The following is a 57,671-nucleotide window of genomic DNA, read 5'->3' on the forward strand; positions in this document are numbered from 1 at the left end:
CGCAACGGCCACAAAAACGGTGAGTTTTATGCCAATAACATAGTCCTCTTGCCAAAACCCCGACAGAAGCACTCACTTGCTCTAGTCTCGGGCCGACCTTTCTCATATCAGCGAATTGATAGTTGCCGTCTTGATCCTCAGCAGTGCACAGGCTCAAGTGTTTTTGTAAGTCATCAATTAATAGGCCTGATACATCTAGCGCAAAATACGAAAACTCATCGTCTTTACCTAAAAATACCGCGTTATTTTTATCAAACTGTTCTATTTCGGACTGTTGCAACAATGCTAATTCGGACAGGTCATGGGAAAAAAGGTTTTGGTCGTTGTGGATCAATAACCAACGGCTACATTCACCATATTGAGTGAGTAACCAATTTTTGTCTTTACGCTGAGCAGACGCCCTATCTAGCGTCATTTGTGTGTAGTACAACAAATGCTTGTCCTTTTTAATTTAGTTTCATTATTTTTATTAAAACTAGCAGGTGTCTACAAAAGAGAGTTATATGCGCAATTACCTAAATACCTAATATTCGCATAAATGTTGCCCGATTGCTTTGCCCTTACTTACTAAGAAGAAAAGCTAACAATAGTCGTCGAGTTTGCCAATAGCTCAGGCAAAAAAAAAGCCCTTTCGGGCTTTAAAACTACAGTGTGATCTCACACTACAGAGAGGCAAGGTGTGCTTGAAGCTTTTGGTTTTCCGCTTCAATGTGTTTGTAAAACTCAATATTATCTAATTTGCTAGCTGCTGCTTCATCTATAACAATCACTGCATCACGGTGCAACTGCAATGCAGAAGCAGGGCATGACGCTGTCAAAGGCCCTTCTACAGTCGCTTTTATTGCGTCTGCTTTGTTATCACCAGTGGCTAATAAAACGACCTTTTTAGCATCAAGGATTGTTCCGATACCCATCGTGATAGATAAGTGAGGCTGATATTCATCAGCAGAGAAAAAACGAGCATTATCGTCAATTGTTTCTTTTGTTAGTGTTTTAACACGCGTTCTTGACGTCAGGCCAGATGAAGGCTCATTAAATCCGATATGACCATTGCGGCCAATGCCTAGCAGCTGAACATCAACGCCACCTGCCGCAACGATTTGCGCTTCATACTCTTGGCATGCTTCAACAGGGTTCTTAGCATTACCAGGAGGTACATGGGTATGGTCTTTATTAATATCAACATGATTGAACAACTGTTCATTCATGAAGTATCTGTAGCTTTGAGGGTGACTGCCCTCAAGGCCAAGGTATTCATCTAAATTAAACGTTACAGCATTTTTAAAGCTGATGTCTCCGCTGCGATTCTTTTCAATTAAATTTTGATATAGCGCCACAGGTGTAGAACCAGTAGCTAAACCCAACACCGATTCTGCTTTACGATTTAACTGATTTGCGAATATATCTGCACCATAAGCAGCGACTTCAGCAGCATTTTTTAGAATTACTATTTGCATGATATTAAAGCTCAATGTTGAGAAAAAAATAAGAAAAATGGGATCTGAGCCTTGCTTCGCGTGCAATCAAAACAAGGTCAGATCAAAACCTAATTGGGATACACTGTATTAGGTTATTACCATTATGACAACGCTGTCATTATTATAAGAAAAAAGAGCTTTGTAAAGTAAAAGTGAAGAAAAACTTGTATTTTTTTTGTGCCAATAAAAACGGCTGCTTTCTAGCAACCGTTTTTTAGGTAATTGTTAGTCGTTAAACACTAACGAATATTTTGCGTTTATACATCCAATGCAGGACAAGTAACTGTACCAATAACAGTGCTATCACGGACATCAACGGTTGCCAACTAGCCCCCACTGCGTTAACAAATCCACCAAAGACACTTAGGCTCACGAACTCCCAATTGACCAAGCTAGATGCCAAATAAATAATGATTGAATTCGCACCGATAATAACAAAAGGATAGGCAAATTTTTGGCCATTCAAAATATCAACGAGCGCATAAAACACCGCCAGAAGCATTGCACTCCACCCTATCGTCACAAATACGAACGAACTAGTCCATAGCTCTTTATTAACTGGGAACTGTAAATCCCACAGCCAACCCAATGCTACGCTCAAAACACCGGCTGAAAATAAATACCCTGCCACTTTCCACTGACCCAGCTTATCGACTTTTGCTATCAATTGACCTGCAAATACACCTGCTATCGCATTCACTATTGCTGGTACACTCGATAAAATCCCTTCGGGGTCGACGGGTCGATTTTGGTACGTAATACCAGGCAGTAAGTTTTGGTCAAACCATGCGTTCCAGCTTCCTGTGCCGGGGGCTGCTAATTCACCAGCGTTTCCACCGGGCACTGGGATGAAATTCAATAGTACCCAATAGCCTACCAATATTCCTCCCGCCACAAGCCCAGTTGTTCTTAAACTCGTGTGCCAAACCAGCATCGCACAGAAGAACCAAGCGATTGCAATTCGTCCAAGGACACTTGAGTAACGTATTTCATCCAAAGCTAGTGGAATACCGGTTCCCCAACCGTGGTTATACAATACACCCAAACCACATAGCAGCAACAATCGCTTTGCAGCCTTTTGATAATATGGCACTCGCTCATTCAACGGCAGGTGATCAATTCGCTTGGGTGAAAGGCCCATCGCAACACCAGATAAGAAAATGAACAATGGAAAAATCAAGTCATAAAAAGTAAAACCATGCCATGGGCTATGCACTGTATGTGCTTCAAAAAGTTTCCATCCCTGCCAGCCTGTCAGTACAAACATAGCGGCGAAAATAGATTGGCCCCCTAAGATCCAAAACATGTCCATCCCGCGCAGGGCGTCGAGTGAGGTCAACCTTTGTTTTTTATTCGTCATCAATACCTTTCCTGTAAAAACAAAAAATCCCCGCTAAACTGCAGCGGGGGTTTTTACCCAGGGAACTTTTAAATTTGTTGTCCGCCAATGAAGTTACATAACACTTCTTGGCTATTATTTAGTAGTACAAAGTCCGCATCAGCACCTTCTAGTAAGTGCCCTTTTTTATCTAACCCTAAATACTGAGCTGGGTACAAAGATGCCATTCTAAGCGCTTCGATAAGTGTAATATCAAGTGTATTAACGGTATTTCTAACTGCACTTGCCATATCTAGTACACTGCCGGCTAATTCTCCCGTTGTAGAGTTTAACCTGTCACCGGTTCTAATAACCTTTCGACCATCGAAGAAGTCAAACTCCATATCATTTGTACCTACTGGTGGCATTGCATCTGTCACCAACATGATTTTTCCACGCTGTTTTGAACGGATAGCCAGTTTAGCCGAAGCTGGGTGTACATGATGGCCATCTACAATCAATCCGCACCAAGCATTGTCTTCCCATAATGCTGCGCCAACAACCCCAGGCTCTCTTGAGGTATATGCTGACATCGCGTTGAATAAATGGGTAAACCCGTCAACGCCGACTTCCAGCGCAGCCATTGTCGTTTCAAAGTCCGCGTTCGAGTGGCCAATACTGACTTTGACACCCAGTTCAATAAGCCTTTTTATATCAACCAATGGGACCGTTTCTGGCGCTAGCGTCACCATCTTAATGCCTAGGTCTTGCCTTGCATAAACGGCAAACTCTTGTTCGGAAATTGGGCGAATAAATTGCTCGCTATGCGTCCCTTTTTTAGGGTGAGACAAGTGAGGGCCCTCAAAATGGATACCAACCACACCTGGCTCATTGTCTGCAATCGCTTTTGCTGTTGCATCTGCGGCCCGTTCCATCACTTCAATCTTATCGGTGATCAACGTGGGCATTAGCGCCGTAGAACCATACTTAGCATGAGCCGACACGATTGTTTTCAAGCAGTCTACCGACTGTTCCGCATTGAAAAAACCACCACCGCCACCGTTTACTTGAACATCAATAAAACCCGGCGCTACCAAGCCCTCTAGCCTTTCTGCTTGTAAGTCTGAACCTTGTGCCGAGTAAGAAATTTTACCATCAACAACCAGAAACTCGACATTCTGCTTTAATTTGTGCCCATCAAAGAATTGACTCGCCAAATACTTTTTCATTCTCAAACCGCCTTTTCTGACTGCTGCTCAACACTTTGGATTGCAAAGAAAATTGCGCCCATCTCAGGCGGCTGCTTTGGCATTTCAACAATCTTTGCAATTTCAGGGTCAAGCCATTTACGTAGGGGCTCTGACAAGCCACCAATCATTGATAACCGTGGTGGATTATTTTCCATCAAGCGATGCGCTAGATTACTGATGTACTTAGCACCCGACTCAACAATTTGAAGAGCAACTTCATCTTGATCTTCTGCCGCAGCTAGTACAAAACGAGCCAATTGCGCGTAACTGCTAGAAGGTTTGCCAGCCATTTGTTCAGCAATACCCATGGCTGTGGTTGTATTAAAGTGTTGCTTTAATGTTTCACTCAATACAGTCTCTGGACCAAGCTTATCGATTCCTAATAATGCTGCCTTTACCGCTTCAAGGCCCATCCAAGCACCACTGCCCATATCGCCTTGCGCAAAACCATGGCCACCATAATTAACAGAAACGCCATCAACCATCGCAAATCCGCATGAACCTGTACCAGTTATAATAACTGCTCCATCACCACCTTCATGAGCTCCGATACAAGCAGTATGCAAGTCGGTCGTTAAGAACATTTGTTTAAACGGATGGTCCCATCTCATAATTTTGTCATGAAGCGCTGGTAAGTTTACGCCAGCAAGCCCCAAACCTGCATAGAGGTTATGCACAGCTTCAATTCTCAGCCCTGCATCCTGCAACGCCAATTGTGTCGATACCATGATCGATTCAATTGTTCTCTCAAAACCATGAAGTGGATTAGCGGGCCCACCAAGACCAGTGCCCAAAACGCCGTTTTTCATCGAGTAGATGGTGGCTCGACACTTTGTCCCTCCTCCATCGATACCTATATACAACTGGTCTTGTTCAACCTGTTTAGCCATCATTAAGCGACCCCTAAGAAGTAAGATATGAACGCGAATTCCATCGCGACACAGTATTCAGTCATGTTGATTTGATGTTACACAATAAATGACAGCGTTGTCATTAAGTTTTTTATTATTTTTTCTCAGTTTGAGAAATTCTAATATTGCACACTTTAAATTAATTGTCAGGAAAAAATCGATTTTATCAGCTAAAACGGCATAAAAAAACGGCCTATAAAAGACCGTTTATTGGTTAATTATCAGTGAGTTACTTAACACCTAATTCACGAAGGCGTTCTTGCAGGTATGAATCTGCAGTGTAACGTTCTGACAAAACCACCTCTGGTTTAGGGTGTAAGAATAGCGGTAATGAAATACGAGACTTGTCGCTTGCTTTACCTGTTGGGTTAATAACTCGGTGAATTGTAGACGGGAAATAACCACCTGACGCTTCTTGTAACATGTCACCGATGTTGATGATTAATGAACCAAAATCGCAAGGTACATCTAACCAACTACCGTCGCCCTTTTGAACTTGTAAACCAGGCTCGTTTGAAGCTGGAAGCACAGTTAACAAGTTAATATCACCGTGTGCTGCAGCGCGAATTGCGCCCGGCTCTTCATCACCCGTCATTGGTGGGTAGTGTAAAACGCGTAATAGCGTTTGATCTGAGTCTTGGATCATATCTTTTAGATCGATCGAAAACTTTTCACGTACATCCTCTGGTGATTCTGCTTGAACCCAGCTTAATAGCTCAGCAGCAAATTCATTTGCTAGGCGGTAGTACTCTCTGATTTCAGCTTCTAGCTGAGCTGGTACACGCCCTTTCGGATAAACGTGAAAATATTCCTTAATATCTTTTACAGTAAAGCCTTTAGCGACTTCTGAAACTTCCGGTGGAAAATAGCCGTCTTGAGTGTCCTTGTCAAATAGGAAGTCGTGCTTTTCTTCTGTGTAGAAGAATTCTTGCCAGTTTTTATAGATAGACTCTACTAACTCTTTAGGAATTGGGTGATTTTTTAAAACACCAAAACCTGTGTTACGTAGAGACTCAACAAATTCTTTTGCTGCTGTTTCTGACTTATAATCAACTGTAGGTAGCTGTTGCATAATGGTTCCACCAATTTAATTGCGTGACTTCAATTCAAAACATTAATTAGAAGAATTATTTATAATTAACCTTTGGAATAAAGATATAAAATCTTTGCTCGGCGAGCTTAGTGAAATACGAAGCCACATATAAGGACTTATGTCCGCCTTATTGTCGATTAGTTTAGTTCATTGACACAGATCAACCAGCTCTTACGGGGATTTGTATCACCCATTCTAGCCCACGCTCCTTTTCAAAAACCTGATAGCTGCCGTTTAACGCATTAGTGATTAGGTTTGCCGTCACAGCCGCACTCAACCCTACATGGCCTGCGTTACCTCTTTTTGTTGTAACAAAAGGCTTCAACAGCTCTTCTACGGTTAAGTTTTGTAACCCTTGTCCATAATCATAAAAAATGATTCTCGTGGCTTGTTCCGCCTGCTCTACTTCAATTGTAATGGGTTTTGCCTTGTCCAGCTTGCCGTGTGCCACGGAATTGGCGATCAAATTATCCAGCACAGTCGATAAAACTTCATCATCGGCGAATATAATGTTCGTGTATGTGCCCACATTCAAATGCACGTTTTCATCTTGCCAGCGCTCCTTCAAACTCTCCAGAAAATCGCTCGCTTCGATTTCTCGCGGATTACTTGGCCGTTCCACTTGCGCAATCTCTTTGAGCATTTTTACAAATTTTGCAACTCTTATTAAGCTTCTTTCACATAGCCCGGCACTCTCCAACGAGTCGACAAGGCCGCCAGATAATTGTTCTGCGCTGAGTGTTTGGCCATCAAATGCGCTACGTAGTTCGTGCAAAATACCGTCAAAGTGTGTTACTGCTGTTATTGCAGTACCCAGAGGAGTATTTATCTCATGTGCAACACCGACCACCATTTGGTTCATTACATGAGACAAATGCTGACGCACAGCTAACTTATGGGCTTCAATCAATTTTAATTGGGTATTTACTCTCGCGATAACTTCCGCTGGCTTAAAGGGTTTGGTTATATAATCGACGCCACCTACTTCTAAAGCCGCAACGATATTGTCAGTTTCACTTTGGGCACTAACAAAAATAATAGGGATTTGTGCCGTATTTTCCGATTTTTTTAATTCTTTACAAAACTCCAATCCATCCATTTGTGGCATTTTGATGTCCGAGATGATTAGGTCTGGCAGATGTTCACCAACAATAGTCAAGGCTATCTCAGCACTGATTGCCGCATAAACCTTATGCCCTTCATTACGTAGTATGAGCTGAAGGATCTGTAGATTTTCTGCTACATCATCAACAATTAGGACGTTTGCCATGTAAACACTCCTTACGGTTATCCGTTTTTACCGTCTGCAATCACTTCGCTTGTTAATTACCCTCGGCGGTCTATTGTTAATATTAGTAAAGTTTTGGAAAGTAAGTTATGTCAACAAAAACAATGTTTCATTCGTTTTTTGTAATACTCTCAATCTTGCTAAGCGCAGGGATTATCTCGCTATTAATATGGCATGAAGATATGTCTAAATATATGCAGCGCTTTAATTCAATTAACAATCAACATGAAGCTTTTGTTAACCTACAATCTATGCGCGCTGAACTTTTCTTTAGCCTCAGTAATTATAACAATAAAAAAGATAGTGCAAGCCGCAGTCTCGCAAGTGCTCAGCTGATTAGTCTAAGAATACAACTCGAGTCTTTACAACCCCACCTTCAACCTAGCATTAGCACCAAATCGACCGTTGATGCTGTAAATAACTACCTCCTACTTTACAACATCGCAGAAGAAGTGCTGGTCAAAGATCTTGACCAAGCGAGATACGACGTAGATACAGAGGCTTTTGAAAACGCTAATCGCGCTAGCATCGACGCTATTTCTAGGGCTTTAGATCAAACCGACCAGCAAATAATCATTACACAAAATCAAATAGACACGATACAAGGTAAGCTATTAGCGTCCCTATCTTCCATCCTAGTTTCTCTGCTTTTTATGGGGCTCGCTGCTTATTTTTATTTAGCTCGGCGCCTAGTAACCCCCTTCAACGTGCTACACCAAGCTTTTTGTATCAATAATCCAACTCAAGGTGGCGTGTCTTTGCCAAAAGGGCTGCAAGGAGAAGTCGCAGATGTTGTTGAAGCCGTTTCTTTAACATACCAAAGCTTGGATGAACGAGCAGACATAGCAAAAATTAGACATGCTTTTGGCCGTGAAGTACGACACTGTGTTGACCCCGAAGATATGAGAGTTACGACCGCCAATTTTTTAGCTCACAATTTTAACGCACCAAGCGTTGCGATATACAGTTATGACAACAACGAATTTACAGAGCAAGTCTGTGTCGGGTTTCCCGCTTTTTTTGATGACTCTTCGTCACAAATTCAACGGCTCATCTCAAACAAGACAACCCAGACTTTTTTGAGCCAAAAAGCACAAGCCGTCCTAACAAAAAACGAGCTTTCATTAGCTCTGCACTCCGTGCTTTATTTGCCCTTAGTTATAAATGAGGAGTTAGCCGGTGTCACTGTTGTTGCTCTGACAAGCCCGATAAGTGAAGCACAGCTACACTGTCTAAACCTACTTTCTGAAGATTTAAGTATACAGCTGAGGCTGAGTGAGAATACGCAAAAGCAAATAGAAGCTGAAAATGCACTGGCTGCGCATCTGGAACTTACGTTACATATAATAAATGCGATACCAAACCCGACCTACTATAGAGATAAACAAGGCATTTTCATGGGGGTCAATCGGGCTTTCTTGGCCTTTATCGATAAATTTGAAGTTGAGGTTTCTGACTCTCATTTAAATCAAGTTTTTGACATGCAAACTGCCACCTATCTAGAGTCGAAATCAAAACATACTATCGAGAAAAAGGAGGCCCACTCCTTTGCTTTATCAATGGAGAATAGCCTAAAAGAAATGCGTGAACTCGTGGTATATGAAGCGCCATTTTTCGACAGTTTGGGAGAGGTAGGTGGAGTCGTTGGCACATTCTTAGATGTGACCGAACGTAATGAGCTTGAGCGCCAAATGTTAAATGCCAAAGACGAAGCCGATAAAAACGCTCAGGTAAAAGGTGAGTTTTTAGCAAACATGAGCCATGAGATACGCTCGCCAATGAATGCCATCATAGGTATGTCTCACCTTGCTCTCAATACTGACTTGTCAGCTCAGCAAGAAGGATACATCACCAAAATTGACTACGCAGCAAAGCAACTACTGAAATTAATTAATGATATTTTAGACTTTTCTAAGATCGAGGCTGGTAAGATTGATATCGAGTACATTCCTTTTCAACTAGACAAAGTGCTCGACAACGTCGCAACCATTGTTGGGATCAAAGCTCAGGAAAAACAATTAGAGTTTATTTTTAACGTACCTACAGATTTACCCATTAACTACCTAGGCGACCCCTTAAGAATATCGCAAGTCCTTATCAATTTGGCTGGAAATGCTGTGAAATTCACTGAACAAGGCTGCGTATCTGTTTCCATATCCATGCTGGGTTTGGAGGGCGAACTGGCGAAACTCACCTTCTCTGTCAAAGACACGGGCATTGGTATGAACCAAGAGCAGCAGAAAAAGCTCTTTCAATCATTCTCACAAGCAGATACCTCAACAACACGAAAATACGGCGGTACGGGACTGGGGCTAACAATATCTCAGCAACTAGTTAAGTTGCTTGGGGGAGAGATTTTTGTAGAAAGTGAACCAGATAAAGGTTCAGAGTTCTACTTCACTTTACCATTGACCATCAATAATCAAGCTTCCTCGTTATTACAAGACTCAAATAAATTCGCGGGCAAGCGCGCATGCATTGTTGATGATAGTGAGGATGCAAGAGATATTCTTATAGAGATGCTAGAAGGTCTGGGTTTGAAAACCACCGCTTTTCCAAGCGGCAGCGCGTGTATAAAAGGTTTTCAACAGCAAGGTCAGTCATTTGACATCATGTTTATTGATTGGTTTATGCCAGATATAGATGGCCTAGAAACCGCTCAACAATTGAAATCACTTGGAATACAAAGCCATTTTGTCCTAGTGACTGCTCATGGCCATGATATCGCGTTAAATGATGCTCAAAAAACGCTGTTTGACAGCATGTTGCTAAAACCGCTAAACCCTTCTAATTTGGTGGATTGTTTACAAGCATCATTCATATCTGCCCCGAGCTCAAAAGCACATCACCCAGCACAGGAGCCAGACAAACGTCTAAACGGCATTCATGTGCTGGTTGCCGAAGATCAACCCGTCAATCAAGAAATCGCTGTTGAAATACTCTCCTTCCACGGCGCACAGGTGAGCGTGGCCAACAACGGTGAAATTGCAATTCAACAGGTCACGAATACCCAATTTGATGTTGTGCTCATGGATATGCAGATGCCAGTTATGGACGGGATACAAGCAACTAAGTTGATACGAGAGTCCATTTCGCCTGACTCACTGCCTATATTGGCTATGACAGCAAATGCCATGGGGCCTGATATTCAGCTTTGTCTGGACGCTGGTATGAATGGCCATGTCGCAAAGCCAATTGATGTCGAGGGGCTAATTCAAGCTATTATTGAGGTTACCTGTCACACCCCACTTGAACAACAAGTCAACCAAAGCCACTCTCCTCCTCCTGAAATACCAAAAACGAAAGAGGATATCGAATTAGTGGGTATTGACGTTGTCGAGGGGATCAGGCGTGCAGCCAGTAACGAAGAGATATACTACAAACTACTAGAAAAGTTTGTTTTTGAGCAAATTGAAGAGATTATTAATCTAAAACAAGCCATTGAAATAGGCAATTATGAACTGGCTCTGCATATTCTACATGCTGTCAAAGGTGCTGGTGCGAATCTTTCAATGACATACCTGGCTGATTTAGCGCAAGAGCTTGAGCAACAGATCAAAGAAGACAATGTTAACGTCGATTTACTTGACACACTTTTAACTCACCTTCAGACAACCAAACAAAAAGTATCCATTATTAAAAGCAATCTAGTTGCACCAAACATGGCCACTCAACATTGTTCTTTAAGTGATTTTGCAACAGCTTTAAAGGAATATGATTCGAAAGCAACGGAACTTGTAGAGCAGTTAGAGGTAAACGAGCCGCTAGATCTTAAAACCATCAACGAATTAAAAGTTATGGTCTCTCGCTTTCAATTCTCAGAGGCCTACGAACTACTTGAGGCGGCAACAGATAATAGCTTAAACGAATAAGTTAATAGCCATGCTGTGTAAGTGCATGGCTATTACTAGATTTAACTACAGGCCCAACTCGGCCATAAAGTCATCATCAGCCGCATCTTCTTGCGTGTCAGCTGGTTTTTGTGCTTTTGTTTTTGTCGATGTCGTATTTTGTTTCGCGATAATGTCATCTGGGTCAACAGCCTCAGAAATATCAAAGTCATGTAACTTGATAAACTCTGTTTTATCCATCGCAAGCTCTAGATAGAAAATGTTTTGACCTTGCGTTGTGAAAGTAACACGCCTTGCTTGAGGTCGGTCCATCGTCGTATCAACAGAAATTTGTACTTGCTTGTTGATTGCCATCATCTTCGGTTGGTTTTGTGTAATAGACGTATGTAACTGCTCTCTCACTTTGCTTGTGAAATCACCTACAATTTGGTTCATCAACTCACCAAGTACATTTGATACATCATCCGACAAATGACTTTGCGCTATTTCACTTTCCGGCATGCCCATATTACGCATGTAATCCTGATAAACTTCCATCGCTGCTTGCGCTGTAAAGTTGGTTACAACCAACCCAGTAAAACCACCATCAAACAATACAAAGCAACCGATATCAGGTCTCATACAGGTACGTGTGATTTTTTGTACCATCGCTGAATAAGCGATTTGATTGCCACTTGCAGAAGACAGGACTTCTGTTACCGAGTGACAAAGTGTTGATAGGATATCTTCAGTGCTGACCACTTTATTTTTCGCCATTTCTTATCTCATTTTTTACTTCTTATGACTAATAGTAGCCAAGCTACTCAATTTATCACTGACTATCCAGTATAAAATGCTAAAATAGCGAGATTATTTTTGTATGAGAGTAGTAAAGTGACTGGCAAAGACAGTATTTATGCCACAGAGCAAAAAGTTAAGGACTTCACCTTCGACGAAAATGTGGTCGAAGTGTTTCCAGATATGATACAGCGTTCCGTTCCAGGTTACGCCACAATGGTCAATAACATGGGAAAGTTGGCTGGCCAATTTGCACAAAGTAATTCCAACCTCTACGACCTTGGATGCTCTTTAGGTGCAGTAACGCTGAGTATGAGACGAAATATCGACAAAGAAAACTGCCAAATCATCGCTATAGATAACTCAGCACCGATGGTTGAACGTTGCCAACTGCATTTAAAAGGCTTTAGGTCAGATGTGCCAGTAGATGTGCAACTAGGTGACATCAATGATGTAAACATTGAAAATGCCAGCGTCGTTGCCATGAACTTTACCTTGCAGTTTATTCCACCAGAACAAAGACAGACTGTGCTAGAAAAAATATATGCGGGCCTTAAGCCTGGTGGTGCCCTGTTGCTCTCAGAGAAGATTAAAGGTGAAAATGACATAAGAGACAATTTATTGATTGATTTGCATCATGACTTTAAGCGTCAAAATGGCTATTCAGAGCTTGAAATCAGTCAAAAGCGAACAGCCATTGAAAACATTATGCGCACAGATGCACTGAGCACACACTTAGGCCGATTAAGCGCTGTTGGTTTTTCGAACACACAAGTGTGGTACCAATGCTTTAACTTTTGCTCAATGATTGCAATTAAATAACGAGGACACTATGAACGCTTGGTTTACTGACTTTTATGCCGCTATCGCCAAAACGCAATTAAGTCACTGGCTCGACACGCTACCTGCTCAATTGACTCATTGGCAAAATGAAGCGCAGCATGGTGATTGGCCTAAATGGGAAAAGGTGTTGAAGAACCTACCAGAGATCAATACCGACCAGATTAACATCGAAGACCGCGTAGAGTTCAGCTCTAGCGATGATTTGTCTGAAGGCCATAAAAAACAATTAAATCATTTATTAAGGCGGATGATGCCTTGGCGCAAAGGTCCATTCCATATTCATGGTATTCATATCGACACTGAGTGGCGCAGTGATTGGAAATGGGACAGATTGCTCCCTCACATCAGCGATCTACACGGCCGCACAGTACTAGATATTGGCTGTGGTTCTGGTTATCACCTATGGCGAATGAAAGGTGCAGGTGCAGAGTTTGTAGTAGGAATTGACCCTTCAGATTTGTTTTTAAGCCAATTTCAGGCGATAAAACACTTTAATCCTGATCCTAATGTGCACTTGTTGCCCTTAGGTGTGGAGCAATTACCTGAATTAAAAGCTTTTGACACCGTTTTCTCAATGGGTGTACTTTACCACCGTCGCTCTCCTATCGACTTTTTAAGTCAATTGCGTGCACAACTTCGCAAAGGCGGTGAGCTCGTGCTTGAGACATTGGTGATTGAGGGTGATGTAAACACCGTTTTAGTGCCCACAGACCGCTATGCGAAAATGCGCAATGTTTGGTATATACCAAGCTGCGACGCTCTAAAACTATGGTTAGAACGCGTAGGGTTTAAGAATGTACGCGTGGTCAATAAAGATGTGACCTCGCTTGATGAGCAGCGTAAAACTGAGTGGATGGAAACAGAGTCATTAGCAGATTTCTTAGACCCGCAAGATCCATCAAAAACAATTGAAGGGTACCCTGCGCCATTACGGGCAATTTTTGTCGCTGAAGCTTAGGATTTTTTTGCCTATGCCGCCAGTTGCTTGTGGCATAGGATTTCCTCTTGATTAACACGCTTCTGAACAAATGCCCAAAAAATGCAAAATGCGCTTTTGCTAATTAAGTGAATACGTATCCTCGATGTCTAAGATAGCTTAACTATTGACTGCATGACACTCTACAAAATAAATTTGAACAGTGCCAACGCTATTTAAGACGGGACACTGATAAAGAAAAAGCCGCTAAACTAGCGGCTTTTTTTGACCTTACCCAGCTGGGTAGATGTAACTTGATTGCAGGCCTAATGGAACACCTAGTCCCCAATAAGCTAACAAAAAGATACTCCAACCAACTAAGAAAGCGATAGAGTACGGGATCATAAGAGCAATTAACGTACCAATTCCCGTATTCTTAACATACTTTTGACAATATACGACCACTAACGGGAAGTAAGGCATCAAAGGTGTAATAATGTTTGAACTGGAATCACCGACACGGTAAGCCGCCTGAGTTAAATCTGGTGACAAGCCCAGTTGCATTAGCATCGGTACAAAGATCGGACCTAATAGAGCCCACTTAGCAGAACTAGAACCTACAAATAGATTAACAAATGCGGTCAAGAAAATAATACCAATGACAGTTACTGAGCTAGGAAGTGCAAGTGCTTTTAACACTTCGGCACCCTCAATTGCTAGTAACGCCCCTAAGTTAGACTGGCTAAATGCAGCAATAAATAACGCACAGAAGAACGCCATAACAATATAGTAAGCCATGCTTCCCATCGACTTACTCATCGCGTCAATCATATCTTTTGAAGACTTGAATGTGCCAACAATGAAACCGTATACAGCACCCGGTATCCAGAATAGTAAGAAAATCAATGGCACGATTGATTGCATCAATGGCGCGCTAAACTCTGTTAATGCGCCACTTGGGCTACGCAGGGCTGAATCTTCGCCACTTGCTGCATATATTAAAAGCGCAATACCAGCTAACATCACGCCAGATGCCGCTAAGAAAGCTTTTTTCTCTTTTGCATTTACTTCATCAAAAGACGGTAAACTGTTTGTGTCGCCATCAACTTCAGTGTTTTTAAGTCTGGGTTCAATAATTTTATCAGTAATGTACCAACCCAATAGAATGATAAATAGGCTTGATGCAGATGTGAAGAACCAGTTATTAAGCGGGTTTACAGCAATCTCTGGATCAATAATTTGCGCAGCGCTTTGTGTAAAGCTTTGCAATAATGGGTCGATACCAGAGGGGATAAAGTTAGCACTGAAGCCACCGCTTACACCAGCGAACGCTGCCGCGATGCCAGCTAGAGGGTGACGGCCCATTGCATAAAAAATAACGCCTGCTAAAGGAATAACCAATACATAGCCCGCGTCAGTTGCGGTATGACTCACAATGGCAATTAGGATTATTGATGGCGTTAACAATGCTTGAGGCGTTCTTTTAAGCATTAGTTTTAGACCCGTATTAATGTAGCCTGAGTGCTCAGCAACACCTACACCTAACATTGCGACTAAAACAACACCGAGTGGCGCAAAACCAGTAAAAGTTTTTACCATGGAGGCTAGGAAATTGGCGAGGGCGTCGCCACTTAGTAAGTTGTGAACAACAATCGCTTCCCCTGTACGCGGGTCAATTGCGTCAAAATTAGTGCCAGACAGCATCCAAGATAGTAGCCATATCAGCAACATAGCTGATAGGAAAATGATGGCAGGATCGGGTAGTTTATTCCCTACGCGCTCGATCCCATTAAGAAAACGCGCAACTGCCCCACTCGGTGCTGCCGTTTCTGTTGATTGACTCATAATGGTTCCCAAACAATAAAATTGTCTAACCTTAACTTAACAAAGCTAGCGAAAGCAATATTCCGTTCCTGAATTACCAACTACTTGGCTAAATTGCACGCAAAATTGCATAATTCCTTACGCTAAATCACAAAAATAAGAAACAGACGGGCTATACTAACCTTACTTCAGTGCCAAAAAACCGCGTCGTATAGTAACGCATCATAAGTGGATTAGTTATGATAGAAATCGATAATATTGTTCTCAATGACGTAGAGAAAGGCTTTTCGCTACCTCCAAAACCTGAATTACTCACGCATTTACATGAGCTCCTACAATCAGAAGAGCCAGAATTAGGACAAATCGCTGACCTAATTGCAACCGACGTTGCGACATCGGCAGCAGTACTTAAAGTAATTAACTCGTCTTCCTATGGATTTTCGCGGACCATAACAGATATCAAACAGGCAGTTATGTTTCTGGGCTTAAATAGTGTCGCCAACCTTGTTACCGGCTTTTTACTTAAGCAAGCTTTCGATCAGTCTCAATGCTGTATCAGCTTGGAGCGGTTTTGGGATACGGCCAACGAAATTTCAGAAGTAGCAATGCTCATTGGTAGAAAAATGCCAGTTCAAGTACCATTAGAAAGCTTGCACATGTTAGGGTTATTTCATGATGCTGGCATTCCCGCTATGGCCCTAAAATTTGATGACTATATCAATGTCCTTTCTAGCGCCAATAGCAACCACGATATGCTGTTAGTTGATCAAGAAAGTGCCATCTACAATACCAACCATGCCACAATAGGTTATTTTCTCGCCACGAGCTGGAATTTACCCAAGTCTATTTGCAAACTTATATTACGACACCACGATTTAGAGTTTTTTAAAGAGCCGCATGAACAAGACTTTGCATGCACTATGGCAGCACTAAAAATGGCTGAGCATTTAGTACAAATAAACAAACGCTTTGTCTCTGTTCCCGATTGGGAATATTTAAAAACGGACATACTTCACGTACTGGAACTAGATGAAGATGCTTATCAAGATATTAAAGACGATGTCGAAGAGTTGTTTTCTTAGTTAGATGCCTCGCATAAATTAATTCATCCCCTTTTACTTAACACCGCTGAGCGATAATTTCCGCGGTGTTAAGTTCTCTAATGAAAAATAAATATTCATTTCAATCGTCTAGTTTTTATTGGAACGATTGCACTTTTTAAATAAATGTAAATGAAAGTGAATTTAGCTCTATGATTGCGAACAGAAAGCGATTAGACTATACGTTCCAAATTTAAATACAGCGTTATTTTACTCGTAGCTTTCTAGAAAACTCTCAGGTCTTAAAAGGGAAAATTGTGCAATATAAAGATCTAAAAATTGCAATAGTCGATCACAATAGTGACAACATAAGGTTTTTAGAAGCTTTGCTAAATAAGCAAGGAATATCTCACGTTCGCTCATACCGCTCAGGGAATGCGTTTGAACGCTCTGCACGACAAAATACGTACGATATTGTTTTCTTGGATAACCGTATAGATACGACTAAAAACCTCTATGACCTTGTTAGTGAACTTGTATCAGACGGCACTTTACCCGCAACAACACGTTTCGTATATATGGCACAAAGGCAAAGCGCATTTGATTATGCATGCGAATACCCTTTTCACAGCAATCAACTGCTAGAGGTGCCTTATACGCTTCAGGATCTCGTCACTATTCTTGAAGAACACACTTTGCAAGTGAAAGAGTTTAAACAAGCATATACGTGTATTGAAAATAAAAAGTACAAAAGCGCGCTGCTTAAACTCAAAGAGCTGCGCAAGCAAGAATATCCAAACTATTTAAAAAAAGCACGAAACCAACTGTTAGTTAACTTACTTCTGAAGCTAGGTCACTATTCTTTAGCAAAAAAACTATTATTACCCTTAGCTGAAAGAAACATTCAATGGGCTAAATGGTCGTTGTTTCATGTAAACTACGAATTAAGAGACTTTGAAGCTTGCAAACAGTTCCTTAGCGAACCGCAAACTCGACAAGATTACCCTGTACGGGTGTTTTACTGGCAAATATATATCGCTTTTCAAGCCAATAATAGAGAGCTGGCTACCGCACAAGTATTAGCATTTCCTGTCGAGGATATGTCTCCGAGTATGTTTAGACTCAGCTTAATGGTACTTCATGTGTCTAACGAGCTAGATGCAGTCGACAACTTAATAAAACGCAAAGAAAGGGTATACCAAGAAGACCCAGCTCTTGCCACATTACTTACGGCACTCTCCATTAAACTTAAACTGCTCGAAACGCTCAATACGCAAAGTGATTTTAAGCCCAAAGATTTAAAGATTAGGCAATTAGAGCTAAAGGCCTTACTGACACACTCCGCCGGCAATATTCAAAAATACTGCCCTGAAGAGTTCAATTTAATGTTTGTAATGATGATGTTGTTGGAGGGAAAATCAACTGAAGCGAGCAGTAAGCTGTTGCAGCTTAGTCAAACTCTGCATGATCCAAGTGCCATCATCATGATTGCTTATCTCTTCCATCTTGCAGGCGAAATGGAGCAAGCGAAAGAAATGCTGTTTAACGCCCATAAAGCACTTGGCAAACAACATAGAAACAGTCATTACGTTTTGGCTGGTTTAATGCACCGCGAGATATTTGCAAAAATATATCGAGAAGAAGAAACGCAGCAACAAGCTTATATACACTTTGCGTCTAAGTTATTTAATTCGGGAGAATTTAAAGACACAATAAAAATGTGTAGTAAAGCACTTCGTAGCGGCATCAATGATAAAGAGCTCAATGAATTATTGCTTCGCTCTACCAAAGAGGCTGGATTAAAAGAGCAAGATTACCTCCACTACCTCGCCCCCAAAATGCCTGAACAAACAGTGGTAAGCTAAATTAAGCACTTGAATTTAATGTTTATATTAATTTCACTTAGAAATCAGTAAGACATCAAATCAACATCATGTAGATGCGCCTACTTTTGCATAAATTAACGTCCTCAGGCCGTTAAAATTATAAAGATAGGAACACTCTATGAAAACAAGTCTGCACACCTTCTTATTCTCAATATCCGCCGCAATCCTCACTAACCAAGCGACTGCCAATGAGCAAATTAAGCCGCTTGTTGGTGAATATTTAGGTCAAAAAAAGCCGGGAAACACGCCAAGTGTTTTTGCGCCGAGCCATGTATCTGGTAAACATCGGGATGTTAACGCTTTTTTCTCCCCTAACATGACTGAGTTTTATTTTACTAGGATGGATCTTAAGCTAGAAACATGGGACTTAATTTCTTACACCTTAGAAGACGGTCAGTGGCGCGAATCTATTGTGGGTCCTCGGGTTGGTAGGCCTCTTATCTCGCCAGATGGGAAGACCATGCATCTAGGCCAATATTATATGACCCGAAACTCCTGTGGGTGGTCACATTTAAAACGCCTAGATCCACCGTTTTCTAGAAAGGACTGGGGAATTATGCGATTAAGCGCTTCAAGGTCAGGTACATACATTCTCGATGACTACAAAAATGGCGACATAATCAGAATTTCCGAAGTAATAAATGGCGAACGCCAAGCGCCCAAGGCGATGGGACCGGAAATCAATACCGGTAAGTACAATGCCCATCCTTTTATTGCCCCCGATGACTCTTACATTATATGGGATGGTGTCAGAGAGTCTGGTTTTGGCGATTCAGATTTATATATTAGCTTCAGAAAGCCAGATGGGACTTGGAGTGATGCGTTAAACATGGGAGAAACGATAAACACCCCAGTGAGAGAAGCATCAGCCAGCGTTACACCGGATGGCAAATACTTATTTTTTAATCGTGCAACGCAGAATAACGATAGCGATATTTACTGGGTTGATGCACAGATCATTAAAACGCTCAAACAACGCGTGAAAATGTAATCACTACTGCTTGTAGCGTTGCAGCGACATTATGCTTGTTACAAGCCCTTCACTTGAGAATAAGGGTTACCATAAATTAGCGAATACCCAGTACATGATTATAATAAAAGACCACAAGAAAAAATAAAAAACAGACGTGTAAAGAGCTTTAATTTTGCTTTTTACTCTAAATAAATTTCTCTTAAATTCGCTTAGGTATATGCTTGTAGATAGTATCACTATCAAATGATTGAACCTGATTAGGAAGTTATAGATAGTATTTTCGATAACTCGGATGCAATGCTTCAGGCTAGGTCGTGTACTAAATGTCATTTAGAAAAGGATTACTTAGGTCCCACATATGAAGCAACAATCATTTCTTAAGGTATTCGCTACTCTCTTCGTCATAACCACCGTTGTTTTGGTGATCGTGACCCCCTTGCTGGAACATCAGCTACACAATGCCATGTTTCAACTAAACCTTGATAAAAACCGAGAACAAGCAGAAAGATTGGCAACTTTAGTATCCATTGAATTAGAAAGAGGCGAAGATTCCGCTAAGGTGCTGGCTGATGTCCAGAACATGTTAGAAAATACTTTGCAAACTAGTGAACATTTTGCCTGCATTATTGAGCACGAGAATAAAGTCATTGCACACCCTAAACCCTCTAACATCAACAAGGACACCACTGGGTGGACAATGGACAACGGTGTTGAAATCAAAACGTTTACTCAGTCAGCAGGAGAAGGCATTCCTTTTGGTGGCGTTCAAACTAGAACGGACGGTTCCCAAGATATTAACTATCAAATTCCTATAAGCACCAAACCTTGGGCTGTGTCGGTACATACCAAGCTTGATATCGTAGACCAACAAGCAAGAAAAGTTTTATTGCAGATAGGTTTTATTGTGCTCCCAGGGCTGCTACTCATTATCGTGATTAGCGCCCTATTAATTACACGGCAAAAACACCAAACAATAGAGCATAACTAAATGAACGCGTTAGAGAAAAAAATCGCTTTTAGCTTTGGTTTTGTCACGCTTGCCTTTTTGTTAATGACACTACTCACACTGTTCAAAACAGACCAATTGACTGAGTCTTCAAGGCGCATCCAGTATGTTTTAGAGCCATCTATCAAAGCTAACCGAACAGTCGCTCAAGCAATTAATATGTCTATTATTAGTCTTCAATACTGGGTACTAACCAATGACAAGAAGTACATCCAGCAAAGAGAAGCAACTTGGTCTGTTATTGATAAAAGCTACCTGCAACTTAAGAATCAATCTCAACATTGGAATCGCGAAGAGTATATTGAGCTACTACAAGAGGTTGCTACAAGCTTATCAATATTAAAACAACATCAGCAAGAAATTCAGGATGCTGTACATTCTCAAGCTCACCCACAAGCGATTAAACAACTTAAAGAAAAACTCGCTCCACTTGGGCAAAAATCGGTAGAAACGCTCAGGAAAATTGCAGAGCCACAATATTGGGAAATGCAGCGCACATTTATGAAAGAGGAAGAACAAGAACGCTCATTAAAAGATACAACCTTAATGTTTTTACTGTTAAGTATATTGGGAGGGGTGTCTTTGGCTACTTTATTAGCAAGGGCTGTTTTTAAGCCTCTTAGCCATACCATCCATTTAGCTGATGCCATTGCACATGGAAACTATGCATTAGGCAAAGAGTTTTCGAGTGGGGATGATAAACTTGATTCGGCATTGCGCTCAATGACTCTCCAGCTGTATGAGAAAGAACAAAAAAACCACAGCTATCAGGCGAATTTAGAGCACATTAACGAAAGGTTAGTTTCCTCAAACGATGAGCTTTCACAATTTTCATATAGAACCTCTCATGATTTAAAAGCACCATTAATTACTGTAAGAGGGCTAGCGAACGCAATTTGCGAGGATATAAAAGATGGCGAATTTCATGAAGTACAAAGAAATGCTACTAAAATAGCAAGACATGTAAAAACCCTTGAGGACCTCGTAAACGATATTTTAAGTTTAACCAAAGCAGAACTCGAAATAACTGAAATCGAACAGGTTGATATTAATGAGATATTAGATGAAATCCAGCAACGCTTGAAGGCTGTCTATATCGACAACGATGTTGAAATTCAACATCACGTTAGCAGCTCTACAATAGTGACGGCATCAAAGGCGCGAGTAACACAAATTTTAGAAAATTTAATGTCCAATGCAATAAAGTACTCGGATAAAGACAAGCCTTCGCGCTATGTCAGGGTAACGGCTACCCACAACGCTCAAAGTACGGTGCTGACTGTGGAAGACAATGGTATTGGTATTCCTAAAAAATTTACGGAGCGTGTTTTTGGCATGTTTCAGCGCTTTCACCCAAATGTCGCTTACGGCAGCGGATTAGGTATGTACATTATCAAAAAGCACGTTGAAAAAATGAACGGTTCAATTCAGTTCAGTAGTTCACCCAGCGGCACCACATTTATCGTAACATTACCAAAATAAAAATGAGACCCTATGAGCAAATTTTCAATGATGATTATCGATGATTGTGAAGATGATCGATATTTACTAAAAAGAGTAATTAATAAACTAGGCATTGCTACAGAGATATTTGAGGCCGATAATGGCGAAACTGCGCTTAATTTCCTAGTAGACTATGACGAAAATGCTAAAAAGTTTAAAGGGGACTTTCCACCTCTACTCATCTTTTTAGATATTAATATGCCTCGAATGAATGGGTTTGAATTTCTAGCGTCTTTCGCCAAGCTTAGAAACGGTAATCCAAACTACTCTTCATTAGTCTTTACCATGTTTACTTCTTCAGCAATTGAGGAGGACAAGCAAAAAGCGCGCTCTTATAGCTTTGTTAAAGGGTTTCTCAATAAAGGAGACTTAACACCTCATAGCCTAGAAAGTTTGCTTGAGTCATGCTTGAAATAAAAAAGGCGCTCTATCGGCGCCCTTTTGTTATCCAAGAAATTCAAATGGGTTATTTAAAATATTCATCTAGCGCGCTCTTTAAATGTCTTTGCATTGCTTTGCGGTGATACTTTCTTACACCATAACTTTGCTCAAGGTGAATAAAACGTTTAGAAGAAGCGTCTGCACTTTTGTGACAGCTGTCAACAGAATCGTTTGTATGACGCCCCTGAACATTCCAAGTACCACCTAGGCTTCTAGTATCATTGCCGTAAACGCATGCTTTAATAACGCCTTCGCTCTCAACACTGCGGCGAATAGAGTGCAAAATACTATGCTCGTGGTCATTCGTGGCGTATCTTACAGATTCGCTTAAATTGAGCATTAAATCGTTATCCGTATTACATTGTGCTTGCAGTTTTGCACGCGTTGTTTTGCCAAAGCCATGATATTGGATAAATACGGTTTCTAAATCATAGTCACTCATATATTCGTGAACTACTTGGAACAAAGATTCAGTCTGGTGTGCGACATCACTTGCCGAGTAGTTAGTGCCTGTACACACACTCACATCATGACTGCTATCGCGACGAGTACCGGCTAACATCAGTAGTTTTGTTTGCGTATATAAAAATGCATCAATCGCTTGAGTACCAGTGAAAGAGTCTCTTTTGGGGTGTGGTGCTTGCAACACAGCATTTGAGCCAGCTAAGTTTAATACATAAGTTCCACCACCTATAAACTTGTCGCTTGGTAATTGATATTGTTCTTGAAGTAAATAATACACTTTGCCCGTATCGACATCATTAAACTGAATAACCTGATAGTTTACCGCTTTAGCCAGTTCATCAGCGAGTGGCCAATTTTGCTGGTGAAACGCTTCAAACAAAGCCTTGAAGTCAGCTTGAAAATTATCACTAGGCTGCACCCATTTATTATCTGCTTTAGTACCATAATTGTATGACTTAAGGTGTCTATCCAACTCTCCTGACATGAACACAAGCGCTTTTGTTGGAAAACTAACTACCGTTAAAATGAGCAAAGCGATGGTGAAAACTATGTAGGTGGCTAGTGGGCGAGCGCCATTAGTCAATCTTGGTGAGTGCGATTCAAATAGTTGCATATAAATACTCCAGTGGCATTAAGGTTAGCTGTGTTAAGCAAACATCCCTGGAAAAAATCAATACCAAAGTACTGTTTTTCAGCTTTAGACCATGTCAAAAGTTGCAAGTATTATTACCAATAACTAAACAAAAGCTCTAGTAAAACTAGTAAAAATGACCTTTTGGTATTACATCAATATAGGAACAAATTTCAACAAAAACACCTTTAACTAATTTGATATCATAAGGATAGAGCACTGATACGACCTCTTTATAAAACACAGCTTGTTGAGAGGTGTAAACGGACTAGATTGTAAAATATTGCAGTTAAAGGAAAGGTTCAGTGTAAAGAAGGAAGGTTTTTGTAGTTGGGCAATATAAAACCCAACTACGTCTGGACTATCTGTGAAATAAACAGGTCAATAATTAGATTGCTCAGAGTGCCCAACAGATTTAACTAACACACCCACTTCATCTTCACTCATGCCTAACTCTGCAAGCAACAGCCCCACTACAAACCTCGTTCGACCAGAACCTCCTTTGCTATGAATAGCAATTACGTAACCGCTAGAGATTGCAGCCATAACGTTAGGTATTTGATTTTGAATAGAGCATTGAAACTCTTCATCAAGATTACTGCTCGTTGGCACACTCAATTGTAACCATTTTACTTGAGTGCTTTCGCAAACAGCTTCAAGGTCGCATGCCCCACTTTGAATTAACTCTTGGTCATTCATTAGTGTCAAAATTGCATTCACGCCCTGCTCTTTAAGGTGCTTAATAGAAGAGAATAAAGCAACACCTTGAGTGCCTGGGCAAGGGGTAACAAAAATAGTTGCACCTTTGCCTGTCTCAAGTTTGCTAAATGGATGTGTAGTCATAGTAAAGCTCCATAAGATCTATGATTTCATCTTATTTTAAGGTAGTGCAGCCCCCCTAGCGCTCACATAAAGGTTGTACCAATCGTTTCTGTCTAGGTGAATATTGAGGGCGCTTACCGCATTTCTAATTCGATTTTCATTTGTTGTACCAATGACAGGCTGAATCCCAGCTGGATGGCGCATTAAAAATGCCAACACAATGGCCTCACTTTCAACCTGATACTTATTAGATAATTGCTTAACCAGCTCCGATGTATTTCTTACATTTTGGTTACTTGAGTATAGTCCCTGTTCACAAAAAATCCCTTTTGATAAACTTCCCCATGCCTGCAATTGAATACTGTTCAATTGGCAGTACTCTAGCGTACCACTCACAAAGTCAACCATGTGATTTCCCTTAGAACCGACCATAACGCCATCATCAAGCCAATCAAGTTTTGCTAAGCTCATTTCAATTTGATTACTGATAATCGGTATATCTAATGCGGACTGAATTAGGCTAATTTGATGCAGATTCATATTTGAAACCGCAAGGTGATTTATTTTTCCAGACCGCTTAAGGTGCTCAATTGTGTTGGCTAACTCCTCTAGCTCCATAAGCGGATCTGGTCGATGAAGCATGAGTACATCTAGATATTCGATATTCAAGCGCTTCAAAATGCCGTCTACCGAATGTGTTATCCAGTTGCCAGAGAAATCATAACAACCAAAGTTATCGCCTTGTTTAACACGGATCCCACACTTTGATTGTATGATCATCTGCGCCCTTAACTGCGGTGAGTTTTTCAGCACTTTGCCAAACGCCTGTTCAGCACTACCGCGTCGATATATGTCAGCATGATCGAAAAAGTTAATCCCACACTCTATCGCGCATTCCACGATACCCTGCGCCTTTATAATATCTTCATTCGAAAGCAAGTTGCTCTCTTTGTTATCTGCGCCTAGCCCCATACAGCCATATGCGATTTTGCTCGCATTCGGTAAATACTTTTGAATTGAAATACTTTTTTCCATTGATTCCCCCAACGTTCAAGAATATACAGAGGTATGATATTGTTCCCTCACAAAAATAAAACACCCATAATAAAAACACATTGTTCAATATAGTGAACAGCAGTCATTAGGTATAGAGTTTGAAAGAGCATAAACGTATCGAACTAATCATGTTGTTTGTTAAGCTTGCTGAGGAGCTTAGCTATACAAAAGCAGCTTTAGCGCTTGGAGTCTCTAAAGGACACTTATCTGAGCAGATAAAAAAGCTGGAGCAACACCTAAAAACGCCCCTGTTACTGCGTACAACTCGAAGTGTGAAGCTGACCCAATATGGCCATCAGGTCTTTGACCAAGGTAAGCGTCTCAGAGCCGAGCTCTACAATATTGAACGTAGCGTAAGCAGCGAAAACGTTGAGGGCTTACTTCGCCTCACAGCTCCTCGAATGTTTGCACAGACATTTTTACTAGACATATGCGCTCAATTTAAAGCTCAGCACCCAAATATAGAGTTTGAGATAAATGCTAGTTACCAAACACATGATTTAAATGTGCAGGATTATGATTTAGGCTTTAGGGCAACCATAAATCCACCCCAAGACATGGTAGCTGCTAAACTGTTGACTTATCACCATGCTTTAGTTGCGTCCCCCCAGTATTTGTCGAACTGTCCAGTTTTATCCGACCCAGAGGATTTGGCAGAACATCAATGTTTAACAGTAAACTCATACACAACGTGGCACTTTTTTCAGCAGCAAGTGAAGGTAAAAGGGTGGCTTACGACGAATGACAACACCCTGTTAAAAAGCCATGCTTTAAATGGCCATGGGCTCTTCAAAGTTGCGAGTTATTTCGTACAACAAGAACTGCAAGCAGGTGAATTACATGAGGTGCTGTCACAATATACTCAACAGCCCAACAACTGTATTTATTTGTTCTATCCGCAAACTATATATCCAACACATAAACTAAAAACCTTTGTGACATTCGTTAAGCACTACTTTGCAAATCAACAAGGTAGTTAACGTGCAGATTCGACCAGATCAATCACTTTAATAGGTAATAATGTGCTAGCTAATAACGGCTTGTTAATTTTTTACTTGGATAATTTTACATACAAGTTAACATAGCCCAAAAAAAGGAATCGTCGTGTTATCTGGAATACTATCAAAAAGTAAATCTTTAGGGCCGGGAGTACTCATGGCCACCGCAGCTGTAGGTGGCTCTCACCTAGTGGCAGCGACACAAGCTGGCGCGCTATTTGGCTGGCAATTACTGTGGATTATTGTGGCTGTAAACATCTTGAAGTACCCGTTTTTTAGATTTGGGGTAGAATACACATTACATACAAAACAAAGCCTTGTTAAAGGCTACAAGGATAAAAACCCCTCTCTATTTTATCTTTTTGTGGCGATAAACTTGCTCGCTGCGGTCGTTAACTCTGCAGGTGTATTGCTATTAACCGCTGCACTCTTACAGTACATTTTGCCTTGGAGTTTAGCACTCACAACAATATGCTACGGGTTGCTGGCTGTCTGTCTTGCTATTTTAATATTTGGTCATTACAAACTATTAGACAGTGCCAGTAAAGTGATTATGGTGTTCCTATGCTTGGCAACCACAGCGGCGCTCATTGTCGCGGTTTCAAACGGCCCCGCCCACCCAGTACCCGCTGTTGCACCATCACCTTATGAACTAGCCCTGCTTGGCTTTATGGTGGCATTGATGGGGTGGATGCCCGCTCCTATTGAAATATCGGCAATAAATTCTTTGTGGCTCAAAACAAAACTCAAAGCTAATCAATTAACAAGAGAGCAAAGTCTATTCGACTTTAATTTAGGTTATGCGGTCACTCTATTACTGGCTCTGATGTTTTTTATTTTAGGCGTATTATTGCAGTATGGACAGGCACAAGAAATCCAACTAGCTGGTGTGGCATTCTCTAAACAGCTCATCGATATGTATGCGCTCACCATCGGAGAATGGGCAAGGTGGCTGATTGCTGTGGTCGCATTTTTATGTATGTTTGGCACAACTTTAACGGTATTAGATGGTTATGCCAGAACACTGGATGAGTCTTTAAAAATAATCAAACCGCACAATAATAGATATAGCTTATCTGCGATTATCGCTATTCAGTCAGGGCTTGGTATGGTGGTTGTCTTGTTCTTTAAAGGTAATTTAAAAGACATGTTGATGTTCGCAATGACCTTGGCATTTTTAACCACACCGTTTTTTGCATGGCTGAACTTGTCATTAATTCGAGGTGAGATTTTTGATGCCCAGCCCAAATCTGTCAAAGTACTCGCAGTGCTCGGTTTAGTGTACTTAGTCGCTTTTTCACTGCTGTTTATCGTGTGGAAATGGGTTTTGTAGGCTTTGATGGTGTTAAGGGCAATCACCATTGTGTTTGCCCTTACCTAACTTTAGGCTGCAAGTGCTTTTACTTGCTCCCAAATATTAACAACATGCGTTTTATCGTCTTCTGTTAATTCGCCATTTTTATATGCTTTAACTAAACTTTCTTCAATTTTATTGTTTAGTTCTTCAGGTGCTAAATCTAACTCTTCTACCTGTGCGTACCCTACTGCTAGATCAAAGTGGCCTCTTAAATAGCCACCAGCAAACAGCTCATCATCATCTGCACGATCAACTAATTCATCAAAAAACTGCTGTGCAGCCTCTACATAGGTTTCAAATGACATTCTGTCTCCTCAGTTATTCTTGATGCCCTACGGCATACATCACATGGTCATTGTACCCTGTGACGACCTTAATATATCCACTTAACTCATCGTCCAGTGATTGATCGCCCGTATCGGCAATTAATGGGCGACCATTTAAAGCTTGTAGCTTGCGCTTTGTGGCAACCACAATAATATTCTCTTTGCCTATTTTACGAATTAAAGCGGGGCTAAGTTGCTGGTTTCCTCGACCAAAGATATGGCCTTGGCCACCAATCAGTGTAATGACCAGCTTAGTTGGACAACCTTCTGTCATTTCAAGTAACTGCACAGCTGTTAGGTCCTGACCTACTAACTCATGGTCTTGGATCAAATCAACGCCAAGCAGTGTATTTTCAAGGCCTAATTCTTCCATCACCGCTGCTACTGTTGAACCCGATCCCATGATATAACGTTCGTCTTCATCCATTTCTGAAATAACATAGGCCGCGATATCTGCAAGAACAAGCTCATCACTTTCCTTACCGCCATTTTTAACGCTTTGAACGTAACGTACTTCACTGGGTACCTGCATTTCACCGTAACGTTTGGCTTTAACAGTTCCTTGTCTAAATGCGGATTCATCAATGTCCATTACATCTGCATCTGCCAAAGTAACAAGCTCACCATTAATCAGCATTTCGACCACTCGACCAGCAGCTTTTGGCGTAATTGCATAAACACCACTGTGAATTTTACACCCCGCTGGCACACCTAGCACAGGAGCAGTGTCTTCTACAACAGCACAAACATTTCGCGCAGTCCCATCACCACCTGCAAATAGAATGAGGTCTACTTTTTGCTCGACAAGTATTTTCGCAAGTGCTTCTGTGTCTTCAGGCGTTGTCTCAATTTTTGGTTGGTACACAACCTGAGTATCAAAACCCAGTTCTTTCGCTATGCGCTCACCCATTTCGCCGGACGCGGTGAATACTTCAATGCTCTGCTTATAGGGCAACAACTGTTCAATCGCGAGTTTGGTTCGGTTATTTGATTTGGGTTCTGCGCCCAGCTCAAGTGCTTTTTTCGCGGTATCTGCGCCATCGCTACCTTTTAATGCAACTGAACCACCTAACCCAGCGACGGGGTTAACGATCAAACCTAACTTAAACGACATTTTCAAACTCCTGTGGACAATGCCAAGAAAACTGTTCTGCTGTTAACGGCCAAGGTGTTTTATAAAAATCGGCCAACGCTTTTAGAAGTTGTTCTGTACGAGTGTTAAAACCACCCTCGATCAGTTCAATTACTTTTGCATGCACATTTTGTTGAAAACTAAAACGGCAGGTTTGTTCGCCATTTAGGTTATCTACAGACACATTAAAGTTAAATCCAGCAGAAACACTAAGTGCCCACTCTATCGCCTGCGGCTTAACTTCAACCTTTTCGAATTCAGCTTGCTGCACTTTGTCTCTACCATCTGGGCAATACCAGTAACCGTAGTCTTCTTGCAACCTTCTAGCCTCTCCGGCTACGAGCCAATGTGCTATTTCGTGCAATGCGCTTGCGAAAAATCCATGGGCAAATACCACCTGATGATAACCACATGTGTCACTTGCTGGTAAGTAAATAGGCTCATCATCCCCTCGCACCAAACGAGTATTGTGAGACTGGCCAAACTGGGAGTCGAAAATATTTTTAAGGTCAGATATGTCGTGCATAAACGCCAATAAAGCGCGGTAATTCAATGGCCGATGATTGTACGGATTTTTGGTGTGAAAGTAAAAATTTGCAGGCATTAACACAAAAGAAAGTGAACAAAAGTTAGGTACGCTGATAAAGCGCACCTAACTTTCGGGATCATTACATTGAGAAAGTCCGAGAAACCGACAAAACGATTCGCTCATCAGCCGTATCAATATCTAAATTAGTATTCTCGGCAGCCAATTCAATGTTAAACGCATCTAAGCTCGTTTGATACGCCAACCGGTAATGGTGGTAAGACTTTTCATCGTCTTTCCAAAGCCACTTGTCGCCGTCCAATGAATTAGACACATCAAAGCTTGCTCTTACAGAATGATTTGGTGCAATCTCAAAAGTATGCGCAACCATCGCTATCGTGTGGCCTACATCAACGCCAAAATAGTCCCAACTGTACCAAAAGTTAAACTCTGTTTTCCCTAAGGCATTATTATAACCAAACTTTGCATATGCCTCAGGGTAGTTCCCATCACTAGACTCACTTGCGCCATGATACGTGTAATAGGCAACACCATAGTCAACACTCCAGGCTGTATTAAACTCATGATACTTGCCAATGTAAAAATCCCACTCGATATCAGTGTCACCAAAGTCAACATTTGACGCCCAAGAGCCTACATAAAAACCGCTGTCGAAAGACTTATCGATACTACCTTGTATAGCAGGGTCATTTTGAGTCTGGCTAACACCATTGAATGTGTAGTCTGACGCCGCTGTTATAGTCGTACTCAAGTCGGCCATCGAAAGTCCTGAAAATAGGGCCAATGGGAGCAATGCAATTTTATTTATCTTTTTCATATTTAGCTGACTGTTTTTATTTTGTTAAAATCAATTTCATTATCTTCTGGCGAACTGTGTATTCCACCGACCGCACGCAACTTTTTACCAACAATATACCCAAAGCATGAGAAGAAAATTGCAATAACAATCGCCCCTACCCATTGGATTTGTAAAAAGTTAAGTTGGAACAAGAGAGTGAGTAGCGATAACACAATTATATTGAGCCCAATATAATTGCTTTTACCTAAACGCTGTGTGGTCAAGCCTAAGTTGTCTGTATATAAACGTATCAGAGAGTCTAAAGAGTTAATCACGAAAACAACGCCCACAAACACCATTGCAAAATTAGTCAGTCCTTCAGTGGAGATCCCAGCTTCATGGTAATGGTACAAGACAGCAAACCAAGCTGCGATAGGAATTGACGGGAATACGAGCATGGCAGCCAAAACTTGATAGGTTTTCAATCCACCGACAAAACGAGCTGTAAATTGGCCAATCATAATGCTCCAAGCAAACCACCAAAAGAGATAAAATTCGTGATAGTCATTGAGAGGCAAAACAAACTGGTGCATATTGGCAAAGTAGTCGCCCATCAATGCCAAGTTTGTAAAATAACTGCCAATTTCGCCATCGCCTAGTAAGAATGCATCAGCCCATAAAAGAGCAATTAACCCTATGAAAACCCAAGTAGTAGAAACACTGAGTAGCCTCACATACTTAATGTTTGTACTGGAGTAAACAGCAAGTGAGATAGCTAAAAAGACGATTAAATAAAATGGTGCGACAATGGATTCACCGTCACCTACACTTGGCAGATACCAAGGCAAATTTGATAACAGTAAAAATGCGGTAAAGGCACAAGTGCCAATAATTACCACATTGTTGATAAGTTTAACCAAAGGGATCTCGAAGAACTTCACTTTTGGCTCAATTACGCAGAAATAAAAACAGGTCAGGAAATAAAACCCCCAGATTAGAAATCCCCAAAATCCAAACTCAATGGCGAGCGGGTTGGTAAATCCATATTCTGGGCTTGCGCTTATGTCTGCGTAACCTGCAAACTCGGTTAATGGAAACATGATCAAACCGACATCAAGTCCCGAAGTAAATAAAATCGCGATAAATGTAAATGTTTTAACTGGAGTCACGCCCACAACTTGAACGCAGCCCCATTTGTAAAGAATAAAAGCGATAGATAGAAGGGTAAATAATACGCCTGCGCTAAGCCAAATGGTCATTATCGCCCTCCCAAAATAAGTAAAAATAACTCATATATTTTTCCGTTTAAGGTTGTAATTATTATGCTTGCTTATTTTTCCTAACCTAGATAAGGATGGACACGCCTCAGCAAGCGAATGATGGTTCAAAGACCAGCACTAGACGAATTCTTTAAATATTTAACGTTGTTGATGACGCCAATCGGGATGAATAAAAGTGATTGCCGTAGAGGGTGGCAAAGGTTTATTCCCTAAAATCATATCTGAGGCTTTTTCAGCTACCATGATCGTTGGTGCATTGAGGTTTCCGTTAGGTATAGTCGGATAGATAGACGAATCGACGACTCGTAGCCCTGTAATTCCATGCACTCGAAGTTCAGAATCAACGACTGCCATATCGTCCTCACCCATCTTGCACGAACAAGACGGATGATAGGCGCTCTCTACAGCTTGACGTACAAACTCGTCAATTTCTTCATCGGTCTGAATATGCTCACCTGGCTGGATTTCACCCTCCCTATATTCATCAAATGCCGATTGCGAAATAATTTCTCGCGTAAGGCGCACACAGGCCCTAAACCCTTCTATGTCGTCTTGATGTTGTAAATAGTTAAACTGAATTTTTGGAGCAACCATTGGGTCACTAGACTGAACAAGCACAGAGCCTCGACTTTTTGGTTTATTGTGCCCTACATGAACCTGAAACCCGTGCCCCTCAAATGCAGATTTACCATCGTATCTAATTGCTGCGGGTAAAAAATGATACTGAATATCAGGCCACTCGATGCCAGCCTTAGAACGAATAAATGCACACGACTCGAAATGGTTTGTCGCACCCAGCCCTGATTTGTTCAAAATCCACTTGGCACCAATCAAGCCTTTTGATATCAATCCAAGTTTGCCATTTAACGTGATGGGCTGTTTGCATTTATATTGAAAGTAAAACTCAAGGTGGTCTTGTAAGTTCATACCCACGCCTGGCAAATGGTGTTTTACTTCAATAGCCGCTTTTTGCAATGTCGTAGAATCACCAATGCCTGACAACTGCAAGATATGAGGCGAGCCAATTGGCCCAGCGCTTAAAACAACCTCTTTATCAGCTATGGCGGTCACTAAAGCATCACCCAAAGCGTATTCCACACCTTTTGCATGCTTACCATCTAACAACACTCGTGTTACTTGAGCGCCAGTTACCACAGTCAAGTTATTGCGAGCTTTGATTGGATCTAGATAGGCACGGCTTGTGGAGCAGCGAACCCCATCCTTAACAGTCATATGCATCGGGCCAAAGCCCTCTTGCTGCTCACCGTTGTAATCAGTGGTAACCGGATAGCCCGCTTCATTTCCGGCCTCAATAAAAGCACGATAAAGGGGGTTCACCATATTATTGCCGTTATTGACACCTACAGGCCCTTCTCCACCTCGATAATCATCTTCGCCCATCAGCCAAGTTTCAGCCTTTTTGAAATAGGGTAAACACGTTTGGTAGTTCCAACCTTTAGCACCATGGCTTTCCCACTCATCAAAGTCCTTTGCATGACCTCTAACGTAAACCATGCCATTAATTGATGAAGAACCGCCTAGCACTTTTCCTCTCGGACAGTGCATTTTACGATTGTTTAAATATGGCTCTTCCTCGGTATGAAATTGCCAAGCATATTTCTCGGTATTCATAGGAATAGAGAGCGCAGTAGGCATCTTAATGAAGATACTCTTATCTGAGCCGCCAGTTTCAAGTAATAGGACTTTGTGCTGTGGGTCGGCTGAAAGGCGATTTGCCAAAACACAACCGGCAGAGCCAGCACCAACAATGATGTAATCAAACTGAGACATAAGCCCTCCTAGAACGGGCTTTCTATCTTGCTCATACCAACATACACAGATTTTGTTTGTGTGTAGCTGTTAAGCGTTTCTATGCCATTTTCTCTACCAATTCCCGACTGCTTGTAGCCACCAACAGGCATTTCAGCCGGTGAATTTCCATAGCTATTTATCCAGCAGATGCCCGCATTTAACTGATGGATCACCCTATGAGCCCGTTGAATATTTAAGCTGAATACACCCGCTCCTAACCCCAGTTCAGTGTTGTTTGCCCGAGCAATAACATCCGCTTCATCTTCAAATATCAGAACACTCATTACAGGCCCGAATATTTCTTCTTTTACGATGCTCATATCGTCTGTACAGTCAACGAAAATCGTCGGTGCAACAAAGTACCCGTTTGGAGCTGATTGCGGTGATATAGGATGACCACCTGTCAAAAGTGTCGCGCCTTCCTTTTTACCGGCTTCTATATAATTAAGAACAAGTTGCTGATGTTTTTTGGAAATTAAAGCACCCAAGTTAACTTCGGGGTCAAGTGGGTTGCCCGCAATAATATTTTGCTCAGTACGCGCTTTAAGTTCATCGATAAATCGCTGATAAATATCCTTATGAACATACACCCTTGTACAGTTAGTACAAATTTCACCTTGCGTATAAAAGTTGCCTAGCATCGCCGCGCTGACAGCCTCAGACACATCCGCATCATCGAATACGATAAGTGGCGACTTACCTCCCAACTCCATCGTAACGTCTTTCAGATTAGACGCGGCACTCTGCATGACACGTTTACCAGTCCCAACTTCACCAGTAAAAGAGACTTTTTCAATATTAGAGTCAGACGTTAACCACTGGCCAACTTGTGCAGCGCCTTGAACTACGTTGAATACACCCGGAGGCATACCTGCTTCTATAAAAATTTCGGCAAGTTTAATCGCACCAAGCGGTGTCTCTTCGGAAGGTTTGAAGATTAAGCTATTGCCTGCCGCAAGCGCTGGGCCCGACTTCCAGCAAGCAATTTGCAATGGATAATTCCATGCACCTATACCTGCACAAATGCCCAAAGGCTCCTTACGGGTATAAAAAAAGTCGCTCCCAACCGGTTGCTGCGTACCCACTTGTGTTGGTGCCAAGCCCGCGAAATACTCAATTACATCGGCGCCTGTTTGAATATCAACGCAATCTGCTTCTTGAATAGGCTTACCCGTATCTAAAACTTCTACCCGTGCCAGCTCGTCATTTCTCTCTCTAAGCAACGCAACCGCTTTGTTTAAAATCCGGCTGCGTTCAACTGGCGCCATTGCTGACCATATTGCAAAACCTTGTTTCGCACTCTCAATTGCGCGAGCCTGAACATACTCATCGGCGACCTCAACATGATAAATTACTTCATCAGTGGCTGGATTTTTAACAGGAAATGTTTCTTGAGATTGGTTCGCGATAAATGCGCCATGAATAAAGTTTTGATAAACCATCGTGGTCATACTTGTACTCCAGAAGATGAGATTAGAGATGAGATATATTGCTTGGCCAGCAACTCGGCTTCTTTGAACGTTTCTTCGTCGGCTTTACTCAGCACCGCACGTAACCACAGCCCATCAATCATAGCTGCGGCTAGCTTAGCAGCTTGCTGCGCTTCATCTTTCTCAAAATAGTGGAGAAATGAATACGCTAAGTTGCTATAGAGCCTTTTAGAATTAATAGCTTGTAAGCGATGCAGCTGCTCATCATGCATTGATTGCGACCAAAAACTTAGCCATGTTTTTGTCGTTTTGCTCTGTTGTTGGAGCATTGAGAAATTCGCTTCGACGATGAACATCAAACGCGTATGGGCATCGCTGTTTGGTTTAACTTTAGACAGCAAACTGGTTTTTAAGTTGGTCAGAAGGTAGCGAACGGTGGCCTCGATCAAGCCCTGCTTTCCACCAAAATAATGACTAATGATCCCTGAGGATAAACCTGCGCGTTTACTAATACTATTGATAGTCGTTGCATGCAAACCTAGCTCTGCAACTGATTCTAACGTCGCTTCTATTAGCTGCTGACGACGTATTGGTTCCATTCCGACTTTTGGCATAACTTTTTTAATTGAACGTTCAATTAATTATAAATTATATAGACCTCTAATTATTATAACAATAAGCAATTCGTTAACATTTTTACCAAAAGCTTTGGTGAATTTATCAAAAAACACGTATGCCATTGTTTTAATTAAGCAATAAGCCTATCCAAATGGCTGAATGTTAAGCTCCAAACTTACAGTACAATCAATAATTAGTTAGTATCCGAACAAAAATAGATAGCTCTCTAATTAAAACCTGTCGTTTTTTTGTCCTATAAGCATGCTGATGATACTGCGAAATGTATGCAACAATTAAATCCGGGGGCTATCGAAAGGTGACAATAAGCGCAACCTTAAAAGACAAGGTTGCGCTTACGAGTTTGATACGCAGATTGCAGTTACGCCGCTTTTGGACTCAACTGTTTGCTAAAGTTTATAACTTTATCAGAAATAAGATAATTAACTGGCACCAAAATCAGCGTAATAAAGGTCGCAAACACAATACCAAAGCCCAGAGAGACGGCCATTGGGATTAAAAATTGTGCTTGGGTTTCTTGCTCAAATAACAGCGGCATTAAACCAAAGAATGTGGTAATACTAGTCAACATAACGGGCCTAAATCGTGCCGCTCCGGCAGTCAATACGGCCTCCATCACCTCTTTGCCTCGAGACCTTTGTTTATTAATGTAGTCGACTAGAACCAGTGAGTCATTGACCACAACGCCTATCAGCGCCAGCATGCCCAATAAGCTCATAATCGTGAGCTCCATTGACATGATCCAATGACCAACCACCGAGCCGATTAGACCAAATGGGATCACACTCATCACGATTAGCGGTTGAACGTAAGATTTAAACGGGATCGCGAGCAAGGCGTAGATAATGAAAAATACGAACAATAATGCCCACCCTAACGAGCCAAACGACTCACGCTGCTCTTTGGCTTCCCCTTCCAGTGAGTGGGTTACCCCTGGGTACTGCAAAACAAGTTGATCTAAGAAAACCTTGAGCTCTTCTTGTAACACCGTCATGTTGGTATTCTGCTTTTCGATATCTGCCGTAATGTTGACTGTTCGATAGCGATCTATACGATAAATGTTCGACGGGCTTTGACCCGGTGTCAGTGTTGCAACATGGCTCAGCGGCACTGAAGCGGAGTTTGGAGTATCTATCAACAGAGTATTAAGCGTCGCTAAATTACTACGCTCTGCTAGAGGTAAACGTACCATCACTCTCACGTCATCTCTGCCACGCTGGATCCGCTGAACCTGCGCGCCAAAAAACGCACTTCTAATTTGTCGAGATACATCTGTGCGGGTTAACCCCAGCGCCTTGCCCTGCTCTGTTAGTTCTATTTGTAGCTCTTCTTTACCATCGCTCAAGCTATCTGTGATATCAAATACGGTTGGAAAAGTCGCTAACTGCGCTTTGACTTTTTCAGCGGCGTCTTTCAGTACTTCAAGAGAGGTGCCAGTCATTTGTACATCAATCGGATCGCTAGAGCGCCCTATTTCAGCTCTAAACGTCAAGCTTTCGGCTCCTGGAATAACGCCGATGAGTGTTCGCCATTCTTTTACCAATTGCCGAGAATCAATTGAAGCTGAGCGAGATTCAGGCGGGGTTATTTCAAAACGCACTCGCCCGGAATTTGAAGCGCCACCACGCCCACCTGTTGTCGCTAAAATATGCGTTATAACACTTTCCCCAGTCTCTGGATCTGTGTACTTCTCTTTTAATAACTGCGCTTTATCTGACATTAAATCAATGTACTTTGCCGTAACTTCAAATGGGGTTCCCGTTGGTAAGGTCAGATTCGCTCTTACGGTTTCACTTGGAATGCGAGGGAAAAATATAAACTTGGTCCATCCGCTGGTAATGAGTGCAACAATAATCATGAAAACGCCAACAAATGCACTTAACGTGACCGCTTTGTTTGAAACCGCAACCTTCAAAGCTGGTTGATAATACTTTAAAATTGCACGTTCGAATCCATCAGCAAAGTTCTGTTGAAATTGGCTGAATTTATTCACTTTGCCTTTGTCTTTTCGCAATTTCAAATTCTTTAAGTGCGCGGGCAGTACGAATTTGGACTCAATCAAAGACATCAATAAAACAGGGATCACAACTGCCGGAATTTGCGCAAAAATGGCACCACGTACCCCATCAATAAATGCGAGCGGTAAAAATGCAGCCACCGTTGTTAAAATGCCAAAGGTAACGGGGGTTGCTACCTCTTGGGTGCCTTTAATCGCCGCCATTTCACCTGATTCCGAGCTGTTGAGATGCGTGTATATGTTTTCACCTGTTACTATTGCATCATCTACGACAATACCAAGTACAAGGATGAACCCAAACAAGCTCATTATATTCAAACTCATACCAAAGAGTGGCAACGCAATAAACGCCCCCATAAACGATACTGGGATGCCAATAAAAACCCAAAACGCAATCGCAGGTCTAAGAAAAAGCGTAAGTAATGCAAGGACCAGAATACCACCTTGCAATGCATTAGAAGTCAGTGTGGCAATACGCTTTTTGACAATGACAGAGTCATCATCCCAGTAACTCAGCTCGTAGCCGTAGGGTAATGAATCTTGGCGATTTTCTATATAGCTTTTAACTTTATCAGCAACCTCGATGGCGCTTTGTTGACCAATGCGATACACCTCAATAAAGGCGGCTTGTTTCCCGTTAAACCGGGTTCTAACCGGCGTTTCTTCAAAGCCATCAATGATATTGGCCACATCAGACAGGTAAATTACCGAACCATCTGCATTGGTTTTTATCGCAATATTCGCAAATTCATCTTTACGGTATGCCTGTCCCTTTGAGCGCAGTAATATATCTCCACCTGACGACTTTAAGTTTCCTGCGGATATGTCCGCACTAGACTTCCCAATCAGATCAGCAATCTGATTTATGGTTAATTCATATTGCCGTAGCTTGTCTTGGCTAACTTCTATCGCCACTTCATAATCACGCACGCCGTCTAAATCGACTTGTGTGACGCCAGGTATACGTAACAAATCGTCTCTCACCTGTTCAGCAAACTCTCGCGTTTCCTTTTCTGAGTAGCTTCCAGCTACGGTTACCGTAATGACATCCCTTTTACGCTCAGCAAGTGAAATGACTGGTTTTTCGGCATCTGCTGGGAAAGTATTGATTGCATCGACTCTACTTTTTACATCTGCCAGCATTTCACGGGGGTCATAACCGTTTTCGACCTCTATCGTGACATTTGCAGATCCCTCAGCAGAGCGGCTTGAAATCTTTTCGATGCCCTCTAAGTCTTGTACAGCTTCCTCTATTCGGATCGAAACACCTTGTTCGACATCTTCAGGTGTGGCACCTCTGAGTGTCATACTGATGCTGATCCTATCCGTTTCAAATGACGGAAAAACTTCTAATGGAATTTTTGTAGATAGCGCAAATAAACCTCCAAACAAAATAGAGATCATAAGCAAGTTGGCGGCAACTGAATTTCGAGTAAACCAAGCAATCATATGCCCTTCTCCTGCGTTTTTTGCAGTCTTTCAGCTAAAACTTGCTCTACACTAACGCCGCGCTCTGCTGCTATTTTTTCCACTCTGCGCTGCTGCTTTTCAGTCAGTTGCTCCCAGCTTCTCGCCTTACTTTTGTCTTTTTGCAGCGACGGGTTCATAACGGCTACACGAGTTCCTGAACTTACTTGGCCAAGAGGCGTTGTCACTAACCTCATGCCTTCAGACAAACCCGACTTAATAATCGCGCGCTCATCACTTTGCCAAGCAAGTGTGACATCTCTTCGCATCAGTAGGTTGTTGTTATCTAATACATAAACGTAGCTGCCTTGGTAAATTGCACTGTTGGGAATACTGATTGCCTTACTGAGTGTTCGGCCAGTTATCTCTGCATTCACGTATTGACCAATTTTTATGGCAAAGTTGTCTTGTCGCTTAACTGAATATGGGTCGTCAATCTGCGCGACCACATATAACTGCTGAGACTGCTCACTAATGGCACCTTCAGTTCGTACAATGTTGCCAATCCACTGTTGCTCAATGCCCAAATCAGAGCTTAATATTACTTCGGCAAGCTCGCCATGCTGTGTCCCCTCTCTAGACTGTTCCGGTAATGTTAAAAACACCAAATCTCTATTGTTTATCGGTAGCCTAACTTCCACATAGTCAATGGCATAAATTTCAGCGAGTTGGCTATTCGTCGAGATCACCTGTCCAAGGTCAACTTTTTTACTCAAAATACGACCAGCAAATGGAGCGATTATTTGCGTTCGCTCAAGCGCCAACTCTGCTTGAGCAAGCTTCGCCTGTGCCGAAAGTACATTTGCCTGCTGCGCGGCTAATTGTGGTTTTCGCAGCACCAATTCGCTGGGTTTAGTCCCATCGCCTAGCCTTTGCCAATCAATTTCAGCTTGCTTTCCACGCGCTTCTTCCTCTAGAAGGCTTTGCTGTGCGCTCAACAGCGTTGCTTTAGCTACTTGTACCTCAGCTCTGTAATCTCGGTCGTCGATACGCAGTAGCAATTCACCTTTTTCGAAAAATCCTCCATCTCTAAAGCTATCGTTTATTTCGCTTATCTGGCCTGAAACTTGCGCCACCAGCATGCTTTGCGTTCGAGGCTGTACAACGCCATAACTCCTGATTTTCATCGTAAAAGGGGCTGCAGAAATGGTTTCAAAATCTACCGTCATTTGCGCTTGAGGTTTACCTTGACCGCGCTTTGCCTTTGGAGGATTAGAAGTGATAAAAATCACCAACACAATTGATATAGCCAATACAGCTAATGGCAAAATAAATTTTTTAACTAGATTCATTATTGTTTTCCTCAGGCTGAGATAATTTAAAGTCTCCGCCCAATGCGAGATGGAGCGCCACACGATTTTTAATTAATTCATTTTTTATTGAAATGAGACTGCTTTGCGCTTCAAACGAACGCTTTTGTGCATCTAACACTGTGGTGTAACTAACCAGACCTTTTTGATATTGCTCAAAAGATAATTGTTCAGCCAATTTAGCGTTTTTCTCTGAAATCAGCGTTTCTGAATATCTGGTGCGTAATGCTTGTTCTTGGCTTATTCCATTTTCAACTTCTGTAAATGCGTCTTGTAGACTATCGAGGTAAGACAACTCTTGTGCTTTCAATTGCACCCGAGCTAACTCTTCATTGGCAGCCAGTCGGCCTGCATTAAATAGCGGCGCCGAGATACCGGATAATAATGACCAGCCTGCTGAAGACATTGAAAAGGCGTCATTAAAGTTGATGCTACTGGAGCCATAATTCGCAGTTAAATTGATACTCGGGAAACGACTTTTGTGCGCGAAAGCAAGTGCCGCGTCTTGTGCTAAAAGTTGATACCAACTTGATAACAAAGCAGGTTTACGACTAACCAGCTCGGAGGGTACACCCATGGTGATGTTTGAATTTAATAATGGTAAATCAGCTTCCACTAACAACTGAGCGCTGGGATATTCACCGATTAAGCGCTCAAGGCTTCTTTTTCTTTCGCTGACTAAAGCGCCCTGCTGAGCAACTTTTGCTTGCTCGTTGCTGTACTCATTGCGAGTTAAATACACATCTAAAGCACTATTTAATCCTTGTTTGTAACCATTTTCGATAATGTCCAAGTTTTGCTCGACGAGCTCTAAGCGCTGATAAAGCAACTCTAACTGCTTTTGTCCTTCAATTACTGAGAACCAACTTATCACCACATCTGCAACCAAGTTATATTGTTGCTGCATAAACCCGGCTTGGCTAGTCATGACCTCCAAATTGGCTTGGCGCTCATCAGCAGCCAGTTTCCCCCACAAATCTAACTCATAGCTGGCTTTCAGACCAAGTCCATGGGTGGTAGAAAGTGCTCCGGTATTTGCAGCTTTACGTCTTGCGCTATCAAACGAAACTTCAAGGCTTGGCCAAAGTGCACTGCCTGTGGCAATTAACCTTTGACGAGCCGCTTCAATCTCTGTTGCTTGTTTGGCAATTGATAAATTGTTACTCAAAGCCTGTGCTACCAACTCGTGCACTTGCGGGTTTTCAAGCTGTGTTAACCAGCTTTGCTGTACTTCACCCTGAGTATGCGTTTGCAGCCACTTATCAGGTATTTTTAGTTCGCTTCGGTAGTTTTCTGCGATTTGAGCAGTCGAATTACAACCAACTAAAACGCCTGATACAGCAACAACAAGCACTATGTTTTGCCACATTATTCTCTATTCCTAAAGAGTCTATGAATATTATTTTAGTTTAGTGTGCGACAAAGCGATGACTCAACAAACTTTACATAGCCTTACAATCGCTCAAATTTTGCCAAAAATAGTTTATAGCTTGTACTCATTGAGCACGAAAATAGATCAACGAACTTTTCAGCCCCGGATAAAACACAAAGCAATGTTAAAGAAGAGAGAGAATAGACCGATAGTAGTTCTTAGAACAAACGGCTAGCTACCATGATACTGCGTCGCATAACTAGAAAGTGCGCTTTAAAATCAAAAGCAGCATCGGTGACATCTCTTGCCAGCATTTGCCATGAACCAATTAAAGCTGAAGCCAATTTAACTCATCGCACTCCTAGATACAGGATAAAAGGACCCCTTACGAGATATACGCTGAATTTTTATTACCTGCGAAAAGCTTGAGTTACTCTCAAACCAACGGCAAGGGATAGATTTGTATTGATGTAAAAAAACACCCCAATAATTGGGGTGTTTTCAAAGTTGAACTTTAGCCGTAATAACCTTCGCCAGCCTCAGCTTTGGCTCTTAGCGGTTCAGAAGGTGTGAACACCTCATTCTCTGTTGCATAGGTCGAAAGCTCAGAGCAAACTTTATTGATACCGCGTTTATCCATATAACTAAATGGGCCGCCCAAGAATGGTGGGAACCCTATACCAAAAATAGCTCCAATATCACCGTCACGCGCTGATGCAATAATCCCCTCATCAAGACACCTTGAGGCCTCATTCAGCATTTGAGCAACACAACGGTTGGCAATTTCTTGCTTGTTTAGCCTTGGCGCTTGGGTAATGCCTAGCAGCTCATAGACTGACTCATCCACTTTTTTACCCTTCTTGCCTTCGTAAGAGTAAAAACCTCTGCCCGTTTTGCGACCCAAGCGCTTGTTATCTATCATACGCTCGAAGGCATTTGGCGCCTTAAATCGCTCTCCTAGTTCTTTTTCAAGAATTGGGGCTATTTTTGAACCAATATCTATGCCGACTTCGTCAAGTAACGCCAACGGCCCAACAGGGAAACCGAATTCAACCAACGCAGCATCAATTTTCTCAATTGGCTCGCCTGCTAATAGCAAGTTAGCAGCTTCATTGACATATGGCGCGAGTATTCGGTTGACGTAAAAACCAGCTTTGTCTTTAACAACAATTGGTGTTTTACCTTGTTTACGTGAGAAATTGACTGTTTTTGAAATAGTCTCTTCAGAGGTGCCTTCGTGAGGAATAATCTCTACCAGTGGCATTTTCTCCACAGGAGAGAAATAATGTAAACCAATTACATTTTCTGGGCGTGCCGCCTTTTCAGCAATCTGGGCAATCGGCAACGACGAAGTGTTACTTGCAAATATCGTGCTTTGAGAACATTCTTTTTCGATGTCTGCAACCATCCCTTGCTTAAGGGCAAGATCTTCAAAGACCGCTTCAATCACAATATCGATATCTTTAAAACCACTGTAATCCGTTGTGCCTGTGATGCTATTCATGGTCGACTGCATCTCAGCTTTAGATAGAATACGGCGCTTTTGTTTTTTCGATAAAATCTTGTAGCTATAGTTTAGCGCATTACTGATCCCTTGATGGGCAACATCTTTAATGCGCACGCGTACGCCTGCTTTAGCAGCACTTACGTGGGTAATACCAGCACCCATCAAGCCGCCGCCCAGTACCGCAGCGCGTTCAATCTTTGCGTTACTGTCGCTTTGCCACTCTTTTTTCATTTCTGTGGTCGCGAAGAAAATACCACGCAATGAACGAGATACTTCAGTCATTACTAAATCTGCAAAACCTTCAGCTTCAGTTTTGTAAGCTTTTAATTCGTCCAGTTCTACAGAAGCTCTTACCGCTTTGATAATTGCAAAAGGCGCTGGGTAATGTCCACCCGTTTTCTTTTCAACATTTTCTTGCGCTTTTTTGAAAATCACATTTCTGCCAAACGGATTTGATTCCAAGAGCTGGCTTAACTTGTCTAGTTTCGGTTTACGTGGCTTTGGTTTTCCTTTTCTTGCCAGTTTTACCGCAACATCCATTAAAATACTTTGAGGTACACAGTCATCAACCAATCCCGTTTTGCTCGCCTGTTTAGCCCTAACTTGTTTACCAGTGAGCATCCACTCCAGTGCTTTTTGAATACCGACAAGTTTAGGAAGCCTTTGCGTGCCACCGCCACCAGGCAGTAAGCCCAATTGAACCTCAGGTAACCCAAGTTTAGTTTTGTCATCACTTGTACAAACTCGATAATCACAAGCCAAAGCAAACTCTAGTCCACCACCGAGCGCAGCACCATGGATAGCTGCTACAGTCGGGTAAGGTAGCGCCTTCATTTTAAAAAATGCTTGCTGGCACATTTCAGAAAGGCGTAGTGCATCTTCGCGAGTATTTGCATTGTCTAGCATTTTAATATCAGCACCAGCAATAAAGTTATCTGATTTACCGCTGATAAATACCATACCTGTTACATCGTCGTTTCTACCTTGCTCTAAGATCTCCAGCAACTCATCGGCAAATGAATCACGCAGCGTGTTCATTTTTTCACCGGGCACATCGATTGTAACTAACGCTACTTTGTGACTATTCAATTCATAACTAAATACTGACATTTATGCACTCTCCAATACAAAAGCCGCACCTAAACCACCGGCTGCACACGCTGTTGTAAGCGCTAGTCCACCACCTCGACGTTTAAGTTCGTTTAAACTCTGAGTGATTAATCGAGCTCCAGTTGCTGCAAATGGGTGTCCATAAGCCAAAGAACCACCATTGACGTTAAATTTATCCATATCTATTTCACCAATCGCTTTACTGCGACCTAGCTTTTCTTGTGCAAATTTATCAGAAGCAAACATTTTCACATTCGCAAGAGCCTGAGCTGCAAATGCCTCATGCATCTCGATAAGATCTAAATCTTTCAATTCAATGCCTGCTCTATCGAGGGCCAGAGGTGTTGAATGTGCAGGCCCCATTAGCATATCTTCATGCACACCAATGGCAGAAAATGCGTATGAACGCACATAACCTAGAATTTCATAGCCCAGTGCTTTTGCTTTGCTTTCGCTCATCATTAACACCGCAGCGGCACCATCAGTCAGTGGCGTTGCATTTGCAGCAGTCACTGAGCCGTGTTTCCTATCGAATACAGGGCGTAACTTAGCATAGCCCTCTAATGAAGAGTTCGCTCTTATATTATTATCTTTATCAATGAAACCTTTGTACGGTTCAACATGTGCAGTCATAACTTCTTGAGACAACAGACCATCATCCCAAGCTTTTGCAGCCAGTGAGTGAGAACGATGCGCGAGTGCATCTTGCTCTTCTCGGCTAATGCCGTGCGTTTTGGCCATTTGCTCTGCCGTATCCCCCATAGACAATCCGGTAGAGTATTCTGCAACTGCTGGAGGAACAGGTAATAAATCTTTGAGGCGTAGCTTAGAAAAAATCTTCAGTCTTTGACCTAAAGTGCGTGCTTTATTTAGGTCAACTAAACTGCCCGCGAGCTTTTTACTAACACCAATAGGTAAGACAGATGAAGAATCAGCACCGCCCGCGATACCAACAGCAGTATGACCTGCGATAATTGACTCCGCGACGTTAGCAACCGCTTGAAAACTGGTTGCACACGCGCGTGATACAGAATACGCATCCACGGAGACAGGCATCCCCGTTCCTAATACAATTTCGCGAGCAATATTTGGCGCTTCAGGCATTTGAACAACTTGGCCAAAAACGAGTTGGTCGATTTCTTTCTTATCGATGTTCAAACGCTCAAGCATTTCATTGACAACGGTTTTTCCCAAATCTAATGCTGGCACATGGTGATAAGCAGTAGCTTGTTTTGCAAATGGAGTTCGCAGACCACTGACAATGGCAATACGGTCTCCGTTTATTGTTTTTAGTATGTTTTGTTCAGACATGAATTTTGCTCTCCCGCTGACAGGTCTGACCTGTTATTTTAATCCGATTCTAAACAACCGAATCCGTTATGCCAATAGAAATTTAAAAATTGTCTGTAAAATCACAGTGCAAATTAAACTTAGCGCGAAAATTGTACAATTCAAAAAGTTGCTGAAAAATATATTAAAAGTTTGGAACTAAACCCAAATATACGGTCTAAGAAAAAAAGCGGAAATACACCTCAAAAGCTTGAGTTTTCCTTTTCAATCCATATAAATAAGCAACAAATTTGTCAGAACAAGGACAAACAAGCATGGCAGTTAATGAGTTTACTGAACTAAAAAAATTTTTAGATACGCAAATCTTAGGTCAACCTGACCTTACTGAAGCACTTCTTATTGCAATTTTAGCTGACGGACATTTGTTAGTAGAAGGTCCGCCTGGATTAGCTAAAACACGTGCAGTCAATGCTTTGGCAAAAGGTATTGAGGGTAGTTTTCAACGAGTTCAGTTTACCCCAGATTTGTTGCCAGCAGATATTACTGGTACCGATATATATAGACAACAAACCAGTGAGTTTGTATTTGAAAAAGGGCCACTTTTTCATAATTTGATTTTGGCCGATGAAATTAACCGTGCGCCAGCAAAAGTACAGTCGGCACTGCTAGAAGCGATGGCTGAAAGGCAAGTTACGGTAGGTAAAACAACATACCCATTGCCAGATTTATTCATGGTAATGGCAACACAAAACCCGTTGGAGCAAGAAGGTACATACCCTCTACCAGAAGCACAGTTAGACAGATTTTTACTGCATCTGAATATTGACTACCCTGACGCGCAAACTGAGTTAGAGATACTCCGTTTGACTCGGGGTGAAGCGCTTAGTGATAAAAAAGTCACCTTTAGCCCAATTAGCCAACAAACATTGTTTGAAGCTCGCAAGAAGGTTTTAGCATTACACTTGGCAGAACCTTTGGAACAATATTTAGTCCAGTTGATTATTGCGACTCGAGAAGCCGCAAAATTGGATGAGCAGTTAGGCGCATGGATCGAACTTGGCGCAAGTCCACGAGCGACAATCGCTTTGGATAAATGTGCAAGAGCGCACGCTTGGTTACAACAACGAGACTTTGTAACGCCAGATGATATTCAAGCTGTTTTGCATGATGTACTGAGACATCGCATCATTCTGAGCTACGAAGCACAAGCTGATGGCATCACGAAAGACCAAGTGATCAGCCGTATTCTCGAGCTAGTGCCAGTGCCATAAACTTGGCTGATTTATATGAAAGCGAATATAGACACAACGAGCTGGTTTTCTAATAGTCATAGCAACGGCTTTGAATTAGGATTAAAAGAACTGCTTTATTATAAAGCGAAGTCACGTTTACTTGATTTAAAGCCCAAAGGACAGATCCGCAGTGCACAAGCAGGGCAATACCTCGCACCACACAAAGGGCGAGGGATGGAATTTGCAGAAGTACGCCAGTACCAATACGGAGATGACATCCGCGCCATTGATTGGCGGGTCACTGCCCGTACTGGTGAAGCGCATACTAAGCTATATCAAGAAGAAAAAGAGCGCCCTGTTTTTATTTTCACAGATCTATCAAACAGTATGTTGTTTGGCAGTCAGTTACTGCTTAAGTCAGTGCAAGCGGCTCACTTGAGCGCACTTGTCGCATGGTCAGCCACCCAACGAGGCGATAGGTTGGGCGGAGTCGTATTTTCGGAACACAGCCATCATGAGCTAAAACCAACTGCTCGCGACAAAGGTGTGTTGGCATTTTGTCATCAATTGTGTGATGTGCATGAAACAAGCCTAGCGAATAGAGACACGCCTTTGCAAAGTCGTTTTAATGAAAACTTAAGGCGCCTCAAACACCTTGCTAAACCTGGCAGTTTAATCTATCTCATATCCGATTTTTCAGACTTAAACGATGAGAGCTTTTCATTACTTGAGGGCTTGAGTCGCCATTGTGAACTTATTGGATGCCAAGTCAGCGATCCTTTTGAGCACCAATTACCTGAATACAGCGATGCCATCGAAATTCAAGGTGCACAAACCTCATGGACCCTGCCGCTTGGCGACAAAAAATTTAGAGAAAAATTCGCGCAGCAGGCGGAACATGTGTTTAGTACGCGGCTTCAGCGTTTAAGTCGCTCGGGCATGACCATGCTTAATTTTTCTGCCGCTCTACCATTGGAAACCCAGCTCTCTAGGTAACATTTATGACTCCCTCTCCACTCGATGCCCTAAATGACGTTTTACCACCCGAACAGGTTGCTTGGTGGCCACTGTCTTTACCTATGTGGGCACTTATACTGTTTTGCTCCGCACTTATATTGGGTCTCGCCATTATTACTTACCGTCGTTGGCAATTTGGCGCAGCAAAGAGAGAAGCCATAGCGCTAAGCGCTCAATATCAAGCTGACCCATTAGCTTTACACGGTGTGTTAAAGCGACTGACAAAGCACTATTACGGTAACAACATGGCTGCTCAATCAAGTGCAACTTGGTGTAAAACATTAAACCAGTTAACTAAAGCAAATTTTCAAGAACAAGATATTGTGTCGCTATACAACCCAAACTCGAGTTCGGAATTACTTCCTAAACTCTTAGAGGCAATAAAAACATACAAAATAAAGGAGCGCCTAGATGTTTGAATTTGAATGGCCTTTGGCGTTTTTACTGCTTCCACTCCCTTGGCTCATTGCCAAAGTCAAACCTCGGCCAGCGAAGGCTTTACAAAAAATACGTATGCCCAGCTATGCCACGTTAGGTACTAAAGGCGCTGAAGTACAGCCAATTTCTGCAGCAAAAAATTGGTTAGAAATATTAATATGGTTACTCCTTGTCACAGCATTAAGTAACCCAAGTTGGCTTGACGACCCCATTACTTTGCCCAGTGAAGGGCGAGATATAATGCTTGCCGTGGACCTCTCGCACTCGATGGCAGAAGAAGACATGGAATATAATGGTCGTTACGTCGATCGTCTGTCAGTGGTTAAAGCAGTGCTCAGTGATTTTATTGAAGAACGACAAGGTGACCGATTAGGGCTAATCCTTTTTGCGGATACGGCATTTTTACAAACACCACTTACTCGTGACATCAATACTGTCAGTCAAATGCTTCAAGAGTCACAAATTGGCCTCGTTGGCAGAGCAACTGCGATCGGCGATGCACTTGGGTTGGCGGTAAAGCGTTTTAATCAAAAAGAAGAAAGTAATCGCATTTTAATTTTACTTACAGATGGAAGAAACACTGCCGGTAATTTAGAACCCGATGAAGCACTGATACTCGCTCGCGAAGAGGGTATAAAAGTGTATACCGTAGGTGTCGGATCTGATGGACGCAGGAATTTAGGATTTTTTTCAATGGGCAGTATGGGTGGCAACAGCATTGATGAGCAAACCCTGACACATATTGCTGATGAAACTGGTGGAAAATACTTTCGTGCAAAAAACGTTCAGGGCCTTCAGCAAATTTATGCTGAATTAGACAACCTTGAACCAATCACCGATGAAGATGAAACATTCAGACCCAAACTCGCGCTCTTTTATATCCCTTTGCTAATGGCGATAGCACTATGGGCGCTCGCGATCCTTATACGCGCCGCGAAACAATGGAGGCGAGAAAAGTAATATGACCGAATTTCAGTTCATCCGCCCAGATTTGCTATGGCTTCTCGTACCGTGGGCCATCATAACAATAATTCAGTGGTATAAACGCGCTAGCACGCAAGAGACTCAGATTATTGCCCCACATTTAGCGAACGTTGTTCTTGCGAAAAGCGATGAGCAAAAAGTGAGTCAATCCTCTTGGCTTACAGGCCTCATTTTATTTCTTAGCATATTAGCAATAGCAGGCCCAAGCATCGAGAAACAAAGTGTCCCAGTATTCACAGCAAAACAAGCACGCGTTATTGTCATGGATATGTCTTACTCCATGTATTCAACCGATATCGCACCAAATAGACTAACGCAAGCTAGATTCAAAACGCTCGATATGCTTCAACTATTTAAAGAAGGTGACACGGCGCTTGTAGCATATGCGCAAGATGCATTTATTGTTTCTCCTCTTACGAGTGACATCAAAACACTGGAAAACCTAGTACCAAGCATCAGTCCACAAATTATGCCTGGCAAAGGGTCAAATGTGCTTGCAGGTATCGACCAAGCTAAAACGCTGTTAGAACAAGCCAACTATACACAAGGTGAAATAATACTCGTCACCGATGAAGTAGAAACAGACGAAGTCACAGATATTCAATCTATGCTGTCCAATAGCGGTTATACGCTGCATGTTTACGGTGTGGGTACGGTCCAAGGTGCACCAATTAGCGTACCAGAAGGAGGCTTCTTAAAAGACCGGTATGGGCAGATTGTAGTTCCTAAGCTTTATGTAGACAGATTAAAGTCGCTTGCTCAAAGATTAGGGGGGAATTACGCAAGCTATGCACCTGATAATTCGGATATTCAATCATTTTCAAATATACAAAGAAGCGATATAGAGCAACCTGATCAACCAAATGAAACTCTATGGCGTATAGATGCGGGAAAGTATTTGTTGTTTGTTATCTTGCCGTTGGCATTAATTGCTTTTAGAAAAAGCGCCCTAGCATTATGTTTTACACTATTTGCTTACCTGCCAAGTACACCGTCCTATGCTGCCGAGTGGCAATCATGGTTTAAAAATACCGACCAAAATGCGCTTTCAGCCTACCAAGAGAAAGATTATGAAAGTGCAGGCTCGGCGCACGACCTAACACTAAAAGGGGCCGCTTTGTACCAACAAGGTGAATTTGAGCAAGCCGCTAATGTGCTTGCTCAGTCGGATTCTTCAATTGGTCAGTACAACCTTGGCAATGCACTCGCTCAACTTGGTAAGTTGAATGAAGCCATAGATGCATATAACAGAGCACTGGATATCAACCCTGAATTCGAACAAGCGAAACAAAATAAAGCTTTGGTAGAACAGCTCAAAGAACAGCAACAAAACCAACAAAACTCTGACCAAAATGACCAGCAGCAGGACCAACAGTCTTCTGAACAACAAGAAGGCGATCAACAGCAGTCTCAGGAACAGTCTCAATCTAACTCTGACCAACAAGGCGAACAAGATGCTCAGCAGCAAGACTCGCAAGGGAATGAGTCCGACGAGCAACAAAGTGAACAATCACAAAATGCCAATGGTGAGGAGCAACAAGAAAGAGAGAATCAAAACCAACCAGAACTTGCCAATAAAGAGTCAGAGCAAGAGTCTGACGGACAGCCCCAACCTCAGCAAGTTGATAAAACTCAGCCAAATGAAGCTCAGGGTGAGCAGAGCAAACAACAAGTTCAGGGTCAAATGAGAGAATTAACTCCCGAAGAAAAGGAAAAAGCTCAGCAGCTAGATCAACTTTTACGCCGAGTACCGGATGATCCAGCCATTCTTCTAAAGAATAAAATGCTTTTAGAATCAAGACAGAGACAACAACAAAGACAACCAGTAGGAGCAGAAAAGTCATGGTAATGCGAAATGCTATTTATTTTTTAATCTTTGCGCTCGCACTACCCGCTTGGGCCATTGATAAGCTGACTGCAAGTGTGGACAAAAACCCAGTGCTGGTGGGAGAGTATTTCACCCTTACGATAGAAGCAAATGGAAAAGTATCTGGCCAAATGCCAGACACCTCTGCCCTATCTCAACGCTTTGTAACAGGTCCTATCAGCACAAGTTCTCGAACACAAATAATCAACGGTAGTATGAGCAGTGCTACGACTTGGCAAATGCAAGTCATGTCTAGACGTGCAGGTGATTTTACAATCCCATCGTTTGAAGTTGCAGGTGAGCAAAGCCAACCGCTTAATATTAAGATCGTAGCGCGTGACCAAGATGCCAGTGAACAAAAGGACGTGTTTATTAAGGTGAGTTTAGAGCCTCAATCCCTGTACGTTCAACAGGCGGCACTTTATACGATGAAACTCTATATCGGTAAGGATTTAATTGAAGCGCAGCTCAGTGAACCAGTTATGACAGACGCGACCTTGACCGCCATGGGCCAGCAAAAAGAAGATTACGAAATCGTTGAGGGTCGACGCTATAGAGTCATCACAAGAAATTACCTGATCCAACCGCAAAAGAGTGGTACATTCAGTATCGATCCACCCGTATTTAATGGTCAAGTAAGAGAAGGCTATCGCCGAATGGCAATGAGCGCAATTGGCGAAACCATTGATGTGGAAGTCAAGCCAATCCCGAACGATTATCGTGGCGACTGGTTACCCAGTGAATTGGTTAATTTAGCGGAAGAATGGCAACCAAGTGACAATAAAGTAGTGGTAGGCTCTCCTATCACACGCACTTTTACACTTACAGCACTTGGGATCACAAAAGAGCAGATGCCTGATATTGATGTACCCAGTGTTAGTGGCTTCAGGATTTACCCTGATGAAACTGATAGAAACCAAATGGCACGGGATGGGCGTGTAATATCCCAGCTTGTTGCGTCATACGCTATCCTGCCTCAAAAACCGGGTGTTTATACTTTACCTGAAGTAAAACTTCCATGGTTTAACACCGTCATAAACAGAGTTCAGTATGCAACTTTGCCTGCTCGCACAATTGAAGTCGTCGCAGATCCAAATCAACCTCAAATCCCCAGCCAACCAGAAGAAGTACAGACATCGACAAATAATGACCAAAGTCTAACGGCTGTTGAACCACAAATTGTTTATAAAGAAGCTGAAAAATCGGTCATCGACTGGGCAATCTCGACTTTTGGCTACATACTGTGGGTTATTACAATGGTTATTTGGCTGGTTAAGTCTCGCAGGCAGCTACCTCCTGCGCCTACTCATAGCATTAAAGAGCAAGAAGCGGACATTTCTGCTTTGGTAAAAGAGCTATCATTGGCCGCAAAACAAGGTGATGCTGGTGCATTTTACAAGTCATTGAGAAAATATGTAGAAACCGGTCAGAAACTCACTGTTAAGGCTTGGCTTAATAAGCAAGACACCGAAATCAGGGACGAAATTGCAAAACTGCAAGCATCCCTTTATAGTGCAAACGAATCTGATGTAGATACTCTCTCGCTGTACAAAAAAATAATTAGTGCTGAAAAGCGTGTAAAATCAGGCACTCAGAATCGCCTCGAGCAGTTGTATTAAAATAATATGGCGAAAAGTGAAATAATATTGCTAAAGACAAGGTCTAGTTAGCATGACCCAAAAACAAAAACGTTACGAATCGTTGGTACAGGTCTACCATACAGAGCTTTACCGCTTTGCCTATTGGCTGTGCCAAGATCCAACTATTGCAGAAGATTTGGTTCAAGAGACTTTTTTAAGAGCGTGGCGTTCTTTAGACGCCTTGCAAGATGAAAAAGCAGCCAAATCTTGGTTATTAACAATATTACGACGAGAAAATGCACGTCGTTTTGAAAGAAAACAATTTGACTATGCGGATGTTGAGCACGACACACTAGAGGACACCAAAAGCACGTCATTAGACGACGAAATGGAACAAACTGTTGTGCAAAGACAAATTAGCCAATTAGCATCTGAATATCGTGAACCACTGTTACTGCAGGTTGTCATGGGTTGTTCAGGTGATGAAATCGCAGAAATTTTGGAGTTAAACAAAAACACAGTCATGACTAGATTGTATCGAGCGAGAAATCAGCTAAAAGAGGCATTAACCAACGTGAATGAATCAGCAAAGGGGGCATCAAACTGATGGATGATTTAGAATTTCGTCGTCGCCTGTTCGCAGATCCAAACGATGAGCAGCTTGCCCAAGAAGCAAAGGGTGATCCGGAAAAGCAGCGCTTAGTTGATGAAGCGCAAGATTTTGATACTATGCTGGGCGATGCATTTAAAGTACCGGTTCCCAGTGACTTACAAGCAAAACTGCTTGCGCAAGTTGAAGAAGAGCCGAAACCGGTAACATCATCTAATGTGGTCAATATCGCTTGGTATAGACGATTCTCGGTACCCATCGCTTCAGCGGCGTCGGTGATGCTTGCGGTTTTGGTGTATTTTAGCTCAGCAGTTCACGCCCCTCTTCATGCAGGTGAGCATGCTTTAGAGCATGTTTATTATGAGGAAAGCGCGTTAAGGCTTAATAAAGAAGTAACCTTACAGGTCGTTAATGAAAAACTGGCTATGCTTGGCGGTAAGTTAGAAGCGATGCCCGGTAAAGTGACCTATGCGACTTTTTGTAACTTTAAAGGCCAAAGAAGCTTGCACTTAATTTTTCAATCTGAACACGGCCCCATGACGGTTTTTATTGTACCAAGTGATAGCAATGATTATAGAGATGGTAAGTCCCATTTTAATGATGAAAGATTTGCAGGCTCTATCAACAAAGGTAAATATGCAGACACCATATTAGTTGCGAATGTTGGAACGCCTATTGAAAAATATCAAGGTGAAGTCAACAACTCCTTACGCTGGCTATAAAAATAAGGCGCACTAAGCGCCTTATTTGTTCCTAAAACCAACCTAATTTAGTTCATTTCATCCGTTATTTTCTTTAAAATAACAGGCAGTATTTAAACTTAGAGGAAAACCATGAAACAATTTTTTGTTTTATTGACTATCGTTTCGATGTTGTTTGCAACAGCTTTTGATGCTGAAGCTCGTAAAAAGTTTGGCGGTAAAAAGAAAGGCAAAACACATCAGACATCCACTGTTCAACAAAAAAAGCAAGTAGATACAAAATCTCTTGCTGCTCAGCAAGGCGCTAAGAAAAAATCAAGCAAAAAAGGCATTATGGCAGGTGTTCTAGGCGGCCTATTGGCTGGCGGCCTAATTGCAGCAATGCTTGGTGATGACTTTGAAGGCTTCCAGTTCCTTGAAATGATCTTATTGGCAGTAGCTGCATTTGTACTGTTTAAAGTAATAAAGAGCTTTATGAGTAAAAAACAACAGCCGCAAATGGCTGGGGCGCCAAACAATTTTGGCCAACAATCGCAAAGCCAACCGTTTTCACAACCTCAGCAATTTCAGGCGAACCAAAACGCCGGAGGCTTTGGCGCTCAGCAAGAGGTACCGTTTAACTTACCACGTGATTTTGACGTAAACGGCTTCCTACAAGGTGCCCGCTCTCACTATCAAACCATTCAAACTGCGTGGAACAAAAAAGACTACGCGACAATGGCCGAATATTTAAGCCCAGAGCTAGTTGAAGAGTTCCGCCAAGAGCGTGAACAGCAGGGCGATGTTGCAACTGAAGTCATGTTTGTTGATGCTGAACTTGCTCGTGCAGACGTAAACGCTGATAAGTGGGAAATCAGTGTTATGTTTAGAGGTAAATACCGTGACTTGGGTGATATGCAAGAAGAGCCAATTCACGAAGTTTGGCACCTAGAACGCAAAACTCAGGGTGATGCCCCTTGGCTAATCGTAGGTGTTGAAGACCTAATTGATAGCTAACCAGCTTAAAAATTAATAAAGGCGCTATCGAGCGCCTTTATTATTTGAAGTAATATGATTACCGAGGGGTAATGACGGTATTAGTACAAACGATTTTGACATAATCAAACTTGCTCATTTATTTTTATCAGCTACCGCTTTTACATTGCGAGTTGCATCTAGCACCAATTCTAAATCACATAGTTCGGGTAGCTGCTCTATCCCCCATTGCGTTAATCGCTGATACGATTGGATAAACTCCTGTACTTGCTTGTGATCCATCCCTTTACCTGTTTTCATCACTAACTTTTGCTCTTGCTCCAAGCGCCAGTTATATACATGCTCAAAGCTATTACCATTTAAATATAGTAATTTATCGAACAAACTAAACAGATATTGATAATCTAAGGCTAAAAACTCATTAACTTGTTTTCGGTATTCTGACGTTGCATCTTGATGTACTTCAAACTGATTACATGCCTCGGCTAACAGTGCTTGTGGTTGAGCTGGTATACCCAGAAACCACCCTTCAATGATCAATACATCTATAGGATTGCTCACTCTCGTCCAAGCAGACTCAGGAAATGGGTTATCCGTTGACTTATCAAAGCGGGGAAGTACAAACGGCTCATTGCTTTTAAAGCTTTGGAGCACCTGTATAGCCCCTCTAACATCATGTGTTCCGGGTGCCCCTCGGGTTTCAAACGCGGGGTGATAATTGCTTGCTAAAGCCTTTCTTTGACACTGACTGAGATAAAAGTCATCAATTGAAACTGACTCTGCAAGAACACCATTTTCGCGCAGGTAGGCAACCATGTAGGCTGATAATGTTGACTTCCCACTTCCTTGGCATCCAGATATGGCAACAATCAACGGGGCTTCTGACTGCTCCATCGTTTTATCTAGCCAGGCCAACGTTTTTTGAACTTGCGTGACATAACCAAAGGGTAACTGAAAACTTTTGCAAAATTGCGCTTGCCAAGGTGCTAAACACGTCATTTATTTACGCTTCAAACTTATAACCAACACCATAAATCGAATGAATAAACTCGCAATCTGGTGCAATATCATGAAGCTTTTTACGGATCTTCTTTATGTGGCTGTCAATTGTTCTATCACTGACTACCCTATCGTCATCATAAATTGAGTCCATTAAACGTGCTCGATTGTAGACTCGCCCGGGGTGTTTGAACATTGTTTGTAACAGCATAAACTCCACATGAGTTAAATCTGTTCGCTTGCCTGCATAGTTAACAAACAACGTTTCTTCGTCTAAGTGCAGACCAGTCTGTATCGGCCCTGAGCCGTTTGTCCGTCTCAAAATCGCTTTAACTCGTGCTACAACCTCTTTGGGGCTATAAGGTTTACAGACGTAGTCATCCGCACCGACTTCTAGACCTAATAAACGGTCAATTTCTTCAACCTTTGCCGTAGTCATGATGATAGGCACTGCCGAATCTTTGCGAACTTGATTGCAAATTTGGATACCGTCCACCGATGGCAGCATCAAATCCAGTAAAATAATGTCTGGTAAGAAAGTACAAAAACGTTTAAGTGCATCAGCACCATCCATGACTATATCGTATTCATAGCCTGCTTGCTCAAGGTACTTACCTAGAATATTTGCGAGTTTTTCTTCATCTTCAACAATCAATACTTTTTGTTTTTTCATGTCAGTACCTTATTAATTTATTCGCTTTATATTGCTGATCTTGCGAATTTTTTGCATCGGGTAGTTAACTTTATTATTTAATCGGTAGTGTAATTTCAAAGTTAACACCTCCTAAATCACTCGATAGTGCATGAATTTGACCATTATGTGCCTGAACGATACTCGCACAAATAGCTAACCCTAGCCCAGACCCTCCAGACGCTCTATCTCTCGCTTGATCTACTCGGTACAATCTATCAAACAGCTTTGGCAACAAGTCCACTTCTACGCCTGGGCTACTATCTTGCCACTGGATACACACATTGCCTTTCTTTCTTTGTAAATGTACTTTAATGACACCCGGTTGCCCTAACTCGGAATCCGTATAGCGTAGCGTATTTTGCATTAAGTTATTAAACAACTGTGCCAAACGCGCTTCATCGCAATACAGTTCGATATCCGGTTCACCTGTAATTGACCATTCAAAATACTGTGTTTTTAACGTGGCGGCATGGGAGTCAAAAGTGTGTTGAACAATATCTATCAACGTACATTCGGCCATTTTATAGCTGAGAGAGCCTCTATCTGACATAGACAGTTGATGTAAGTCATCCACTAATTTGGTAAGCCTGTTAATTTCGTCGTATAGTGAGTTTAGCTGCTCTTCGTCAGTCTCAATGACGCCATCTATCATGCCCTCTAGTTCAGCTTTAAATACAGCTATGGGGGTTCGTAACTCGTGTGAAATATCCGCAATCCACTGCTGTCGAGAGCGCTGATTTTCAGCAAGTGTTAATGCCAGTGTATTTAGATCTCGCGCTAACAAACCAAGCTCATCTTTGCTGTGGGATTTGAAAGGTGGTTTATAATCACCA

The 57,671-nt window shown here is 42.0% G+C and carries 49 protein-coding genes (2 of these 49 cut by a window edge); 20 read left to right on the forward strand and 29 right to left on the reverse strand.

The features are described from left to right. The 7 genes from nudC to N480_RS18670 all read right to left on the reverse strand — a co-directional run. Nucleotides 1-415: the 5' portion of an NAD(+) diphosphatase gene (nudC, locus tag N480_RS18640; protein WP_081231922.1), read on the reverse strand. 521 nt of this gene lie to the left of the window's left edge; only the first 415 of its 936 coding nucleotides appear in the window; its start codon is at nt 413-415; the stop codon falls past the left edge of the window. A 247-nt stretch (nt 416-662) separates the two neighbouring features. Further along, nucleotides 663-1,457, reverse strand: coding sequence for a glucosamine-6-phosphate deaminase (nagB, locus tag N480_RS18645; RefSeq protein WP_063373938.1), 795 nt, complete (start codon nt 1,455-1,457; stop codon nt 663-665). Nucleotides 1,458-1,710: 253 nt separating this feature from the next. Then, nucleotides 1,711-2,838 (reverse strand): transmembrane glucosamine N-acetyltransferase NagX, encoded by a 1,128-nt coding sequence (gene nagX / locus N480_RS18650; protein WP_063373939.1) that lies wholly within the window; start codon nt 2,836-2,838, stop codon nt 1,711-1,713. A gap of 68 nt (nt 2,839-2,906) precedes the next feature. Continuing rightward, entirely contained in the window at nt 2,907-4,025 is a 1,119-nt protein-coding gene (nagA, locus tag N480_RS18655; RefSeq protein ID WP_063373940.1) for an N-acetylglucosamine-6-phosphate deacetylase, read from the reverse strand. Nucleotides 4,026-4,027: 2 nt separating this feature from the next. Further along, entirely contained in the window at nt 4,028-4,939 is a 912-nt protein-coding gene (nagK, locus tag N480_RS18660) for an N-acetylglucosamine kinase (RefSeq protein WP_063373941.1), read from the reverse strand. 247 nt (nt 4,940-5,186) lie between these two features. Beyond that, nucleotides 5,187-6,029 carry an isopenicillin N synthase family dioxygenase gene (locus N480_RS18665; protein ID WP_063373942.1) on the reverse strand — a complete coding sequence of 281 codons (843 nt, stop codon included), beginning with the start codon at nt 6,027-6,029 and terminating at the stop codon, nt 5,187-5,189. A gap of 181 nt (nt 6,030-6,210) precedes the next feature. Next, nucleotides 6,211-7,320 carry a hybrid sensor histidine kinase/response regulator gene (locus tag N480_RS18670; protein WP_063373943.1) on the reverse strand — a complete coding sequence of 370 codons (1,110 nt, stop codon included), beginning with the start codon at nt 7,318-7,320 and terminating at the stop codon, nt 6,211-6,213. Between the two features lie 107 nt (nt 7,321-7,427). Here N480_RS18670 and N480_RS18675 point away from each other — a divergent pair, with 107 nt between their 5' ends. Beyond that, the gene (locus N480_RS18675) at nt 7,428-11,210 is read left to right on the forward strand and encodes a PAS domain-containing hybrid sensor histidine kinase/response regulator (protein ID WP_063373944.1); all 3,783 of its coding nucleotides are present in this window, start codon (nt 7,428-7,430) and stop codon (nt 11,208-11,210) included. A 45-nt stretch (nt 11,211-11,255) separates the two neighbouring features. Here N480_RS18675 and N480_RS18680 read toward each other — a convergent pair whose 3' ends face one another. After that, nucleotides 11,256-11,945, reverse strand: a complete 690-nt coding sequence (locus tag N480_RS18680) for a DUF3334 family protein (RefSeq protein ID WP_063373945.1) — start codon at nt 11,943-11,945, stop codon at nt 11,256-11,258. Between the two features lie 117 nt (nt 11,946-12,062). Between N480_RS18680 and cmoA the strand changes: the two genes are divergently transcribed. Next, nucleotides 12,063-12,788, forward strand: coding sequence for a carboxy-S-adenosyl-L-methionine synthase CmoA (cmoA, locus tag N480_RS18685; RefSeq protein WP_063373946.1), 726 nt, complete (start codon nt 12,063-12,065; stop codon nt 12,786-12,788). Between the two features lie 10 nt (nt 12,789-12,798). Further along, nucleotides 12,799-13,767, forward strand: a complete 969-nt coding sequence (cmoB, locus tag N480_RS18690; protein WP_063373947.1) for a tRNA 5-methoxyuridine(34)/uridine 5-oxyacetic acid(34) synthase CmoB — start codon at nt 12,799-12,801, stop codon at nt 13,765-13,767. Nucleotides 13,768-14,016: 249 nt separating this feature from the next. Here cmoB and N480_RS18695 read toward each other — a convergent pair whose 3' ends face one another. After that, nucleotides 14,017-15,570 carry an AbgT family transporter gene (locus N480_RS18695; protein ID WP_063373948.1) on the reverse strand — a complete coding sequence of 518 codons (1,554 nt, stop codon included), beginning with the start codon at nt 15,568-15,570 and terminating at the stop codon, nt 14,017-14,019. 218 nt (nt 15,571-15,788) lie between these two features. On the opposite strand from N480_RS18695, the gene N480_RS18700 reads away from it, so the two are divergent. The 6 genes from N480_RS18700 to N480_RS18725 all read left to right on the forward strand — a co-directional run bounded on the left by N480_RS18700 (nt 15,789) and on the right by N480_RS18725 (nt 22,374). After that, a complete protein-coding gene (locus N480_RS18700) occupies nt 15,789-16,631 on the forward strand; it encodes an HDOD domain-containing protein (RefSeq protein WP_063373949.1) in 843 nt (280 codons plus the stop codon). Between the two features lie 275 nt (nt 16,632-16,906). Then, nucleotides 16,907-18,454: a response regulator gene (locus N480_RS18705; RefSeq protein WP_063373950.1), complete on the forward strand. Its 1,548-nt coding sequence runs from the start codon at nt 16,907-16,909 to the stop codon at nt 18,452-18,454. Between the two features lie 139 nt (nt 18,455-18,593). Beyond that, nucleotides 18,594-19,466 (forward strand): PD40 domain-containing protein, encoded by an 873-nt coding sequence (locus N480_RS18710; RefSeq protein ID WP_063373951.1) that lies wholly within the window; start codon nt 18,594-18,596, stop codon nt 19,464-19,466. Nucleotides 19,467-19,806: 340 nt separating this feature from the next. Next, the gene (locus N480_RS18715; RefSeq protein WP_063373952.1) at nt 19,807-20,436 is read left to right on the forward strand and encodes a hypothetical protein; all 630 of its coding nucleotides are present in this window, start codon (nt 19,807-19,809) and stop codon (nt 20,434-20,436) included. Continuing rightward, the gene (locus tag N480_RS18720) at nt 20,437-21,936 is read left to right on the forward strand and encodes a sensor histidine kinase (protein WP_063373953.1); all 1,500 of its coding nucleotides are present in this window, start codon (nt 20,437-20,439) and stop codon (nt 21,934-21,936) included. A 12-nt stretch (nt 21,937-21,948) separates the two neighbouring features. Next, nucleotides 21,949-22,374 (forward strand): response regulator, encoded by a 426-nt coding sequence (locus tag N480_RS18725; RefSeq protein WP_063373954.1) that lies wholly within the window; start codon nt 21,949-21,951, stop codon nt 22,372-22,374. 49 nt (nt 22,375-22,423) lie between these two features. On the opposite strand, the gene N480_RS18730 is transcribed toward N480_RS18725, so the two are convergent. The 3 genes from N480_RS18730 to N480_RS18740 all read right to left on the reverse strand — a co-directional run bounded on the left by N480_RS18730 (nt 22,424) and on the right by N480_RS18740 (nt 25,351). Next, nucleotides 22,424-23,476, reverse strand: coding sequence for a hypothetical protein (locus N480_RS18730; protein WP_063373955.1), 1,053 nt, complete (start codon nt 23,474-23,476; stop codon nt 22,424-22,426). A 399-nt stretch (nt 23,477-23,875) separates the two neighbouring features. Further along, nucleotides 23,876-24,337, reverse strand: coding sequence for a hypothetical protein (locus N480_RS18735; protein ID WP_063373956.1), 462 nt, complete (start codon nt 24,335-24,337; stop codon nt 23,876-23,878). A gap of 36 nt (nt 24,338-24,373) precedes the next feature. Continuing rightward, entirely contained in the window at nt 24,374-25,351 is a 978-nt protein-coding gene (locus N480_RS18740) for an aldo/keto reductase (RefSeq protein ID WP_063373957.1), read from the reverse strand. Nucleotides 25,352-25,470: 119 nt separating this feature from the next. Here N480_RS18740 and N480_RS18745 point away from each other — a divergent pair, with 119 nt between their 5' ends. Both N480_RS18745 and N480_RS18750 read left to right on the forward strand, forming a co-directional pair. Further along, nucleotides 25,471-26,352 carry a LysR family transcriptional regulator gene (locus tag N480_RS18745; RefSeq protein WP_063373958.1) on the forward strand — a complete coding sequence of 294 codons (882 nt, stop codon included), beginning with the start codon at nt 25,471-25,473 and terminating at the stop codon, nt 26,350-26,352. A gap of 175 nt (nt 26,353-26,527) precedes the next feature. Continuing rightward, on the forward strand, nt 26,528-27,703 hold the full coding sequence (locus tag N480_RS18750; RefSeq protein WP_063374240.1) for an NRAMP family divalent metal transporter: 1,176 nt from the start codon (nt 26,528-26,530) through the stop codon (nt 27,701-27,703). Nucleotides 27,704-27,753: 50 nt separating this feature from the next. On the opposite strand, the gene N480_RS18755 is transcribed toward N480_RS18750, so the two are convergent. From N480_RS18755 to fadI, 14 genes are all read right to left on the reverse strand, one after another. Continuing rightward, nucleotides 27,754-28,032: a YfcL family protein gene (locus N480_RS18755; protein ID WP_063373959.1), complete on the reverse strand. Its 279-nt coding sequence runs from the start codon at nt 28,030-28,032 to the stop codon at nt 27,754-27,756. Between the two features lie 13 nt (nt 28,033-28,045). Continuing rightward, a complete protein-coding gene (locus N480_RS18760) occupies nt 28,046-29,167 on the reverse strand; it encodes an ATP-NAD kinase family protein (RefSeq protein WP_063373960.1) in 1,122 nt (373 codons plus the stop codon). Beyond that, entirely contained in the window at nt 29,157-29,711 is a 555-nt protein-coding gene (locus N480_RS18765; RefSeq protein ID WP_063374241.1) for an elongation factor P hydroxylase, read from the reverse strand. Before N480_RS18765 ends, N480_RS18760 begins: the two co-directional genes overlap by 11 nt. A gap of 142 nt (nt 29,712-29,853) precedes the next feature. Further along, a complete protein-coding gene (locus N480_RS18770; RefSeq protein WP_063373961.1) occupies nt 29,854-30,549 on the reverse strand; it encodes a TorF family putative porin in 696 nt (231 codons plus the stop codon). Between the two features lie 2 nt (nt 30,550-30,551). Next, complete coding sequence (locus tag N480_RS18775; RefSeq protein WP_063373962.1) at nt 30,552-31,769, reverse strand: BCCT family transporter; 1,218 nt, start codon at nt 31,767-31,769, stop codon at nt 30,552-30,554. Between the two features lie 159 nt (nt 31,770-31,928). Continuing rightward, nucleotides 31,929-33,581: a choline dehydrogenase gene (betA, locus tag N480_RS18780; RefSeq protein ID WP_063373963.1), complete on the reverse strand. Its 1,653-nt coding sequence runs from the start codon at nt 33,579-33,581 to the stop codon at nt 31,929-31,931. Between the two features lie 8 nt (nt 33,582-33,589). Beyond that, nucleotides 33,590-35,053: a betaine-aldehyde dehydrogenase gene (gene betB, locus N480_RS18785; RefSeq protein WP_063373964.1), complete on the reverse strand. Its 1,464-nt coding sequence runs from the start codon at nt 35,051-35,053 to the stop codon at nt 33,590-33,592. Then, nucleotides 35,050-35,646 (reverse strand): transcriptional regulator BetI, encoded by a 597-nt coding sequence (betI, locus tag N480_RS18790; protein ID WP_063373965.1) that lies wholly within the window; start codon nt 35,644-35,646, stop codon nt 35,050-35,052. Before betI ends, betB begins: the two co-directional genes overlap by 4 nt. 383 nt (nt 35,647-36,029) lie before the next feature. Beyond that, on the reverse strand, nt 36,030-39,134 hold the full coding sequence (locus tag N480_RS18795; protein WP_063373966.1) for an efflux RND transporter permease subunit: 3,105 nt from the start codon (nt 39,132-39,134) through the stop codon (nt 36,030-36,032). Then, complete coding sequence (locus N480_RS18800; protein ID WP_063373967.1) at nt 39,131-40,444, reverse strand: efflux RND transporter periplasmic adaptor subunit; 1,314 nt, start codon at nt 40,442-40,444, stop codon at nt 39,131-39,133. The genes N480_RS18795 and N480_RS18800 overlap by 4 nt, the downstream gene beginning before the upstream one ends. Next, nucleotides 40,431-41,831 (reverse strand): efflux transporter outer membrane subunit, encoded by a 1,401-nt coding sequence (locus N480_RS18805; protein WP_063373968.1) that lies wholly within the window; start codon nt 41,829-41,831, stop codon nt 40,431-40,433. Before N480_RS18805 ends, N480_RS18800 begins: the two co-directional genes overlap by 14 nt. 221 nt (nt 41,832-42,052) lie before the next feature. Continuing rightward, a complete protein-coding gene (locus tag N480_RS25945) occupies nt 42,053-42,178 on the reverse strand; it encodes a hypothetical protein (protein WP_269201035.1) in 126 nt (41 codons plus the stop codon). Nucleotides 42,179-42,348: 170 nt separating this feature from the next. Further along, a complete protein-coding gene (fadJ, locus tag N480_RS18810; protein WP_063373969.1) occupies nt 42,349-44,451 on the reverse strand; it encodes a fatty acid oxidation complex subunit alpha FadJ in 2,103 nt (700 codons plus the stop codon). Next, on the reverse strand, nt 44,452-45,762 hold the full coding sequence (fadI, locus tag N480_RS18815; protein ID WP_063373970.1) for an acetyl-CoA C-acyltransferase FadI: 1,311 nt from the start codon (nt 45,760-45,762) through the stop codon (nt 44,452-44,454). Between the two features lie 293 nt (nt 45,763-46,055). Here fadI and N480_RS18820 point away from each other — a divergent pair, with 293 nt between their 5' ends. The 9 genes from N480_RS18820 to N480_RS18860 all read left to right on the forward strand — a co-directional run bounded on the left by N480_RS18820 (nt 46,056) and on the right by N480_RS18860 (nt 55,166). Further along, nucleotides 46,056-47,012 (forward strand): AAA family ATPase, encoded by a 957-nt coding sequence (locus N480_RS18820; protein ID WP_063373971.1) that lies wholly within the window; start codon nt 46,056-46,058, stop codon nt 47,010-47,012. 15 nt (nt 47,013-47,027) lie between these two features. Then, nucleotides 47,028-47,969, forward strand: coding sequence for a DUF58 domain-containing protein (locus N480_RS18825; protein ID WP_063373972.1), 942 nt, complete (start codon nt 47,028-47,030; stop codon nt 47,967-47,969). 5 nt (nt 47,970-47,974) lie between these two features. Continuing rightward, nucleotides 47,975-48,409: a DUF4381 domain-containing protein gene (locus tag N480_RS18830; protein WP_063373973.1), complete on the forward strand. Its 435-nt coding sequence runs from the start codon at nt 47,975-47,977 to the stop codon at nt 48,407-48,409. Continuing rightward, nucleotides 48,402-49,388: a vWA domain-containing protein gene (locus N480_RS18835; RefSeq protein WP_063373974.1), complete on the forward strand. Its 987-nt coding sequence runs from the start codon at nt 48,402-48,404 to the stop codon at nt 49,386-49,388. The genes N480_RS18830 and N480_RS18835 overlap by 8 nt, the downstream gene beginning before the upstream one ends. Before the next feature lies 1 nt (nt 49,389). Beyond that, nucleotides 49,390-51,261 carry a VWA domain-containing protein gene (locus N480_RS18840; protein ID WP_063373975.1) on the forward strand — a complete coding sequence of 624 codons (1,872 nt, stop codon included), beginning with the start codon at nt 49,390-49,392 and terminating at the stop codon, nt 51,259-51,261. Then, on the forward strand, nt 51,255-52,898 hold the full coding sequence (locus N480_RS18845) for a BatD family protein (RefSeq protein ID WP_063373976.1): 1,644 nt from the start codon (nt 51,255-51,257) through the stop codon (nt 52,896-52,898). The genes N480_RS18840 and N480_RS18845 overlap by 7 nt, the downstream gene beginning before the upstream one ends. Before the next feature lie 52 nt (nt 52,899-52,950). After that, nucleotides 52,951-53,466, forward strand: a complete 516-nt coding sequence (locus tag N480_RS18850; RefSeq protein WP_063373977.1) for a sigma-70 family RNA polymerase sigma factor — start codon at nt 52,951-52,953, stop codon at nt 53,464-53,466. Beyond that, the gene (locus N480_RS18855; protein ID WP_063373978.1) at nt 53,466-54,191 is read left to right on the forward strand and encodes a DUF3379 family protein; all 726 of its coding nucleotides are present in this window, start codon (nt 53,466-53,468) and stop codon (nt 54,189-54,191) included. The genes N480_RS18850 and N480_RS18855 overlap by 1 nt, the downstream gene beginning before the upstream one ends. Nucleotides 54,192-54,302: 111 nt before the next feature. Next, entirely contained in the window at nt 54,303-55,166 is an 864-nt protein-coding gene (locus tag N480_RS18860; protein WP_063373979.1) for a Tim44 domain-containing protein, read from the forward strand. Nucleotides 55,167-55,280: 114 nt separating this feature from the next. Here the strand turns inward: N480_RS18860 and N480_RS18865 are convergent, their stop codons facing one another. The 3 genes from N480_RS18865 to N480_RS18875 form a co-directional block, all read right to left on the reverse strand. Beyond that, a complete protein-coding gene (locus N480_RS18865) occupies nt 55,281-56,144 on the reverse strand; it encodes a hypothetical protein (RefSeq protein ID WP_081231924.1) in 864 nt (287 codons plus the stop codon). Between the two features lie 4 nt (nt 56,145-56,148). Next, on the reverse strand, nt 56,149-56,817 hold the full coding sequence (locus N480_RS18870) for a response regulator (RefSeq protein ID WP_063373980.1): 669 nt from the start codon (nt 56,815-56,817) through the stop codon (nt 56,149-56,151). A 73-nt stretch (nt 56,818-56,890) separates the two neighbouring features. Beyond that, nucleotides 56,891-57,671, reverse strand: the end of a protein-coding gene (locus N480_RS18875; protein WP_231102286.1) for an ATP-binding protein. The gene runs 782 nt beyond the window's last position; 781 of the gene's 1,563 nt are visible here — the last part of the coding sequence; its start codon lies beyond the right edge, outside the window; its stop codon occupies nt 56,891-56,893.

The organism is Pseudoalteromonas luteoviolacea S2607 (genome assembly GCF_001625575.1).
GTDB lineage: Bacteria > Pseudomonadota > Gammaproteobacteria > Enterobacterales > Alteromonadaceae > Pseudoalteromonas > Pseudoalteromonas luteoviolacea_E.

Excerpts from the sequence above, each read along its gene's own strand:
- N480_RS18760 (WP_063373960.1), bottom strand. The coding sequence starts at position 29,167 with ATGTCGTTTAAGTTAGGTTTGATCGTTAACCCCGTCGCTGGGTTAGGT.
- N480_RS18830 (WP_063373973.1), top strand. The coding sequence starts at position 47,975 with ATGACTCCCTCTCCACTCGATGCCCTAAATGACGTTTTACCACCCGAA.
- N480_RS18870 (WP_063373980.1), bottom strand. The coding sequence starts at position 56,817 with ATGAAAAAACAAAAAGTATTGATTGTTGAAGATGAAGAAAAACTCGCA.
- N480_RS18680 (WP_063373945.1), bottom strand. The coding sequence starts at position 11,945 with ATGGCGAAAAATAAAGTGGTCAGCACTGAAGATATCCTATCAACACTT.
- N480_RS18805 (WP_063373968.1), bottom strand. The coding sequence starts at position 41,831 with ATGTGGCAAAACATAGTGCTTGTTGTTGCTGTATCAGGCGTTTTAGTT.
- N480_RS18865 (WP_081231924.1), bottom strand. The coding sequence starts at position 56,144 with ATGACGTGTTTAGCACCTTGGCAAGCGCAATTTTGCAAAAGTTTTCAG.
- N480_RS18840 (WP_063373975.1), top strand. The coding sequence starts at position 49,390 with ATGACCGAATTTCAGTTCATCCGCCCAGATTTGCTATGGCTTCTCGTA.
- N480_RS18750 (WP_063374240.1), top strand. The coding sequence starts at position 26,528 with ATGGCCACCGCAGCTGTAGGTGGCTCTCACCTAGTGGCAGCGACACAA.
- N480_RS18860 (WP_063373979.1), top strand. The coding sequence starts at position 54,303 with ATGAAACAATTTTTTGTTTTATTGACTATCGTTTCGATGTTGTTTGCA.
- N480_RS18825 (WP_063373972.1), top strand. The coding sequence starts at position 47,028 with ATGAAAGCGAATATAGACACAACGAGCTGGTTTTCTAATAGTCATAGC.
- cmoB (WP_063373947.1), top strand. The coding sequence starts at position 12,799 with ATGAACGCTTGGTTTACTGACTTTTATGCCGCTATCGCCAAAACGCAA.
- N480_RS18735 (WP_063373956.1), bottom strand. The coding sequence starts at position 24,337 with ATGACTACACATCCATTTAGCAAACTTGAGACAGGCAAAGGTGCAACT.
- N480_RS18775 (WP_063373962.1), bottom strand. The coding sequence starts at position 31,769 with ATGACCATTTGGCTTAGCGCAGGCGTATTATTTACCCTTCTATCTATC.
- N480_RS18730 (WP_063373955.1), bottom strand. The coding sequence starts at position 23,476 with ATGCAACTATTTGAATCGCACTCACCAAGATTGACTAATGGCGCTCGC.
- N480_RS18820 (WP_063373971.1), top strand. The coding sequence starts at position 46,056 with ATGGCAGTTAATGAGTTTACTGAACTAAAAAAATTTTTAGATACGCAA.
- N480_RS18850 (WP_063373977.1), top strand. The coding sequence starts at position 52,951 with ATGACCCAAAAACAAAAACGTTACGAATCGTTGGTACAGGTCTACCAT.
- betA (WP_063373963.1), bottom strand. The coding sequence starts at position 33,581 with ATGTCTCAGTTTGATTACATCATTGTTGGTGCTGGCTCTGCCGGTTGT.
- nagK (WP_063373941.1), bottom strand. The coding sequence starts at position 4,939 with ATGATGGCTAAACAGGTTGAACAAGACCAGTTGTATATAGGTATCGAT.
- N480_RS18720 (WP_063373953.1), top strand. The coding sequence starts at position 20,437 with ATGAACGCGTTAGAGAAAAAAATCGCTTTTAGCTTTGGTTTTGTCACG.
- N480_RS18855 (WP_063373978.1), top strand. The coding sequence starts at position 53,466 with ATGGATGATTTAGAATTTCGTCGTCGCCTGTTCGCAGATCCAAACGAT.
- fadI (WP_063373970.1), bottom strand. The coding sequence starts at position 45,762 with ATGTCTGAACAAAACATACTAAAAACAATAAACGGAGACCGTATTGCC.
- N480_RS18740 (WP_063373957.1), bottom strand. The coding sequence starts at position 25,351 with ATGGAAAAAAGTATTTCAATTCAAAAGTATTTACCGAATGCGAGCAAA.
- N480_RS18725 (WP_063373954.1), top strand. The coding sequence starts at position 21,949 with ATGAGCAAATTTTCAATGATGATTATCGATGATTGTGAAGATGATCGA.
- N480_RS18675 (WP_063373944.1), top strand. The coding sequence starts at position 7,428 with ATGTCAACAAAAACAATGTTTCATTCGTTTTTTGTAATACTCTCAATC.
- N480_RS18700 (WP_063373949.1), top strand. The coding sequence starts at position 15,789 with ATGATAGAAATCGATAATATTGTTCTCAATGACGTAGAGAAAGGCTTT.
- nagX (WP_063373939.1), bottom strand. The coding sequence starts at position 2,838 with ATGACGAATAAAAAACAAAGGTTGACCTCACTCGACGCCCTGCGCGGG.
- N480_RS18665 (WP_063373942.1), bottom strand. The coding sequence starts at position 6,029 with ATGCAACAGCTACCTACAGTTGATTATAAGTCAGAAACAGCAGCAAAA.
- N480_RS18695 (WP_063373948.1), bottom strand. The coding sequence starts at position 15,570 with ATGAGTCAATCAACAGAAACGGCAGCACCGAGTGGGGCAGTTGCGCGT.
- nagB (WP_063373938.1), bottom strand. The coding sequence starts at position 1,457 with ATGCAAATAGTAATTCTAAAAAATGCTGCTGAAGTCGCTGCTTATGGT.
- N480_RS18845 (WP_063373976.1), top strand. The coding sequence starts at position 51,255 with ATGGTAATGCGAAATGCTATTTATTTTTTAATCTTTGCGCTCGCACTA.
- N480_RS18800 (WP_063373967.1), bottom strand. The coding sequence starts at position 40,444 with ATGAATCTAGTTAAAAAATTTATTTTGCCATTAGCTGTATTGGCTATA.
- N480_RS18670 (WP_063373943.1), bottom strand. The coding sequence starts at position 7,320 with ATGGCAAACGTCCTAATTGTTGATGATGTAGCAGAAAATCTACAGATC.
- N480_RS18710 (WP_063373951.1), top strand. The coding sequence starts at position 18,594 with ATGAAAACAAGTCTGCACACCTTCTTATTCTCAATATCCGCCGCAATC.
- nagA (WP_063373940.1), bottom strand. The coding sequence starts at position 4,025 with ATGAAAAAGTATTTGGCGAGTCAATTCTTTGATGGGCACAAATTAAAG.
- N480_RS18715 (WP_063373952.1), top strand. The coding sequence starts at position 19,807 with ATGAAGCAACAATCATTTCTTAAGGTATTCGCTACTCTCTTCGTCATA.
- N480_RS18835 (WP_063373974.1), top strand. The coding sequence starts at position 48,402 with ATGTTTGAATTTGAATGGCCTTTGGCGTTTTTACTGCTTCCACTCCCT.
- N480_RS18765 (WP_063374241.1), bottom strand. The coding sequence starts at position 29,711 with ATGCACGACATATCTGACCTTAAAAATATTTTCGACTCCCAGTTTGGC.
- N480_RS18755 (WP_063373959.1), bottom strand. The coding sequence starts at position 28,032 with ATGTCATTTGAAACCTATGTAGAGGCTGCACAGCAGTTTTTTGATGAA.
- fadJ (WP_063373969.1), bottom strand. The coding sequence starts at position 44,451 with ATGTCAGTATTTAGTTATGAATTGAATAGTCACAAAGTAGCGTTAGTT.
- betB (WP_063373964.1), bottom strand. The coding sequence starts at position 35,053 with ATGACCACGATGGTTTATCAAAACTTTATTCATGGCGCATTTATCGCG.
- N480_RS18770 (WP_063373961.1), bottom strand. The coding sequence starts at position 30,549 with ATGAAAAAGATAAATAAAATTGCATTGCTCCCATTGGCCCTATTTTCA.
- N480_RS18795 (WP_063373966.1), bottom strand. The coding sequence starts at position 39,134 with ATGATTGCTTGGTTTACTCGAAATTCAGTTGCCGCCAACTTGCTTATG.
- betI (WP_063373965.1), bottom strand. The coding sequence starts at position 35,646 with ATGCCAAAAGTCGGAATGGAACCAATACGTCGTCAGCAGCTAATAGAA.